Below are 57,671 nucleotides of genomic sequence, written 5' to 3'. Positions count from 1 at the left end.
GGAATCGCCCCCGAAGGACGCCCCTTTCATCACTCCTCTACTGTTCCCCACCCCCAGGGGCTGGGTGGATGTTGTGATGGGAGACTTTGATCAGTTTCTGCTGGATCATGCCGCTGCTGAAAAAAAAGCCTCGGGCATGGCGGTCTCCATGCTCTCCCATTACCCTGACCGCCCCGAACTGGTAGAAGCCATGGCGGATCTGGCCGTTGAAGAACTGTCGCACTATCGCGAAGTCGTCAAGTGGATCCACCAGCGGGGCCAACGCACGGCACCCGATCAAAAAGATCCCTACGTCGGTCGTTTTCGAAAGTCCATTCGCGATGGTAAGGAGGTATATCTATTAGACCGCCTGCTCACCGCAGGCATCATTGAAGCCAGAGGCGCCGAACGCTTTGCCCTTGTTGCGGAGGCTCTGGCGTCCGGACCCCTGCATAAGTTTTATCGGGCGATTGCGCGCTCGGAAGAACGGCACTTCGAACTTTTTTATGGACTTGCGGAGCGATACTTCCCCGAGGACGTCGTTGCAGAACGCTGGCAGGAGTTACTGGAAGACGAGGCGGCGATTGTGCGATCTCTGCCCCTGCGCGCCGCCTTGCATTGAAGGTAGTCCGGCAGTATCTCGAGCGCTATGCCGCTCCTGAAGCGCCGGCGATTTTAGAAGCGCTCACCGGGGCGCAGAACGGACCGACGTCACCTCCCTGGCAACAGGTTCTTGTTATCCCCGCCTACAAAGAAAACGCGGCACTCCTCAACAGTCTCCAGCAGTTTTCACAGCTTTTGTTAATCCTGGTACTGAATCGCCCCGACACGGAAGCTGACCCTCACTGTAACGATGCCCTTCGCAATAGCCTCAGCTGTTTCAAGGCCCTGGGACATTACCCCCAGGCCAACAGCAGGCTCTATGAGTTCGGTGAAAAAAGAGGCGAGGGAAGAAGCGAGGAAAGAGGCGAGGAAAAAAGCGCAGAAAAATACGAGGGAAGCGGCAATCACATCCTCCTCGTGGAGAGAGCCGAGCCCCTGCCTCAGAAAGAAGGTGTGGGTCTGGCCCGGAAAATCGGCTGCGATATCGCCCTGGCTCTGAGCGCAGGCGGATTCGTCACCAGCCCATGGATTCACTGCAGCGATGCCGACGCGATATTGCCAGCGGACTATTTTGCAGCGGCGCGAGCGGTACAAGGGGACAACAAGATGGTGGCGCTCACCTACCCCTTTGAGCACATCCCCCCTGCAGATGCCCGTGAGCGGCGGGCGATAGCTTTATACGAAGCGTATCTTCATCACTACGTAGAGGGGCTCCGGAAGGCTCGCTCACCCTATGCGTTTCACACGATCGGCAGCTGTATCGCCGTTAAAACCGATGCGTACGCATTGGTGCGAGGTTTTCCACGCCGCGCGGCGGGCGAGGATTTTTACCTTCTCAACAAGGTGGCAAAGCATGGCAGCGTGCACACGCCGCATTGCGAGCCCCTGCGATTGTCAGCCCGCCTGTCGAGCCGGGTGCCTTTTGGCACGGGACCCGCGATGGCTCGGCTATTGTCTTCAGATCAGCCGGAGTCCGTCGCGCTCTTTTATGACCCGCGATGTTTTGAGGCCCTGGCTGCGCTTATTCGCTTCGTGGAGGACCATGGTTTCCCCGGCAGCAAGGTCGAGGACCTTGCCGCGCAGCTTAACAATCATCCCGAACTGCTAACTGCGGTAATCCATTTGGGACTGGAAAACTTTTTGGAGCACGCAAAAAAACAATGCGCCGACCAGGGCGCATTTATCGATCAGTATCATCAGTGGCTCGACGGATTTCGCACGCTGAAACTCATCAACGCACTCAGCAGGCGCTGGCCCAAGTTGACCGCGGCGGAGTCCGCCCAAAGGCAGACCCACCGCTGATCGATGCCTGGTGTTTAGGCCTGGGCGTTTAGGCGCGGGGTTTTAGGCATGAGGAGTAACGAGATACTTCTCGCCGGTCTTCATGGTGCGGTAATCAGTAGCTGCCTCTTTGGTCAGCATCTCTTCCAGATTTACCCGGCTCTTGTAAGAACTCGCGAAGGTAGACGTGAGACCCTCCAACACGCGCTTGCGCATACGGCCCATGGTCTCCAGACCGGCATTTGCCAGAAACGGCGTGAGCAGCCAGCCGGATAGCGTCCAACCAAAGCCATAGGCCGGTGTCAGCATCGTGGGGCCAAAGTCCAGGCGGCCGTAGATGTACATCTTCTTCGCCTGATCGGAACCATAGCGGGAGTACTCGGTCATTTTGCTCACGGCGACCTGCTCCATGGCTTTAAAGCAGGTATCGACGGCATTGCCACCGCCGATGGGATCAAAACCGAAATAGGCATCGGTAGTCTCAATCGCGCTTTTTAGCTGCTTGAAGTAATCATCGTCGGATGAGTTGATGACGTGGGTCGCACCCAGGCCCTTGAGCAGCTCTACATGCTCAGCCTTACGGACGATGTTCACCAGGGGAATGTCATCCTCCTGACAGATTTTCACCAGCATCTGGCCGAGATTTGACGCCGCAGCGGTATGAATAATGGCGCCCTGATTTTCCATTTTTGCGGTTTCTACAAAACCGAGTGCCGTCATGGGGTTCACAAAAGCCGATGCACCCTGTTCCGCGGTGAGATCGCCCAAAGGCAGACACATACCGGCGTCGGCGTAGCAGTACTGAGAATAGGCATTGCCTGGTACACAAGCTACGCGTTGGCCCATGAGTGCTTGTGCGGCTTCAGTGTCGCCTGCCGCGATAACGGTACCGGCGCCTTCATTGCCCACGGGCAGACGCTGACCATGGCGGGCTTTTTGCGCGCTGTTAAAAGGCTCCGGCATATCGGCAACAAATTTGCCCGGTGAGTACTCGGCATTGTCAAGGTCAGCCGCGCTCGTAAGGATCGCAAGATCCGAGGGATTAATGGGCGCCGCTTCCATCTGAACCAGCACGGAGTTACCCGTGGGAGCCGCAAATTCTTTTTCTACCACCTCAACGGTGAGTTTGCCGTCGGCGAGGGTGCTGTAGAGCTGTTTACCTGTAGTCATTAATCGATATCCTTTTGCTGAAGAATTGTCGGGGGCGAGAGTATAACGCCAAGCCTTAACCGTGGGCGTTATGACGAGTACAAACGGTGATAAGGCACTACGAGGCTCGGGCACGGCGAATATAAAACTTCGCCTCAAGATCATTGCCGGCTTTGTGAATCCTGCCGTTTTCGTAAAAGGAAAAACCGCATTTTTCCAACACGCGCCGGGAGCCGATGTTTGCTGCCATCACCTTGGCATAGATGTCTGTTTCGGGTGAGATGTGACCGCTCACCAGTAAGAGTCCCAATGCCTTGGAGCCAATACCCTTTCCCCAATACTCCCGGCCCACCCAATAGCCGACTTCAATCCCATCCGGTTCCTCTGGCCAGTGTGCGACGCAGGCGACGAGTTTCCCATCCCACTCCACCGCGTAGGAGCTTCGGGAGCTATCGGTCTTCATGGACTCTATCCACACTTGGGCGTCTTCCAATGAATACGGATAGGGGATGCTTGACGTCCATTTCGACAGCTCTTTATCCCCCACAAGCTGTGCAACGCGAGACGCATCTTCGGCGCGGAATTCGCGCAGCCTTAGTTGAACGTCAGACACCTCAGTCCCCTCTCCTTCCTCCACCAATTGACCCAAAACCTTGCATCCCCGTGGTCAGCAGCTAGCGCAAGCATTTGCCCCTCGTTGCTAACGCAGCTCCTTCCGATACCGCTACACTAACAGCTTGGTCACAGCCCCGGAGCCACCGATTTACCGCATGTCAAAACCTCAAAGTGTCACTGCAGGCCTTGTCGTCATCGGCGACGAAATTCTATCGGGACGCACGCAAGATGCGAACGTTGCCTATCTTGCCAAATGGCTCAACGAAGAGGGCGTCATTCTGAAGGAAGTGCGCATCGTGGCCGATAACCCCGCAGCTATCGGAGAAGCGGTGAATACCCTGCGAGATCGCTGTGACTACTGTTTTACCACAGGTGGTATCGGCCCGACCCACGACGACATTACCGTCGATGCCGTCGCCGCCGCCCTGGGCGTTGCGGTGATGTATCACGACGAAGCCCTGCAAATGCTCAGGAAATACTATGGTGAGGAGGGCCTGACGGAAGCCCGCAAACGCATGGCGCGGGTGCCCGAAGGGGGTGATCTCATTAAAAATCCCATGAGCGGCGCGCCCGGTGTGAGCAAAGGGAATGTCTATATGCTGGCCGGCATTCCCGGGATTATGCGGGGTATGCTTGAAGGACTGCGTGGCGTGCTCGCAGGCGCTGCGCCGATGCAATCGGGAACCGTCACCGTGTTCTCTCCGGAAAGTGAAATGGCGGAGCGCCTGGAGCAAATTCAGAGCGCTCACCCGGAGGTCTCCATCGGGTCTTATCCGTTCTTCCGCCAGGGACGCATCGGCGCCGCTCTGCTGGTGCGATCAATTGACGCCGCAGAGATACCACCCGTACTCGCCGAGATAAAGGAAGCCGCTCAGGCAATTGGTGCAGAGTGCATGGATGGCGAGCCCCAGGAATAGCCTGCAGCGAATCGCGGTAGACCCTATGGAAAAGATCAAGCTATACGGACTGAGAATCTCCTATTACACGGGAAAAATGGAGGCTTACCTTCGCTACAAGGGCATAGAGCATGACTTTGTCACGCTCAACCGTGCCCGATTCCGGCGTATTGAGGAAAAGACCGGTACAGCGCAAATGCCGGCGATCGAGCTTCCCGATGGCCGTTTCATGGCCGATACAACACCCATGATCGCCTGGTTTGAATCCCAGTATCCCGACACCCCCGTCGTGCCGGAGGATCCGGTCCTCGCTTTCCTCGCTCATCTTCTCGAGGACTATTTTGAAGAATGGCTATGGCGACCGGCCATGCACTATCGCTGGAGCTATCAACCCTCGCGCCTGCACCTGTCACGAAAGATAGTCGATGAGTTCATGACGGATATGCCCGTGCCCAAGATGATTATGCGTGCGGTTATCCGTCGGCGTCAGCTGGGCAGGTATGTCAAGAAGGATGGCGTGAGTAGCGACACCTGGGATCACGTTGAATCCATTTACCTTAAAACCTTAGAGCGTCTGGAAAACGTCCTCTCCCAGCGGGAATATCTTTTGGGCGACAAACCATCGCTTGCTGACTTCGGGCTCTTCGCGTCTATGTTCCGCCACTTCAGTCAGGACCCGACGGCGTCGGACATTATGCGACTGCAGGCCCCCGGGGTGTTCGAGTGGCAGGCGCGTTTGTGGAACGCGCGATGGAACAGTACAAGTCGCTGGCTCGACGCTGTTCCCGGAGATTTGATGCCGATTCTGAAAGACGTTGGAGCGGCCTATCTACCCTATCTCAACGATAATGCGCGGGCTTGGCAGCAAAGACAGGAACGGTTTAACCCGACAACTCTGGGCGTGCAGTACCGCGACGTGCCGGTCTCACAGTATCGCGTATGGTGCCTTGAAGAGCTGCAGCGCAAAGCACGGGCAGTTCCCCAAGTGGATCAGGATCGATTACAAACGACCCTGGAGAGCGCAAATTGCTGGGCGCCGCTGTTCGAGCTTAAAGAACCAGCTTCCGGTTACGATGACAGCGATCTACCCTTTCGCGCCGGTAAGGTTCACTACGACAACCGGCGCTAAAGAAGCGTCACCCTGAATGGCCTGGATTCCAAGCCACGATCGCGTCGCACATCAGCCAATGAAAAATGCCGCAAGCTTGTTGCCGTCCAAGTCCCGGAAATAGCTCGCATAAAAGCCATCGTCCCGCGGACCAGGCTCTCCTTCACATTGACCACCGAGTGCCAGAGCCTTGCTGTGCATGGCGTCGACAATCTCTTTAGAGTTGGCGCGGATAGCCGCCATAACGCCGTTTCCGACGGAGGCTGGCTCCTGATTGAAGGGTTTTGTAAGAGCTATGGCACCTGCTTCCATGGACGTGCCCCAGAGGATGAATCCCTCCAGCTCCATCAAGCGCTTGGCGCCACAGACCGCAAAAAGTGCATCGTAAAACGACGCAGCCTGATCAAACTGATTTGATCCCAGTGTTACGTATCCAAGCATCTTTTATCCCTTTTAGTGTGTTCAAGACCGGTATACACATTACACAACAATTTGCTTGCGCATAACTTTCGCACTGTCGGGGCAGAGAGATGAAAACTGGCAACTTGCTCTGATCGCATCAGGAACATCGGACCGAGAGGCCTGTGAATAACCTTTAGATTCAAAGTAGGCCTCTGCGGACTCGGTGAGGAGGTATAGGCTTTCAAGACCCTTTCTCACCGCGAGTTTCTCGAGTTCATGAATAACCTTTCCCGCAATGCCCCGTCCTCTTAAAGCGGGAGACGTTGCAACAGAGCGTAGGAGCGCCGTTTCTCCGCAGCGCTGGAGTCCACCTACAGCGTCTATACCGCGAGGTGTTGCCATAACGCGAAAAAGCGATAGGTCCTGCTCCCTGAGATCATCCGCAGGCAATCCAGAATCGACCAGGAGCTTTTCTATTGCCGGTAACTCGGCTTCTGTGGGTTCCCTCATGACCTGACGCTTCTCCAAGATAGCGAGGCAAAAGCGCCTGTGGTTTACGGAGTAAAAAGAGGAGTAAACGATGTGTTCGGTATAAAAGTGTTACCGATGTGCCAAGAAAGCACCCTTTGTAGTACCTGAGACATCACTTACAGACTATACCGAGTACATGGTTTACACATTTAGGCATTTGAGGGAGGACCTCACATGCCTTGGAAGGAGTGTAAACCGATGGACGAACGTCTTAGATTCGTCGCTCGCTGCCTAGAAGGCGAGACGATGTCAGCCCTATGCCGCGAGTTTGGTATATCACGGCCCACAGGCTACAAAATCCTCAATCGATACAAAGAATGCGGACTAGAAGGCCTCGAAGATCGCAGTCGACGGCCATACAGGCATGGCAATAAGTTGCCCTTTCAAGTTGAGCGGACCATTTTGCAGATCAAGCGCGAGTATCCCTCCTGGGGCGCCCCGAAGATCCGCGAGAAGCTCATACGCGAGTATCCGGTGATTCCACCGCCCGCCAAAAGTACGATTCACGCCGTACTCGACCGCCATGGCCTCGTGAAGCACCGACGGCGACGTCGCCATAAAGCACAGGGGACACCACTATCCCGTGCTACAGCTCCCAATACGCTCTGGTGCGCAGATTACAAAGGGGAGTTTCAGCTGGGTAACCGCCAGTACTGCTATCCATTGACCATCACCGATCAGTTCTCTCGCTATTTGTTGGCTTGTGAAGGCCTGGAATCCACTAAGACTCCCACCGCAATTACCGTGTTTGAACGTGTATTTCGTGAGTTTGGCGTGCCTGAGGCGATTCGCACCGATAACGGCACACCCTTCGCCTCACCCAATGCACTGTTCGGTTTGAGTCGCCTATCTATTTGGTGGTTACGCCTGGGAATTCGTATCGAGCGCATCAAGCCTGGCCATCCCGAGCAGAATGGACGCCATGAACGTATGCACCTCACCCTCAAGAAGGAGGCCACCAAACCCGCCTCTTTCAACTTCCTACAACAGCAGGAGCGCTTTGATAGCTTTATCGATGTTTACAACAACGAGCGGCCTCACCAAGCGTTAGAGGGGCGCTATCCTGGCGATCTCTTTACACCGTCAACGCGGGCTTATCGCTCACCAGAACCACCCGACTATCCCTACCACGACCGCACCATCAAAGTGACTCAGTGTGGACGAATCTGTATCGGCAGGCGCAAGATCAATCTCAGCACGGTGTTCGCGGGACAATCCGTGGGAATACGCGAAATCGCTGACAACATTTGGCTCGTCAGCTTCTTGCATTATGATCTAGGATTCTTCGATGAGGAGGTCGGTCGGGTTGAGCCCGCACCGAATCCTTTTAAACCGGAACTGTAAACCATGTGTCCGGTATGAACTGTAAAGGATGTCTCCGGTACAGACCCTTTGTAGAATGGTCGGTGTGAGAGGATTCGAACCTCCGACCCCTTCCTCCCGAAGGAAGTGCGCTACCAGGCTGCGCCACACACCGACTATGCTCTTTCGAGCGCCGAAATCATAGCAAACTCGTCTTTTCAGTACACGCGAGTCAGCACGCGCTGCTCAGTACACGCCAGCCTGATGTGCCAGCCACTGACTGAAAAGACTCAAACCTCCAACCACCACGATCAGCATGACCAATAGATACAGCGGCTTGAAGGGCTTTCGTTCGACGGAGTTGACGCCGCGTTTCAGGAACGCATCGACCTTGGCCTGATCTTCAGGATACAACTGACGCTCGGGGCCTTCGGTGGCGCCTGCCGCCGGAGCCTCGGGCTTGTCTTGCTCTTGAGACATACTATTGCCTCCTGGAAGCGAAAACGGGCGCGAATTATCGCGCCCGCAGCTGGATATTGCACCCCTGAACCGCCAACACGGGCGACCCGGGGGTCTCGAAGATGATCAAAAAGCGAACATCGCCTCGGGCATAGCCATGAGGTTGTCTGCACCCGACAACAGTGCCTGCTTGTGAGACAGGGTTCGCGGCAGAATACGCTCGAAATAGAACCGCGCGGTCATGAGCTTGGCTTCGTAAACGCCGTATCGCCCTCGCCTGCAGCAATTTTCTTTTGCGCGACAATGGCCATCTGCGCCCAGAAGTACGCCAGCACGACGTAACCTGAGTACATGAGATAGTCCACGGAAGCGGCACCCGCCTCGTCGGGATTCTCCATGGCCTTGCCACCCACCTCGAGAGACATCGTCAGCCACTCGTCCTTGTAGGTGGCGAGGGGACCGGTAAATTCGGCATAGGCCTCGTCACTGTTGGCTTCAACGAACTCACCCATCATTTCGGTAAAGCCCATGAGCAACTTACCGCCGGAGCCCAGTACCTTGCGTCCGATGAGATCCAATGCCTGAATCCCCGTAGTGCCTTCGTACAGCGTTGCAATGCGGGCATCCCGGGCAATTTGCTCCATACCCCACTCGCGAATAAAGCCGTGGCCGCCGTAGATCTGGATGCCGTGGTTCGCCGCCTCAAGTCCCGCTTCCGTCACAAAAGCTTTAGCGATGGGCGTCAGTACTGCCATGAGGTCATCCGCTTTCTTGGCAGCTTCTTCGTCGCCGCGGTCGACAATGTCACCGAGCTGCGCCAGGTAATAAAGCATGGCGCGGCTGCCCTCAGCGATGGCCTTCTGAGTTAACAGCATGCGGCGCACATCGGGGTGCACAATGATCGGATCCGCAGGGCCATCGGGATTTTTAGGGCCCGTAAGACTGCGCATGGCCAGGCGCTCCCGGGCGTATTCCAAAGAACCCTGATACGAGAGCTCAGCGTGAGCGAGGCCTTGGATCGCGGTGCCGATACGCGCCGTGTTCATAAAGGTGAACATCATGTTGAGACCGCGATTGGGCTCACCAATGAGGTAGCCTTTTGCGCCGTCAAAGTTCATCACGCAGGTCGCCGATGCCTTGATACCCATCTTCTTTTCGATGGACGCGCAGTGCACGCCATTGCGCTCGCCAAGGCTACCGTCCTCATTGACGTTGAACTTGGGAACCACAAACAGGGAGATGCCTTTGGTGCCCTCGGGTGCATCGGGCATGCGCGCAATGACGATGTGCACAATATTGTCGGACATGTCGTGCTCACCGGCAGAGATAAAAATCTTGGTGCCGGTGATGGCATAGCTGCCGTCCGCCTGAGGCTCCGCCTTGGTGCGAAGGAGGCCGAGATCCGATCCACAATGGGACTCGGTGAGGCACATGGTGCCGGTCCAGTTACCCGCCACCAGCTTGGGCAGGTACTGCGCCTTTTGCTCGGGAGAACCGTGGGCTTCCAGCGTCTTGATGCAACCGTGGGACAGGCCCGGATACATGAGCCAGGACCAATTGGCGGTTCCCGCCAGCTCGTTGATCACAATACCCAGCATGTTGGGCATGTCCTGACCGCCAAACTCGGGCTCGGCAGACAACGAGGGCCAGCCATTATCAACGTACTGCTTGTACGCTTCGGCAAAACCCTCGGGCGTTTTTACGCCTTCTTCGGACCAGACGCAGCCTTCTTCGTCACCGCTTTGGTTAAGCGGAGAGAGCACGTTCTCGGCGAACTTGGCGCCCTCTTCAATGATGGCATTCATCAGATCCGGCGTGGCTTCTTCGTAGCCTTTTAAGCCGGCGTAAAGATTTTCGGTGTCCAGCACCTCATTGATAACAAACTGGATATCGCGCAGCGGCGCCTTGTAGCTTGGCATGACTCTCTCCCCAGAAGGTCGGCGGTGACGCTCGTCCGTTGCGAGGCCTTGGGCCGATGTGTTCAGTGTTAACTTCGGCGGGTATTATAGTCAAAATATCCAACCTTGCATGAATATTTTTGTGACCACCCCCGCAATAAGCTGGTCACAGAGAGAGGCAAAAGCTGGGCAAGGCTTTGCGGGTATCGGGAGAGGTGCTTGTAAGCTAGCGCTTACTTACCCATAGAGCCCTACATATCAAGGTTTGGTTTAGACAGCGCTATCTAAACTTCCATAGCGTTGTAAAACCGCGGATCGGCGTCTTCGTCTCCAGACATCTCCCGCTCCTCGGGATTAATGCCCAGGCGAGCAAACAGGGCAAGATCAGTATTGGCACCGGGATTGGCCGTGGTGAGCAATTTCTCACCATAGAAAATCGAGTTGGCACCGGCTAAAAACGCCAGGGCCTGTGTCTGATCGTTCATATCCTCGCGGCCCGCAGACAAGCGCACATGAGATGCGGGCATGAGGATTCGAGCAACGGCAATGGTCCGCACAAACTCAAAAGGATCGAGGTCACCCTCCTCAGCCAGGGGCGTACCGGGCACACGGACCAGCATATTGATGGGCACGCTTTCCGGATGCTCGGGCAGGTTCGCCAGCTGCTGCAAAAGACCCACGCGATCGCTTTGCTCCTCACCCATACCCACAATGCCGCCGCTACAAACCTTCATTCCCGCGTCGCGAACGTGCGCCAGGGTTTCGAGGCGGTCGTTATAGGTACGCGTCGTGATGATATCGCCGTAATACTCCGGCGAGGTATCAAGGTTGTGATTGTAGTAATCGAGACCTGCCTCGGCGAGGGTCTTGGCCTGGGTATCACTGAGCATTCCCAGGGTCATGCAGGTTTCCAGACCAAGATCTTTCACCCCCTCAATCATCGCGATCAGGGCAGGGAGATCACGATCCTTGGGGGAACGCCATGCCGCCCCCATGCAGAACCGTGTGGCGCCGGATCGCCGCGCTGCTCGCGCCTGCTCCAGCACCTGATTGACTTCCATGAGCGCCTCCACCGACAGGCCGGTATCGAAACGCGTACTTTGGGGGCAGTAAGCGCAATCCTCGGGACAGGCGCCGGTTTTGATCGAAAGCAAAGTGCTGACCTGCACTTCGTTGGGGTCAAAATACCGGCGATGCACAGACTGCGCCCGAAACAGCAAATCGCTAAACGGCAGTGCAAAGAGCTCGGCCACTTCCTCTCGCTGCCAATCGTGGCGGAGGGACTCAGAGGTGAGGCTTGATGGCAGAGGCTGATTCATAGGAGGGCTCTCGTTGGAATGATCGTCATGGTAAATCATCAACATTCCCGGTCAACTCATTTAGCGGCCTATGGTTAACAGTGTGATCAAAGGCTTTGTGCGCGACCTCCTCGACTACCTGGCGCCCCAGCGCTGTATCTACTGTGATCAGCCAAGCCACCGTCAGGAGAGAATCTGCGAAGTGTGCGAAGACGCACTGATCCTCAACGATAGCGCCTGCCCCCGCTGCGCGCTCCCGGACATGGGTGCCCGACTCTGTCCCGGCTGCCTGGAGCGGGATCCTGCTCTCAAGAGCGTCACCGCAGCTTTTGTTTATGATGCGGCGATCGCCTATTTCATACATCGCTGGAAGTATCTCGGCGAAGCCAACCTGTCGCTAACGGCGGCTAAAATATTCAAAAATACCGGTATCACCTTTAAAAATCCGGATTTGGTGATTGCCACCCCACTCCACTGGCGTCGGCAGTTACGCCGCGGCTTCAATCAAAGCGAGGATTTGCTTCAGGCGCTCTGCGCGCTGTACCCGGAGCTCAACGACAGGACGGCAGCGGATGTGAAGCTCAAGCGCAAAAAGGTCACCAAAGCTCAGGCCCGGGCCTCCCGACGGGAGCGACTGAGCAATCTCCGGGATGCTTTTGCCGTGACAGGCGACGTGCGCGGCTGCAGGGTCGGTATCGTTGACGACGTTTGCACGACCGGTGCGACGGGCAATGCCATGGCGACAGCGCTTTTACAGGCAGGCGCATCAGAGGTTCACCTCATTTGTCTTGCCCGAACGCCGTCGCCTTGACCTACAATGCAGCGATGTTTCTCTCCCTTATTCCCGCCGGATTTTTGCGCTTCTCCCGCGCCTGCGACACGACCGTTTTACGTCCCTCAGGCGGCAACAAAAAACTATGCATGCCCGTGCTCCTCGCGGCGCTGTTATTTTTGGGCTCGATGCAAAGCCGCTCGGACGACAGCCCATCGCTCACCATCGCCGTTGCCGCCAATTTCCGGCCCGCAGCGGAGCAACTGGCCAACAAATTTACCCATGAAACCGGCATACCCGTGCAGATCAGCAGCGCATCAACGGGTGTGCTTGCCGCCCAGATGCGCCGCGGCGCTCCCTTTGACATTCTCCTGGCTGCGGACCGAGCCCGCCCGCAGTCTCTGGTTGACGATGTAAGCAGTCCGGGCCCTGCTGAGTGCTATGCCCTGGGCTCACTGGTGCTCCTGGGCGCAAAGGACCTGGAATCCGCGCTTTCGGATCAGAGCAAAAGCGTCGCCATTGCCAATCCTCGCTCGGCACCCTACGGCATTGCGGCGGAAGCCGTGCTGGCGCGTTACCAGCCCGCAAATGCCGCAAAGCGGCGAATCGTCCGAGGCGGCAACGTGCAACAGGCGCTGCAGTTCTATAGCAGCGGTGGCGCGGACCTCGCTTTGGTCGCCCGCTCCCTCAGCCCGACGGCGGGCATCGCCGTCCCCAACGCCTGGCATCCGCCCATCGAACAGTACGCTGTTTTAAATGGCCGCTCGGAAAATCCCGCGACGGCACGCAGGTTTCTTGAATACCTCCTGGGGCCCGACAGCGAACCCGTACTCGCAGCCTTTGGATACCAGCAATGCTCCTGAGTGAAACCGAGTGGCAGGCCGTTACCCTGACCCTTCGCCTGGCGGGAGTGAGCACCGTAATCTTATTGCTTGTGGGCACACCCCTGGCCTACTGGCTTTCCCGTCAGAGAGGATCTTTCGGCGCATTCGTCGAGGCGCTGGTTGCTCTACCGCTGGTGCTGCCGCCCACAGTCCTTGGCTTTTACCTGCTGCTGACACTGGCGCCGGATGCCCTCCCCGGACAGCTTTGGCAGTCGGTGACGGGCAGGCAACTGGCCTTTAGCTTTTCGGCGTTGGTGGTCGGCTCCGTGATCTACTCCCTGCCTTTTGTGGTGCAGCCCCTGCAGCAGGCGTTTGCCCGGGTCCCCGAAAACCTCCTGAAAGCCGCGGCGACGCTGGGGGCATCTCCCATGTCACAGTTCAGCGCTATCACATTACCCCTGTGTAAACGCAGCTTTGTGATCGCCGGCGCTCTGGGCTTTGCACACACGGTGGGGGAGTTTGGCGTGGTATTGATGATCGGCGGCAATATCCCCGGCGAAACCCAGGTGCTGTCCATCGCTTTATATGATCACGTCGAAGCCATGGACTATGGCAGCGCGCACCAGATCGCTATCGGACTGGTCGCATTCTCGTTGCTCCTGCTGTTCTGGCTGTATCGTGATCGCGGCTGGCGTATCGGCCGATGACACAGCTGTCACTCAACATCGAGCATCGCGACGCCGAGGGCTTTCACCTCAGTATCCACACCGATCTGGCATTGACCGGGGTGACTGCCCTCTTCGGCCCCAGCGGGAGTGGCAAAACCACTATCCTCGATGCCATCGCGGGACTGCGCCCTGACATCAGCGACGCCACCATCGCTTTTAACGGCAAAAACTGGCAAGAAGGCTCGCAACATACGCCCCCCTGGAAGCGATCCCTGAGCTATGTTTTTCAGGATGCGCGGCTGTTCCCCCATATGACCGTCGCGCAAAATCTGGCGTTTGCTGCCAAGCACGCGACCGCTGCTCCCGACGCCGAGCAGATCGCGACGGCCATGGACATCACGGCCTTGATGGAGCGATTCCCCGAAACGCTCTCAGCGGGACAGCAGGCCCGCGTTGCTATCGCCCGCGCCCTCATGCGGGACCCGGATCTGCTCCTCCTCGATGAGCCTCTCGCCAATCTGGATCGAAGCGCTGCTGCGGCGTGCCTCGCCTGCCTCCGGCGTATTCATCGGGAGCGTGAGTTGCCCATGATCTACGTGAGTCACCAGATCGAGGAACTCAGTACCATCGCCGACCAAATCCTGCTCATAGCGAATGGAAAAGTTACGGAGCAGGGTCCGTTGTTGGAGCTCGCCAGCCAGGTAAACACTGCGCTTGCCGAGGATGAATCTGCTGCGAGCTTGCTGGCCGTGGAGGTGTTTGCTCAGGATCCGGAGTTCGGCCTGACGGAACTTCGCGTAGACGGACAGTCTCTTTGGGTGGCGGGATCCGAAGATCGCGGAAACCTCCGCCGCCTGCGGGTCCCCGCGCGGGACGTCAGTGTCTGTCGCGAACGGCCCGTGGATACCAGTATTCAGAATGTGCTGCCCGTGACTTTGCTGGAGATTCGCGAACTCTCGAAGGCGCATTGCCTCCTGCGCCTTCAATTAAAACAACAATGTCTGCTGGCGCGCGTCACGAGACGCTCCAGGGAAGACCTCAAACTAAGACCGGGTGATCAATTGTTTGCACAGATTAAAAGCACCGCCCTTCTGGGCGACGCACGATGAGCAGTCATCCCTTTGATGTGCTTACTCCCGATGCGATCATCGATGCCGTAGAGGCTGCCGGTTTTGTCAGTGATGCGAGACTTCTGGCGCTCAACAGCTACGAAAATCGTGTTTATCAGGTGGGGGTTGAAGACGACACGCCGGTGATCGTGAAGTTCTACCGCCCCGGCCGCTGGACCGAGGAGCAACTTCGCGAGGAGCACAGTTTTAGCGAAGAGCTCGTCGAGGCAGAAATACCCGTGGTCGCCCCCATCAAATCCGAGACGGGAGAGACCGTCCATCGCTGGGGTAATCTGCTGTACACCGTGTTTCCCCGCCGCGGCGGTCATGCACCGGAGTTCGATAATCTCGACAACTTATTAGTGCTCGGCAGGACCCTCGGGCGCATCCATGCCATCGGCGCAACAAAGCCCTTCAGCTTTCGGCCGAGACTTGAGGGCCAGACGATCATTGAAGAAAGCCGCAAGCTCTTGCCGGATAGCTTTATTCCGACGGAACTGAAAACGGCCTACGTCACTCTGCTGAATGATCTGGAAAAGGAGTTGGCGCCAAAGATCCAGCAGATGGAAGCCGCCGGCGGCATTCGTATCCATGGCGATTGCCATGGCGGCAACATCCTCTGGCGGGATGAGACCGCCAACTTTGTAGACCTGGATGACTGCATGACCGCACCGGCAATACAGGATCTGTGGATGTTTTTATCCGGAGAGTCCAACGATCAGGAGATACAGCTGGGCGAAGTCATCGCAGGTTATGAAGAATTTTTTGAATTTGATCCCAGAGAATTGCACTGGATAGAGACGTTGCGCACTCTGCGAATCATCCGTTATGCCGCCTGGCTGGCTCGCCGCTGGGATGATCCGGCCTTTCCCAAGGCATTCCCCTGGTTTAACACCGAGCGCTACTGGTCAGATCATATTCTGGAACTGAGAGAACAGTTCTCCCGGCTGCAGGAGCCGGTGTTGCGGTTGCTATGAGATCCCAGTTTGGTCAGCGCTTTCGTGACCCCGGACATAAAACACTCCAGATCCAGCGCCAAAAACTGTTCTGCCCCAGCACCATCCGATCGACGTCATCAAAAAACCGTAACTGACCCTCGGGGTCGGCAAAGTAGTCAAGGCGAGTAATCATCTCGCGATCCGGGTCCAGCTCTCTCACGACTTTGGCCGGATTACCCGCCACGATCACATTTGCGGGCACGTCTTTGGTGACTACGGACCGCGCCGCCACCACGCTGTTGTCGCCAATCGTGACGCCCTTCAGGACCGTCGCGTGATCCCCAAGCCAGACATTGTTGCCGATGTGCACGGGTGTCACGCGGTCACTGCGCTGGGTGCGATCGTAGACCGTATGCCAATCCGAGTCCGTGATGTAGGTACCGTTGGCCATCATCACGCCATCGCCAATCGTGATCTCGTCCGAAGCGCTGATTCTGGAACCCGGGCTCATAAGCACGCCGCGTCCAATACGGATGGTCCCCGCCCCCGCCTCACGACCCCACACGCCTATCTCCACGCGATGCATGGGCTCGGCAACCGCGGTAAAACAATCGCCGATATGTATGTTGGGACCAGAGATAATCACATAGCGCGGCTTCATGAAGGTCGAGTAGTCACCGAGGCTTGCGCACTCGGGCCGTAAAAAGTAATCCACGTACCAGCGACGGTATCGAAGGTAGGCTTTTTTTACCCAGTAGGGTCTCAGATCGTCACGCATAGAAGATCGATAGGTTTGCGACTGCAAGAGGGCTAACCGTATCATTCGCGGCCAGCTTGCAACCATGCAAATTCTCCTATGCAGTCATCGTCCCGGCAGGTACAGAGCAGTCAGCGCGGCGTTCACCCCGGTCTGCCAGCGCTGCTTCGACGACATCAGCGGCAGCCGTGGCAAAAACCGCCCCAAAGCGTCGATCAGCCGGCCCTGAATACCCTGGATGCGGCCCTGGAGACTCATCGGGGGTCGGTGGTTCTGGACTCTTTTTGTGGCACCGGACACAGCACCGCCATTCTCTGCGGGCGTTATCCGGATGCCCTGGTCATCGGCGTGGACAAATCATCCCACCGACTGGATCGCCATCCCGAGCTGCCGGAGAACGGCTTGCTCCTGCAGGCCCACTGCGAGGCAGTATGGCGACATCTCAGGGAGCGACGGACAAGGCTTTTGGCCCATACAATTCTCTACCCCAATCCCTGGCCCAAGCCAGGCCACCTGGGTCGTCGCATCCACGGACACCCGGCATTTACGGAGCTTTTGGCTCTCGGTGGTCACCTGGAGCTGCGCAGCAACTGGCGGCTGTATGTAGAGGAGTTTGGCGTGGCGCTCACCCTCCTCGGACACCCCTCGCGCGTGGCAATAAGCTCTACCGAAGGCGCCGCGCTCACCCTGTTTGAGGAGAAGTACCGCAAGAGTGGTCACGAACTCTGGTCACTGTCGGCAGATCTTGTGAGCTCTCAGGACGAAGCTGTCGTATAGAGTGGACATGAAGACTACGCGGCAATCCGCTACCCTAGGCACCATGACTAGAGGAACAAAATGATGATGCCCGCAATCGACGACCCGATCTGGCAACGAATACTCGAAGAGACGCGCCAACACTCCCAGGAGGAGCCTATGCTTGCAAGTTACTTGCACGCAACGATCCTCAACCATAAGAAGATCGAGCGCTCTTTAAGCTTTTTGCTTGCCAATCAACTGGACAGCCCCGCCGCGTCCTCCCTGCTCCTGCGAGAGGTCATGCTCGAAGCCTTTGAGGCGGATCCGACCATTCTCGATGCAGTCCGCGCGGATTTGCTGGCGGTACTTGACCGGGATTCCGCGACCCATGAACTCTACATACCCTTTCTGTACTACAAGGGTTTTCATGCACTGCAAGCTCACCGCGTGTCACACTGGCTGTGGACCGAGGGTCGACAGTCCCTGGCGCTGTTTTTTCAAAACCGCGTCAGCACCAAGTTTGCCGTCGATATTCACCCCGCCGCGCGCATCGGCCGGGGCATCATGCTGGATCACGCTACGGGCCTGGTGATTGGAGAAACGGCGCGCGTGGGCAACAACGTGTCCATACTCCAGTCTGTGACCCTGGGCGGTACCGGCAAGGAAGATGGCAATCGCCACCCCAAGATCTGCGACGGCGTGTTGATCAGCGCCGGCGCGAAGATTCTGGGGAATATCTGTGTGGGTGAAGGGGCAAAGGTAGGTGCCGGCAGCGTCGTGCTGGAACCGGTGCCACCGCATACGACCGTCGCCGGCGTACCGGCCAAGGTGGTCGGCAAGCCCAACTCAGATCAACCAGCCCTCGATATGGATCACAGCTGGCCTTGCTGCGACGATTAAGGTGTCGCGAGCACGTTTAGAGCGCGGCCCTTGCCTGGTGGTGATTTAAGCGGACGTCGATTGCCATGGATGGCAATCGCCGAGCCTGTCATGGAGGACGCTTTTTGGCGGTCCGCGTAATCGCTACCAGGCAAGGGCCGCGCGTATAGCGGAGTCCGCACTTAATCCCGATGATACTGGGGTGACAACTCGATCACCGCATCAACAAACGCCGTCACATGGTCCGGGTTCACCCCGGGGGTAATGCCATGGCCCAGGTTGAAGACGTGGCCACTGCCGTGGCCGAAGCCGGCGAGAATGCCTGCCACTTCTTCGCGGATTCGATCGGGGGATGCGAACAGCATCATGGGATCCATATTGCCCTGGATCGCCACTCGATCACCGACGAGTTTCTTGGCGGTGGCAATATCCGTTGTCCAATCGATGCCCACTGCCTGGGCACCGCAGTCGGCAATCGTTGATAGCCACTGACCGCCACCCTTGGTAAAGACGATAACCGGCACGGGCCGGCCGTCGGCCTCCCGGGGTAGACGCGATACGATGCGCTGCATGTACTTGAGAGAGAACTCCTTGTAAGCGCCGGCACTCAGGCTACCGCCCCAGGTATCAAAAATCTGCAAGGCCTGCGCCCCGGCTTCCACCTGCGCTGTCAGATAGTCCGCTACGGCGTCCGCCAGCACCGTCAGCAGCTCGTGCATGAGCTCGGGCTGATCGTAGGCCATGGTTTTGACCCGGGAGAAATCCTTCGAAGAGCCGCCCTCGACCATGTAGGTCGCCAGGGTCCAGGGCGAACCGGAAAAACCAATGAGGGGTACGGAGCCATTGAGCTCCTTGCGAATAGCACTCACCGCATCCATCACGTACCCGAGATCATCACTCGCTTTAAAGGAGTTAAGTCCCGCGAGATCTTCGGCGCTGCGGACGGTCTTGCGAAACCGCGGCCCTTCGCCGGTTTCAAAATACAGGCCCAGACCCAGGGCGTCGGGAATGGTCAGAATGTCCGAAAACAAAATCGCTGCATCCATCGCGTAGCGTCGCAGGGGCTGCATGGTGACTTCGCAGGCAAGCTCGGTGTTTTTACACAGGTCCAGAAACGATCCCGCCTCCTCTCGCGTGGCGCGGTATTCAGGCAGATAACGGCCGGCCTGACGCATCATCCACAGAGGCGTGCGATCCACGGGCTCACGCATCAGGGCACGCAGGAAACGGTCGTTTTTGAGTTCACTCATCGTTATTTTTCCCTCAACCGGCCGTAACAGGCCGATGACTCATTGAATCAGTAATGTGTTGTTGCGCGGAGCCGATACCTCAGACTTCAAGATAATCGAGAATACCCTCGGCCGCCTGACGCCCTTCCCAGATGGCGGTAACCACCAGGTCGGAACCGCGCACCATGTCGCCACCGGCGAAAACCTTGGGGTTACTGGTCTGGAACCCGAACTTTTGATGCTCCGCCGCCTCTACGCCGCCCCAGTCATTAACCCGAACACCCGCATCCTCGAACCACGGCGCGGGGCTTGGCTGAAAACCAAAGGCCATGATGATGGTATCGGCCTCAAGGACCTCTTCGCTGCCGGGAATGGGCTCGGGACGCCGACGCCCATCAGGTCCCGGAGGACCCAGACGGGTTTCGATGGTTTTTACACCGCAGGCATCGCCAAAGTATTCCACCACCTCGACGGGCTGGCGATTGAACAAAAACTCCACGCCCTCTTCCCGGGCGTTGGCAACTTCCTTGCGGGAGCCGGGCATGTTCTCCTCATCGCGACGATAGGCACAGATCACGTGCTCGGCCTGCTGACGAACCGCCGTACGCACACAGTCCATGGCGGTATCACCGCCACCGAGGACCACAACCCGCTTGCCCTTGAGGTTGATATAGGCATCGGGATGCTGCTCAAAACCCAGGTTGTGGTTCACATTGCCAATGAGAAAGTCCAGCGCCTTGTGAACGCCAGGTAGATTCTCGCCGGGGAAATTGCCTTTCATGGGCGTGTAGGTGCCCATGCCCATAAACACCGCGTCATACTCCTCCAGCAGCGTATCCATGCTGATATCGCGGCCGATCTCGGTGTTCAATCGGAATTCCATGCCCATGTCCGTGAAAATCTCGCGGCGACGCATCATGACCTGCTTTTCGAGCTTGAACTCCGGAATGCCGAAGGTCAGGAGGCCGCCGATCTCGGGATAGCGATCAAAAATCACGGGCTTGACGCCGGCACGCACGAGAATATCTGCACAGCCGAGACCCGCAGGGCCCGCACCGATAATGGCAACGCGCTTGTCCGTAGGGACCACGTCGGACAGATCCGGACGCCAACCCATGGCAAGGGCAGTATCCGTAATGTACTTCTCGGCAGAACCGATGGTCACGGCACCAAAGCCGTCGTTGAGGGTACAGGCCCCTTCACACAGGCGATCCTGAGGGCAGACCCGACCACAGACTTCGGGCAGGGTGTTGGTCTGATGACTCAGCTCCGCCGCCTCAAAGAGATTGCCGTCGGTGACCAGCTTCAGCCAGTTGGGGATGAAGTTATGTACCGGACACTTCCACTCGCAGTAAGGATTACCGCATTCGAGGCAGCGATCGCTCTGATCCTCTACCTGTGCCTTGGTAAAAGGATCATAAATCTCGACGTACTCGGTTTTACGAGACGGTAGATTCTTTTTATCGGGGTCGGCACGTCCGACATCAATAAACTGAAAATTGTTAGTTACGCGTCCGCTCATAGAGGTCGCTCCAGCGTGTTACCTAGTCTGTTTCGCGCAGGCGGCTCAGCAATTGCTGAAGATCGGCGGCCTTGGGTTTCACCAGCCAGAACTTGCCTACGTAGTCTTCAAAGTTTTCCTGGATCTCCCGGCCCCAGGCAGAGCCGGTCTCAGCCACATGCTGTCCCAGGATATCCAGCAGGTGGGTTCGATAGGCTTCCATGTACTCGGAGCTGACCCGGTGAATCTCCACCAGTTCGCTGTTGTAACGATCGATAAACTGCCGCTGCTGATCAAGGACGTAGGCAAACCCACCGGTCATGCCCGCACCGAAATTCACACCGGTGTCGCCCAGAACCGTGACGCAACCGCCGGTCATGTATTCACAACAGTGGTCCCCCGCGCCTTCAACCACCGCATGGGCGCCTGAATTACGCACGGCAAAGCGCTCGCCGGCAATACCCGCCGCGTAGAGCGCGCCACCCGTCGCACCGTAGAGACAGGTGTTGCCGATGATGGTGGTTTCCTGGGAGGCATATTTGCTGTTCGCCGGCGGATAAACAACCAGCTTGCCGCCTGCCATACCTTTGCCCACGTAATCGTTGCTGTCCCCTTCAAGGTACATATGCAGGCCACCGGCATTCCACACGCCGAAGCTCTGTCCCGCGGTTCCCGTAAGCCTGAGGGTAATCGGCGCATCTTCCATGCCCATGTTGCCGTGACGGCGGGCGATCTCGCCGGACAGTCGCGCCCCGATGGAACGATCACAGTTGGTGACGGTAAAAGCGAACTCGCCTCCGCTGCCCGCCTCGATGGCAGACAGGGTTGCCTTGAGCATCGCCTCAGCTTTCTCCCCGCGATCAAAGGGGTTGTTGGAGGCGACTATGCAAAACTCCGGCTGCCCTTCGGCGTCTTCGGACTTGTGGAGAATCGGCGCGAGATCCAGGGACCGCTGTCTTGCGGTATCCCCGGGCAGTCTGTGTAAGAGATCCGTGCGGCCGATCAACTCTTCCAGGGATCGCATACCCAGGCTCGCCAACCACTCGCGGGTCTCCTGAGCTACAAAGGTAAAGAAGTGCACCACCATCTCTACGGTGCCGTTGAAATGATCGTCACGAAGATACTCGTTCTGCGTGGCAACGCCTGTAGCGCAGTTGTTGAGATGACAGATACGTAAGTACTTACAACCCAGCGCCACCATGGGCGCCGTACCAAAACCAAAGCTCTCGGCCCCCAGAATGGCCGCTTTCACCACGTCCAGCCCCGTCTTCATACCGCCATCCGCCTGAAGACGCACATTGCCGCGAAGACCGTTACCCCGGAGCGTTTGCTGAACTTCCGCAAGGCCGAGCTCCCAGGGAGAACCCGCATGGCGAATAGAGGTAAGGGGGCTCGCCGCCGTACCACCGTCGTAGCCACTGATCGTGATGAGGTCTGCGTAGGCCTTGGCAACACCCGCCGCGATGGTTCCAACACCGGGCTCCGATACCAGCTTCACCGAAACCAACGCCGAGGGATTCACCTGCTTGAGATCGAAAATCAACTGGGCAAGATCTTCGATGGAATAGATGTCGTGGTGAGGGGGTGGCGAAATCAGCGTTACCCCGGGAACAGAATAGCGCAATCGGGCAATGAGCTCGTTGACCTTACCGCCGGGCAGCTGTCCGCCCTCACCGGGCTTGGCGCCCTGAGCCACCTTGATCTGAAGGACTTCCGCGTTCACCAGATAATGGGGAGTCACACCGAAGCGACCCGAGGCAATCTGCTTGATCTTCGACACGCGATCGGTGCCAAAGCGCGCCGGATCCTCACCGCCCTCACCGGAATTTGAGCGCGCGCCCACACGGTTCATGGCCGCCGCGAGAGCCTCGTGGGCCTCGGGACTCAGGGCACCCAGGGACATACCGGCAGAATCAAAGCGCTGCATGATCGCTTCAACGGGTTCCACCTCATCGATGGGAATGGGCCCAGCACTGGCAACGGGGGTGAACAAATCCCGAAGGGTGGCGACGGGGCGCTCGTTCACGAGTTTGGCATAGCTTTGATAATGACTGTAACTGCCCGTGGACACGGCCTGCTGCAGCGTCATCACTACATCAGGATTGAAGGCGTGGTACTCCTGACCGTGAACATACTTGAGAAGACCGCCCTGGCTGATGCCCTTGCGCTGACTGCAGGCCAGGCGCGCCAGGGCTTCGGAATCTTCCTGAAGATCGACAAAACGCGCACCCTCAATGCGACTGGCTACGCCACAAAAGGCCGTATCGATGACCTCCCGGGATAGACCCACCGCTTCGAACAGCTGGGCACCGCGATAGGAACTCACCGCGGAGATTCCCATCTTGGACATGATCTTCAGGAGGCCCTTGTTCAGGCCGCGTCGGTAGTTCTTGTAGCAGACACCGGGCTCGCCCAGGAGCTCACCGCTGCGCAGGAGTTCTTCCAATACCGAGTAAGCCAGATAGGGGTACACCGCTGTAGCGCCAAAGCCGAGGAGGCAGGCGATCTGGTGCGAGTCCCGGGCGCTGGCGGTCTCTACCACCAGGTTAGCGTTACAGCGCAGGCCTACCTGTATCAGATGGTGATGAACGGCACCGGTGGCGAGGAGGCTGTGCACGGGCAATCGACCGCCTTCGATGCGTCGGTCTGATAGCAGCACGATGGTATTGCCGTCGCGAACCGCCGCCTCGGCTTCCTGCTTCAGGGCCTCAACGGCACTGTGCAGATCGGTTTCCCGGGGATCAAAACTGCAGTCGATATCCGCGACATGAAAGCCCGGTCGATCCAGGTTCATGAGGGTGTTGAATTTACCCTGAGACAGCACCGGCGAGGTGAGAATCACGCGATCCGCGTGCTCCGGCCCCAGGTGAAACAGATTCCGCTCGACACCGATGGCGGTCTCGAGGGACATGACAATGGCTTCGCGCAGGGGATCGATGGGCGGGTTCGTGACCTGGGCGAACTTCTGACGGAAGTAATCGTAGAGCGAGCGCTGCTTGAGAGACAGCACGGCCATAGGCGTGTCGTCTCCCATGGAGCCCACGGCCTCGTTGCCGGACTCAGCGAGGGGACGCAGCACCTGCTCCCGTTCCTCAAAGCTGACCTGGAACATTTTCATGTAGGACTGGAGATCGTCGGGGTCGATGCCCTGGGTGCCCTCGCCGTGGAAGCTCCCCACAATGCGTTGGGAGCTCTCCTTCAGCCAGCGCTTATAGGGGTGCGCGGACTTGAGGCGGTTGTCGATTTCTTCCGTCTGCAAAAATTCGCCGGTGTGCGTATCGATGACCAGCAGCTGCCCCGGGCCCACACGGCCCTTGGCAACCACGTCTTCATTCTTATAACCATGGGTGCCCACTTCCGAGGCGACGGTGATAAATCCATCGGTGGTGCGCACCCAGCGCGCCGGGCGGAGGCCGTTCCGGTCGAGAACACAGACCGCGTAGCGACCATCGGTGAGCACGATGCCGGCCGGTCCGTCCCAGGGCTCCATGTGCATGGAGTGGTATTCGTAAAAAGCCTTGAGATCCGGATCGATGGACTCGATGTTCTGCCAGGCCGGCGGAATCAACATGCGCAGGGCCCGGGGCATATCGATGCCCCCGGTAAGGAGCACATCGAGCATATTGTCCAGACTGGAGGAGTCGGAGCCGCTGCGATTGACCAGGGGCGCTATGTCGGCAATATCCGGCAGACGGTCGTTTTCAAACAAGGCAGCCCGCGCCGTGGCCCAGTTACGGTTGCCTTCAATGGTGTTGATCTCGCCATTGTGAGCCAGGAGCCTGAAGGGCTGCGCCAGAGGCCAGCGGGGCATGGTGTTGGTAGAAAAACGCTGGTGGAACACGCAGATCGCCGTGCACAGACGCTCGTCGGACAGATCGTGGTAAAAGCGCGGCAGGTCCACGGGCATCACAAGGCCCTTGTAGGCAATCACCCGGGAAGACAGGCTGCAGATATAGAATTCCCGATCACCCTCCGTGGCCATTTCGGCCTTACGGCGCACAACAAACAGCGCGGTGGACAGCTGTTCCTGGGTCAGTTCACCCGCATCGATAAAGATCTGTTCAATGCGTGGCAGGCCCGCAAGCGCTATTTCACCACAGACATTGGTGTCGATGGGTACTTCGCGCCACCCCAGTACTGTAAGCCCCCGATCCACCAGGGCTGTCTCCAACGCGTCCCGGCCCGCCTGGGCCAGAGCCTCATCCTGATTAAGGAATATCTGTCCGATGGCGAGGCGTCCGATGGAGTCGACATCAAAATGCTCTTTAGCCAGGGCCCGCATAAAGGCCTCGGGCATTTGCATGAGCAGGCCACAGCCGTCGCCGGTGCGACCGTCGGATGCGATACCGCCACGATGGGTCATGCAGGTCAGGGACTCAATGGCCACCTGCAACAGGCGGTGGCTCGCATCGCCCGACATGTGCGCGATAAGACCAAAACCGCAGTTGTCGCGGACTTCTTCAGGGCTGTACAGACCTGCGCTCATACCTTGATAGTATTCCTTTAAAAACAATTACTTGTGGCCGCCCTCACCCGTAAACCATCCTCATGGTCGCAATATGTTCGCGATAAGTGTTCGCGATATAGGCGCGATATGGGCGCGAAAAAAACCGGCCGGTACCTGCTGCTGCGTGGTTTTTACTGCAGGCGGGGGGGAGCAAGTTTACACAGTTGGGAAAACGGGAACAAACCTGTTTATTCGGGGCAAAAGGTCTCGAGAAAGGCCTCGAGTTCGGCCCTGGGGAGATCATCGACAATAGCCGCGTTCCCCACCGCATCGAGAAGGACGAGGCGCAGCCTGCCATCGACGACCTTTTTGTCACGGAGCATATGCTGGGTCCAGGTAGCGACGGACATATCCTCCGGTGGCGTCGTGGGCAGGTCCATAGCCTCCAGCCAGTCCACGAGTTCGTCGACCTCGCTATCGCTGATACAGCCGCGACGCGCCGAGAGCCGGGCGGCGAGGACCATACCGGCGGCGACCGCCTCACCATGGAGCCAGCGGCCATAGCCCTGAGCCGCCTCGATGGCATGACCAAAGGTGTGTCCCAGATTCAGGATTGCGCGGATGCCGCCCTCGCGCTCGTCCTCGGCAACCACCCGCGCCTTCGCGGCGCAGCTGCGCTCAATGGCCTCTTCAAGCACCACTTTTTTACGGGCGACAAAATCATCGCGATGCTGATGCATCCACTGATAAAACGCGGGATCGCAGATCAGGCCGTACTTGATGACCTCCGCAAGACCCGCGGCATATTCACGGGCCGGGAGACTATCCAGCACATCGGGGTCGATAAACACCGCCTGGGGCTGGTAAAAAGCGCCAATCATGTTTTTGCCCAGGGGATGATTGACGCCCGTTTTACCACCGACGCTGGAGTCCACCTGGGCCAGGAGCGTCGTAGGTATCTGAATAAAGTTCACGCCGCGCTGATAGCTGGCCGCGGCAAAACCGGCCATGTCGCCCACCACGCCACCACCGAGGGCAATAAAGCTGGTGCTGCGGTTGTGATTGTCGCGAAGGGCGGTGTCAAAGATCTGTTCGAGGGTTGCCAGGGTCTTGTGCTCTTCGCCGTCGGGGAGTAAGACCCGGGAAACCTTCAGGGACTCGTCCAGGTGCCCGAGCAGACGTTCCATGTACAGCGGCGCGACGGTGGTATTGCTGATAATCACCACCTGCTTGCCCTTAATGTGGCGGTTCAGGCGCTCAGCGTCATCCAGCACGCCACTTTCTATGTAGATGGGGTAGCTGCGCTCTTCGAGCTGGACGTTGAGTGTTCTCATGGGGCTAAAACTGCGCTGGGACTGGGCGTCTTAAGGTAACTGTGCAAGGAGTCTCTGTGCAATCACCTTGGGGCTGCTGCTGTCCGTATCGATAACGTGATCCGCGATCTCCCGGTACAGGGGATCCCGAAGGGCAAAGAGCTCCCGGAGGGTCGCTTCCGGATCCTTGCCATTGAGCAGCGGCCGGCTGCGGTCTCCGCGGGTTCTGCGGATCTGTTCATCGAGGGTCGCGTGGAGGTAGATAACAAAGCCCCTCGAGGCCAGGACCCGCCGATTGGCATTTCGCATCACTACGCCCCCACCGGTGGCCAGAACGGTGTGATCGAGAAGCGTCATTTCATCGATGACGGATTCTTCCCTATTCCTGAACCCCTCTTCCCCTTCGACATCAAAAATCCAGGCGATGTCGGCACCGGTGCGGGATTCGATCTCGGAGTCACTGTCGGCAAAGCCCAGCTTGAGACCCCGCGCCAGCAACTTACCGATGGTTGTTTTCCCCGCACCCATGGGACCCACAAGAAACACGCGGTTGTAGTTGCTCAAAAGAGGTTACTCAAAAGAGGTTGCTCAAAGGAGACCGCTCACAAGCGCGGTGCCGCCATAGTCTGCCAGCACCGGGCTTGCATTAATCGAGCAATGTGTCAGCGAGGATCCTTGGCGTGATAAAGATCAGCGTTTCGGTCTTCGTGCGCTGGCTGGACTCATTTCGGAACAGCGCGCCTACGTAGGGCAGGTCGCCGAAAAACGGCACCTTGGAGGTGGTTTCCAGGTTCTCCGTGCGGAACACCCCACCGAGGACCACGGTCTCACCGTTGCCAACCAGTACCTGCGTCGTCAGCTGGGTGGTATCGATAGCGGGAATCAGCCCCCCCTGACCGGACGGCACAAGATCACCCACGGAATCCTGATTAATCACCAGATCCAGAAGAATACGGTCATCGGGAGTGATGTTCGGCGTAACGTCCAACTTCAGCACGGCTTCCTTAAACTGCACGGCGGTGGCGCCACTCGCTGCCGCCTGCTGGAAAGGAATCTCCGTACCGGACTTGATCGTCGCCGGCTGCTTGTCACCGGTAATCACCTTCGGCTGGGATACCACTTCACTCTTGCCCGCCGCTTCAAGGGCGGAGAGCTCTGCCGTCAAAAACAGCTCGCTGGAGGTAAAGCCGACGGCAAAACCGCTGGTTGCGGAGCCGGATCCCAGGTCCACCAACAGAGCACCCGGGTAAGAAAGATCCGGCTGCGTACCGTTAATTACCGAGTTGTTCAGGTTCACCGCATTCGTAGCGTCACCCGTAACCGACAGAATATTGCCATTGGCATCGGGCTCGAGGTAACCACCACCCCACTGAATACCCAGTTCTTTCTCGAGATCGGACTGCGCAATCACAATACGCGACTCGATCATGACCTGGCGGATGGGGATATCAACGCGATCGATGAGCTCCCGAATCTCGGCCAGTTTTGCGGAGGTCTCCGTAACGATCAGGGAATTGGTGCGCGCCTCGACAATCACCGAGCCGCGGGATGAGATGAGGCTTCCGCCATCCTCAGACCCTGCCTGGAAGAGGCCCACGATATCTGCGGCGTTGGCATAGCGAATGCGGATGAACTCACTGGAGAGGGGCGCCAGTTCTGCAATCTGCTTGTTGGCTTCAATCTCCTGACGCTCCCGCTCGGCAATCTCTGCCGCGGGCGCCACCATTAACACGTTGCCAATCTGACGCTTATCCAGACCCTTGGTCTTGAGCACCAGCTCGAGGGCCTGATCCCAGGGCACGTTCTTCAACCGCAGGGTGATGCGACCGGATACCGTATCACTGGCCACCAGGTTGAGCTCTGTAAAATCAGCGATCAGTTGAAGTACCGCGCGCACTTCGATGTCCTGGAAGTTCAGGGAGATACGATCACCGACGTAGGCAAACTCGTTGCGTCGTTCCTCCGCCTCTTTCTTGCTCAGGGGCTTGATGCTGACGACATACTCATTGTCTGTCTGATAGGCCAGGTAATCAAAGGGCCCGCTGGTTTTGAGGGTCAGGGCCGTGCCGCGCTCGGAGGTGTTCACATCCACGCTGTTTACGGGCGTGGCAAAGTCCGTGACGTCATAGCGGCGCAGCAGGCGCTCGGGAATATCCGTATCGAGAAACTCGACCTTGATATCGCCGCTCTCGCTGAACACGTTGACGTCAACGGAAGGATCCGTGAGCTGAAGGATCAAGCGACCCTCACCCGCGGGGGAGCGCTGGAACTGCAGATCGGAGATGCTGGAGCGCACGTCGGCAACGGACTCAATTCTGGTTTTGACCGAATTAGCATCGCTTTCCTGTTTGAAGTACTCCGCGTCCGCATCCTGTCCCACGGTCAAAAACAGACTGTTGCCCTCGACACGGGTGTCGTAGGGAACCAGTTTCACCAGATTCAACACCAGGCGCGTGCGGTCACCGGATTCCAGCACCAGAACACCCGTGGCATTACCGTAGGGCAGGCTGTAGCGACGACGCTCGAGCTGAGAAGTTGTGTTGGGGAAATCGATGGAAATACGCGCGGGCTTTTCAATAGTGTAGGACTGCAACTCTGACGGTGGCGCCTCATCAAAATCCAGGCGCACTTCAAATTTGCTGCCGGGGCGCGAGCTGAACTCGATATCCGTAACTGCCGTAGCGAAGGCCTGAGTGCAGCTTAAAAGCGCCAGCATCGTCCCAAGAACGCGCAGAGCGGATCGACTCAGGACCTTGCGCCATGCCATTACGCCAGCGTTCCCGCGCTCAGCGTTCATGGCCATTTCAGCCCTCGCAGATTGATTTCCATTCATGGTCTTCACCCAGGGCGACCTACAAGCCGCTCAGTTCTATGGTGCGCGGTCGCTCTACCCAACCGTCGCTTGTGCCGTCCGTAACGATTTCCACCACGGCCAAATAGGTATCTGTCATCTCAACAATCTTGCCGTGGTTACGGCCCAGGTAGTTACCCACCTGCACGCGATGAATCCCGCCTTCGGGATCCCTCACGAGGCTCCAATTGTTGGCTCCTCTCTCCAGAGACCCCACCATTGCAAGGGAGTCAAAAGTGTATTGCTCAAGAAATTCTTTGGCGCGGTTGTCGTCAGGCTTGATGGCGCTGATGGACTGCAGCTGGGTGATCTCCCGAACCTCGATGGGCCGGTCGAAGGGGCTGCGCAGACGCGTGGCGCTGTAGGCGAAGGCCTCATAGGCCTTAAAAGTCGGTATGGGAGCAATGATGCCGCCGGGGCGGGCACGCTTCTCCGCCATAAAACTGTCAAGATCAGAGAAGTCCCGGGAGGTGCAGCCGGCGACCAGCAGGAAAAGCGGCAGGAGCAGCGCGAGATGCTTCGTCGCTTTCATCATTAGCCCTCCCCGTCCTTGTAACGATAGGTCTTGGCGGTGATGTTCATGCTCAGAGCCGCGGAATTACTGCTACTGGCACTGATGGTGAAGTCGTGAAGGGTGACGATGCGCGGGAGACCGGCCATGCCGCTCACAAAAGCCCCGAGGTCGTGGTAGGAGCCGCTCGCCACAATCGCGATGGGGAGCTCCACATAGAATTCGCGGCTGACCTCAGGTTGCAGATCGATGCTGCTGATCGCCAGGCCGTTGAGCAGGCCCTTGTTAGTAATATCTTCCAGGAGTCCCGGCACTTCCGTGTCCGAGGGCAACTGGCTGATCAGGGCGCCAAAGGACTCTTCCATCTCAGCCATCTGACGCCGGTAGGCATCCAGGTTGGCCACCTGAAAAGCTTTCTTCTCGTAGTCCTGCTTGAGCGTGGACTCGCGGCTCTGCTCGCTGGCCAGCTGCAGCTGCAGATCCTTGATGTGGTAGTAGTAGCCCCCGACAAGCACCAGGGCAAACAACAGAGCACAGAGGATGACCTTGACCACCACGGGCAAAGTGCCGATGTTATCGAGGTTGATGTCATTGACATCAAATTCCCGGAGGGAGCGCAGCGTGTCATCTAACGCCATCGATCAATCCCCCGACTCATTGTCTTTAGCGGGCAAATCCACTTTGACGCTCAGATCAAAAGTGTTGGCCTGATCGCCGTAGGTGGGTGCGGCGCGAACGGCATCAAGATTCGGGTCTTTCAGCCAATCCGATGCATCCAGACGACGCATGAGACTCGACACCCGGTTGTTGGATTCCGCAACACCATTGACTCTCAGGTCAACGCCCCGGGCACTGACATTGGTGTAAAACACCCCGTCGGGCACAGTGCGCACCAACTGATCCAGCACACGCACGATAATCGGACGGTTGCCCTGCAACTCCTGAATCACCCGCATGCGCTCAATCAGCTGGTTGCGCTTGCGCTGCAGGTCCTTGATCTCTTCGACCTGCTTGTCGAGTTCGCTGATATTGGAAGAGATGTAATTGTTGCGGGCTCGCTGGCCATCAATCTGCGAATTCACGAAGCGGTCGCCCAGCATCACCAGAATCACGGCAGCGGCGGCAACCAGACCCAGGATACTCAGAAAAGCGCGCTTCAGTTCCTCGCGCCGGGCCTCTCTCCAGGGGAGTAAATTAATGCGTGCCATTAATCGAAGCTCCGCAGGGCCAGACCACAGGCGATCATCATGGCGGGGGCATCACTACCCAGGGCCACAGCGTTAACACGGGGCGAGATGGTCATTTCGGCGAAGGGATTGGCAACCACCGTGGGGGTTCCCAACTGCTCCTGCACCAGCTCCGACAGGCCATCCATAAAGGACACACCGCCGGCCATAATGATGTAGTCGACGTCGTTGTACTGACTCGATGAGAAAAACAGCTGCAGCGAGCGGGTCACCTGCTGTACCACGGCATCCCGGAAAGGATTCAGCAACTCAGGTTCGTAGTCATCGGGCAGACCGCCCTGCTTTTTCGCAAGACCGGCCTCTTCCAGGGGAAGTCCGTAGCGACGCATGATTTCGTCCGTCAGCTGTTTGCCGCCGAATAATTGCTCACGGGTGTAAATGGTGTTGCCGTCTTTGAGGACACTGAGCGTTGTCATGGTGGCGCCGATGTCGACGATGGCTACAACGCTGTCTTCCTTCAATTCGAGGTGTTCGCGGATGAGCGAGTAGGCGCGCTCCATGGCGTAGGCTTCTACATCGATAACCTTGGCTTCGAGATCGGCGCCTTCGATCGCCTCGACGCGAAGATCAATAGTTTCCCGTCGGCAAGCGGCCAGCAGCACTTCGACCATATTCTCGCGCTCTGCCGAGGGATTCTGCACTTCAAAATCCAGGGCGACTTCTTCGAGGAGATAGGGAATGTACTGGTCGGCCTCGAGGGTGAGCTGCGTCTCCATCTCGTCGTCGGATAGGCCCACAGGCATATCGATCAATTTGGTAATAACGGAGGAGCCGGCGACGGCGGCGGATACTTGCTTTAACTTGGAGCGGGACTGGGCCACGACGCTGCGCACAGCATTTGCCACGCCATCCACATCATTGATGGCTTTTTCAACTACCGCGTCCTGGGGAAGCGAACACACCGCGTAACTCTCTACACGGTATTTATCCCCAGTACGACTGAGCTCCAACAGTTTCACCGTCGTGGAGCTGATATCGATCCCCAACAGCGGCGTCTGCTTACGTTTTCCTAGCAACCCAAGCAAGTCGTTTTCCTATAAGTTTCACGGACTTAGCTTTACTTTGTGTTCTTATACTTGAATATTAAGCGTTAAGATAGCCTACAATGCAATCAAAACACAAAAAAAGCATATAATTACCATCAACAAACATCCACAGTCTCGCGCGAAATACGCTGAATTCACCGCCAATAGCGGTGCTGCGCAGCGAACACGAGCGGGCAACCTTACTCCGGAGACACTGTGAAATTGCTGCGCTGGCCCCTGCGCCTTACGGTGTTGGGCTTTTTTGGTGGTTGCTGGCTATTTGCCGGCATCTATCTGTATCTCAGTCCCAATCTCCCGAATGTCGAAACCCTCCGCGACGTTCGCCTGCAAACACCCATGCGCGTGTATACCCGTGACGGCGATCTCATCGGGCAGTTTGGTGAACAGAAGCGTAACCCCCTGACCTACGATCAGATCCCACAGCAGTTTGTGCTGGCGCTACTGGCGGCGGAAGACGACGGCTTCTTCTCCCATGGCGGCATTGATTTCGGCGGGCTGCTGCGGGCTGTGTCAGAGCTTGTGCTCACGGGCGAAAAAGGCTCCGGGGGCAGTACGCTCACCATGCAGGTGGCGCGGAATTACTTCCTGACTCTCGATCGCACGTTCATGCGGAAATTCAACGAGATACTCCTTGCCATCGAAATCGAGCGGCGCCTCTCCAAGGAAGAAATTTTTGAGCTGTACGTGAACCGTGTGTTCCTTGGTCACCGCTCCTACGGTTTTGAAGCCGCCTCCCAGGTGTATTACGGCAAAGGCATTGGTGAACTGAATCTTGCCCAGCACGCGATGCTGGCGGGCATTCCCAAATCACCGTCCCGGAATAACCCCCTCAGTGGACCCAAGGCCGGCAAAGACCGGCGCAACTGGATTCTCGGAAGAATGCTGTCCCTGGATTACATCGACCAGGCGACCTATGACGCGGCGGTCGCACTGCCTGTGACCGCCACCCAGCATGGCGCGCGCATCTCCCTGGAAGCCCAGTATGCTGCGGAGATGGCCCGGCGTCAGATGGTGCAGCGCTACGGCATGTCCGCTTACAACGAGGGCTATAGCGTCTACACCACCCTGGATAGCAAATTGCAGCAGGTCGCCAGCGCGGCTGTGGTGGACGGCCTCATGACCTATGACTCCCGCCACGGGTATCGCGGCCCCGAGGAGCAATTGCCTGGGGCGGCGCTCGCTCCCGACGCGCCCCTCCCCCTGAAGGAATGGCTCGGGGTTCTTGAGAACACCCCGGTCATCGCTGGCCTGGAGCCCGCGGTGGTCACGGGAGTTGATGACGCGGGTATTACGGTGCTGCTCAGGGACCAACGGCAGGTGCGTGTCGAGTGGGAGGATGGTCTCCGACAGGCGCGGCCTTACCTCAGCGAGAATCGCATGGGCTCATCGCCCGCAACGCCGGCGGACGTCGCTGCCCCGGGTGATCTCGTCCGAGTGAAGCTCAGCGATAATGAGCGCTGGCGCTTTGCGCAGGTGCCCGATGCCCAGGCCGCCCTGGTATCCCTCAACCCCAATAATGGTGCCATCGTCAGCCTCGTCGGCGGCATCGGCTTTGAGAAGAGCAAATTCAACCGCGCCACCCAGGCCCAGCGCCAGCCCGGCTCCAATCTCAAGCCCTTTTTGTACAGCGCGGCGCTGGATGCGGGGTTCACCGCGGCCAGCATCATCAACGACGCGCCGATTGTCATGGAGGACCGTTCTCTCGAAGGCGTGTGGCGTCCGGAAAACGACAGCGGCAAATTCTTTGGCCCCACGCGATTGCGCTGGGCGCTGACCAAGTCCCGCAACCTCGTATCCATTCGCCTCCTGCAGCAGCTCGGAGTACGTCGCTTCATCAACTACGCGGACCAACTGGGCTTTGATACCGAGGACTTTGCTCCGGATCTGTCCCTGGCCCTGGGCACCCACGCCATGAATCCCCTTGAGATCGCCAGCGCCTATGCGATTCTCGCCAACGGTGGTTACCGGGTTGAGCCCTTCCTGATCCAGCGCATCGACAACCTGGCGGGAGAGACAGTTTTTGAGGCCCGCCCTGCCACCGTGTGCAGGGACTGTGGCCAACAGGAAGAAGCGTCGGTCCAAAACGAAGAACTGTCCATGGAGGAAATACTCGCGGCCGAGGAGACCAATGCTCTCCCTGGGCCAGAGCGGGTGATGGACGAACGGGTCAACTTCATCATCGACAGTATTCTTCAGGACGTTATTAAAAAAGGCACGGGCAGACGGGCCCTGGTCTTAAAGCGCGATGACATCGCCGGAAAAACCGGTACAACCAACGGACCCATGGACGCCTGGTTTTCGGGCTACAACCCCGACGTGGTCACCACAACGTGGGTGGGTTTTGATAATTACACGCCCCTGGGTCGTCGCGAGTTTGGTGGCACCGCCGCCCTGCCCATCTGGATCAATTACATGCGCGAGGCGCTGGCAGGTCTGCCCGAAAAGCCCCGCGATCTCCCCCCGGGCGTGATCCACGTGCGCATCGACCCCGCCACGGGGCTCCTCGCGCCCGCTGATCAGCGGGACGCAATTTTTGAATACTTCCGCGCAGAGAATCTCCCGGAGCAGGGAGAGGGAGAAGGTACCGGCCCCACGGGTACCGACGATCTCATTCAGGAAATTTTCTGAGCCTCGGCGGCAGGCGCTGCGCTGCGCCCCGCTTCCAGCTCGCGCATTTCCCGAGCAATGGATTCCGGTGACCCCGTGCCCCGGGCCACAATGCTGTAGATAGCCGGTACCAGATAAAGAGTAAAGAGCGTCGCGACGCTCACGCCAAAGAGCACCACGATACCCAATACATTGCGGCTGGTGGACCCGGGCCCCTCCATGAGTACCAGCGGCAGGGTGCCCACAATCGTGGACACCGCGGTCATTAACACCGGTCGCAGACGTAGCACCGAGGCTTTGACAATCGCCTCGCCAAAGGCCCAGCCCTCATCACGGACCTGGTTGATAAACTCCACGAGAAGAATCCCGTTCTTGGTAGCGATACCAATGAGCATGAGCAGCCCGATCTGGCTGAACAGGTTGAAGCTCTGCCCCGTGACAAACAAGCCCAGTAAGCCGCCACCCAGGGCCAGAGGCACGGTCACCATAATCACCGCCGGATGGATAAAGCTCTCAAACTGTGCGGCCATGACAAGAAACAGCACCAGCAGCGCCAGACCAAAGGCAAAGTAAATATCGCCGGAGGACTCTTTGTAATCGAGGGACTGGCCCTTGTAGTCCACCTTGGCATTGGTAGGAAGATTGTCATCCACGGTCTGTTCCAGAAACGCCAGGGCATCGCCCAGGCTGACGTCCGCAGCCAGGGTGGCATTGATGGTCACCGCGCGGAGCCGGTTGTAGCGCTGAAGCTCGGCGATGCCCGCCACGTTGTCGGCCTCCAGGAGGTTTGACAGGGGAATGAGTTCACCGCTGGCGCTGCGCACCCTCACGTTGCCGATGTCTCCGGGCGTGGCACGCTGGTCATCCTGGAGCTGGACGATGACCGGGTACTCTTCCTGATCCACGGAATAGGTCGTGACCTCCTGCTCCGTCATTAATGCCTGGAGGGTCTCCGCCACATCCCGGGCGCTTACTCCCAGGGAGGCGGCGCGAGCGGTGTCTATGCGCAGGTGCACCTGCTGCTGGGTCTCCTTGAGATCCGAGTTGAGCATGCCGAAGAGTCCGCTGCTCCGCGCTTTGTCCATGACGATATCCCGCCACTCGGCGAGGGTCTGGTAGTCGGGACCCTGAAGCACAAACTGCACCGGCGTATTGGGCCCCCGTTGTCCGAGGCCTGCAGGGACAAAAGTCATGACGCGAATCCCAGGCACATCCCGCCAGGTTGCAGCCATCTGATCCCGAAGCTCAAAGGCGCTGTAGTCCCGCTCATCCCAGGGCACCATGGAAATGCGGGAGAAGGCCGTGGATGTCGATGTAGAGTTGCGAAACGGTGCGACAAACAATACCCGGGTAAGAGACCCGGCTTTTTCCAGCTCCAGAAGCGGTGGCTGCAACTGCTCGATGACGGCGCGCATGGAATCGATATTCGTGCCTTCCTGGGTGTTGATGATGGCCATAACCGAATCCTGATCCTCGACGGGCACATACTCCTGCTTCAACTGCTGAAACAGCAAAGGCAGCATGACCAGGGCCAGCGCCGCGATCACCAGGGACATCCAGGCGTGACTCAATAGATACCGCAGGCTGGCCTCATAAGCTGAGCGCAACCGGGTCATCACCGTCTCCACGGCCCGGTCCAACACGCTGTGGGACTCCTTGCGACGCAGCACCTGGCTGCACAGCATGGGCACAAGCGACAAGGCGAGCACCGAGGAGATACACACCGCTACGGAGATAGTGACCGCCAACTCCACAAACAATCGGGACGAGGCGTCCTGAAGAAAGATCACGGGACTGAACACCGCGAGGAGCACGGCGGTCGTGGCGATCACCGCAAAACCCACCTGCTGGGCGCCGCCCGCCGCTGCCAGGAGGGGCGGCTCACCATCCTCCACGCGACGGTATATGTTCTCGAGAACCACGATGGCATCGTCCACCACCAGCCCCACGGCGAGGACCATGGCGAGCAGAGTAATCAGGTTCAGGGAGTAGTCCATGGCCTGGAGGGCGATAACCGCACCCAGAAGAGAAACGGGAATACAGACCACGGGAATCAGCGTCGCCCGGATCGTTCCCAGAAACAGGAGAATGACGATGGAGACCAGGACAATGGTCAAGGCGATGGTGGTGTAAACACCGTTGATCGCCGCGCGGATAAAGGCCGACGCATCGCCGGAGGAGGCAATGCCCATACCGTCGGGGAGATCCCGTTCCACGGCGAGCATTTCCTTGTGCACCGCATCGAGGACCTCCACGGTATTGGCGTCAGACTGCTTTACCACGCCCACGGAAACGCTGTTTTCGCCGTTGGAAAAGAACAGGCGCCGGCGGGTGGAGGGCCCCTCTTCAACCCGCGCCACCTCTGCGAGACGCACAAGGTGACCATCGTCACCGCGGCGCACCACCAGGCGGCGAAAATCCGTGGCACTGCGATAGCTGCGCTCCACGCGCACGGGCAGTTCCATATACTGGGAATCCAGCCGTCCCGCAGGCAGCTCGACGTTTTCCTGGCGCAGGGCGGCGAGTACATCGCTCACCGCCAGCTCGCGAGCGCTGAGCTTTTGCCGATCCAGCCAGACGCGCATGGAGCGCGGTGCGCCGCCAAACACGCGCACAGACGCCACGCCCGGAAGCACGGCAAAACGATCAACGATGTAGCGCTCGGCGTAGTCGGTGATATCCATGGGCGACATGCCCTCACCACCCACACTCATGTAGACGAGGGGCGTGGTTTCACTATCGGCCTTGGTGACCTGGGGACGCTCTGCCTCTTCGGGCAAACGACGACTGGCGCGGGAGACCCTGTCACGAACGTCATTGGCTGCGGAATCAATGTCGCGACCCAGTTCAAACTCCACGGTGATGGTGGAGCGCCCGTCGCTGCTGCTGCTGCGAATGGTGCGAATGCCTTCGATACCACCGATTTCATCTTCGATGGGCTGGGTGATACGTGTCTCCACGACATCCGAAGCGGCACCCTCGTAGTTGGTCACGATGGATACCTGGGCGGGCGACATATCCGGATACTCCCGCGTCGACAGCTGCAGAAAGGCCATCACGCCAAAGGACACCAGTAGCAGGGCGATAACCGTTGCGAACACCGGCCGCTGAACAGAGATCTCAGGTAAGCGCATGACTAGTCCCCGTTGCCAGCGAGAGAGCCCGCGAGAGAGTCCGCCAAAGAATCCGCCACAGGGTCCGTCGCTGCCTCACGCACCTTGACCCCGGGCCTCAGGGTCATCTGCCCGTTGCGGACCACGCGATCGCCCGGAGAAAGCCCCGAGCGAATTTCGATAAGTCCGGGCATGCGTCGCCCGATCTCGACGGTTACTCGACGGGCGACGGACTCTTCATCGACTACAAACACGGAGCTTTTGGCACCGCTTTGCACCAACGCGGTTTCGGATACGACGATTCCCGGCGCCTCCCCCAGAGACACGTTCACCGCCATGAGCATTCCGGGGCGCAGGCGCGCCTCGGCGTTATCGATAAGCGCCCGAACGGAAAAAGCCCGGGTGGCCGGATCGACCCGGCTGCCAATCTGCGTTACCTGACCGGCAAATACCTCACCATCCCAGGCGGTACTTACGGCGTTCACGGAATCACCGATACTGATCTGCGACAGGTAGTGCTCGGGAAGGGTGAAATCCAGTTTCATGGGATTGATGTCATCGAGCTCCGCGATGACCGTGCCCGGGGTCAGGAGTGCGCCCACGCTGATGCGGCGCAGACCGATCACCCCGTCAAAGGGCGCGCGGATCGTACGATCGTCGATGCGTGAGCGCAGCGCTTCCAGAAGGGCTGCATTGGCATCAACACGGGCTCGGGCCACATCAATTTCCGCCGCGGTGGCAATGTCCTTACCCAGGGTCAGGTAGCGGTCGAGCTGCAGCTGGGTCTCTCTTAATTTAGCTTCTGCCTCGCGCAGGAGCGCCAGCTGCTCTACATCAATAAGCTCTACGAGGACCGCGCCGGCCTTGACCAGCTCGCCCCCCTCAAAGTGCACGGCACTGACCTGCTCCGTAAGCTTTGCCGTAATCGCCACGGACTCATTGCCCACCAGGGTACCCACGGACTCCGCATCCCGGGCGATGGGCGCAAGCTCGGCGATTTCTGTTTCCACCATCACGGCAGAAACGGTGCTGGCGCGCTCCCCGGCAGGGACTCCTGCATCCTCACAGGCGCTAAGCGCCAGTATGGATAAAACACCGAGCAGCCATGGGGTGCTTCGCATTCTGTTCTCCTGACTTGATACGGTTTAGAACGGCCTGACACGCCAGCACGTGGATAGCGCGGCGTATTATAGGTTGTATCATACGTTTGCCGCTGGATTTTCCGGCGCTGCTACAACCCACAGCGACGATATTATTATGTTTCCGACCTCAAAGACCCTCGCCTTTCTCGTTTTCGCACCCCTGGCGATCACCCTTTTTTCACCGCTGACGGGAGGCTGCGCCCCCGCACCCTCGGGCGCCGAGGGCACGAGCAAGCCCATGGCAGGCTCAAACGCCGCGATGGTCGTTACCGCCAACCCCCTCGCCACGAGCGCCGGTGAGGAAATACTCCGCGCCGGTGGTAACGCCGTGGACGCAGCCATCGCCATCGAGTCCGTTCTCAGTCTGGTCGAACCCCAAAGCTCGGGTCTTGGCGGCGGTGGCTTTATGGTCTATTACCATGCCGCCGATAAGCGCATCGAGGTGTACGACGGACGGGAAAAAGCACCGGCGGGCGCCCACAGCGATATGTTCCTGAAGGAGGATGGCAAACGCTACGGTTACCTTGAGGCCAAGAACAGCGGCCTTTCCATTGGCGTCCCGGGCATGGTCTCCCTCCTCTCCCTGGCTCACGATGAGCGGGGACGCCTGCCGTGGAACCGGCTTTTTGAACCGGCGAGAGCACTCGCGCTGGAAGGCTTCACCGTGTCGCCTCGCCTGGCTTCATTCTTTGAGAAGTACGGCATGCGCCTGATCCCCACAACAGAGGATCAGGGACCGCTGGACGCCTATCATTACTTTTTTGACGAGACTGGCGCCCTCCGGAACCGCATCAAAAACCCCGAGTACGCCGACACCCTGGCAATGATTGCCAGGGATCCCGATGACTTTTATCGGGGCCCTCTCGCAGAGGAGATGGTTGCAGCGGCCCATCACGCGCCCCGCGCCGGGACCCTGAGCCTGGACGATCTCGCCGCCTACCGGGCCCGAAAGGTAGAGCCCCTGTGCATGGACTATCGCGGACGTACGCTCTGCGGGCCTCCGCCGCCCTCATCGTGGGTCGCCGTCGCCATGACCCTGGGCATGCTCGAAGCAACGTCCTTCCCAAGCGGGGATGAAATGACCGACTGGAACCTGTTCACCGAGGCCCAGCGCCTGGCTTACGCCGACCGGGACTTTTATGTGGCCGACAATGACTTTGTGCCCGTCCCTCTCGACGGCATGCTCAACCGCGAGTATCTGGCAAAGCGCGCCGCGCTGATCAGCTCCGACGTTGCCATTGAAAAGGCGCTCCACGGCGACCCCTGGGCCTATGAGCCCAAGCGAACAGCAGCGCTTCCCGGAAAGGACACGACGATTGATTACGCCGGTACCACACACTTTGTGGTCGTGGATCAATGGGGTAACGCGGTATCCATGACGGCCACGGTAGAAAGCATCTTTGGGTCTACGCGCATGGCCGGCGGCATGTTTCTCAACAACCAGCTCACAGATTTTGCCAAACAGCCCCGGGACGAAGCGGGTGTGCTGGTGGCCAACCATCCCGCGCCCGGTAAACGACCGCGCTCGTCCATGTCACCTACCATCGTGCTCAATGGTGACGGTGAATTTGAGATGGCAACGGGGTCTCCCGGCGGCAATTCCATCATCGCCTACACGCTGAAAACCCTGGTGGGGGTTATCGACTGGGGACTGACGCCCCAGGAGGCCGTGAACCTGCCCAACGTGGTTGCCCGCGGCGACACCGTGCGCGTGGAGAGTGCCCGAGCATCGCAGGAGATGCTGGCGGCGATGCGAGCCTTTGGGTTTCAGGTCAAGGAATCGGCAGGAGAAAACTCCGGCCTCAGTGTCATTCTCCGTCATGACGACGGCGAGCTTGAGGGGGGTGTCGACCCCCGACGCGAGGGAACGATCTCCCTGATCAATGCCATGCCCTGAGGGGCTCTCCTCTGGAGAGCTCTTTTTTTGAGGGAATCATTAAAGGTACACAAAAAACCGCAGAGTGGTGGCAAAGTCGCTGCCTAGGAGCACTTTGTATAAACCTATAGAAACTGTAAAGTTGTGACAACCAGAGGGCATTAACCTATTGGTTTTGAACAACATATTGTGTATTTCAGATTCCATAATAGATGCTAAGTGTAACTTTGTTGTCAGTGACAACTGTAAACTTGGCTGAATCCATCAAAACGTCAGGGACAATCCGGTTGCCATGCATGAGTAAGCGGTTCTGGCGGCTGGGTCGACTATACGGCGTCATCCAAGATGTACACGGCCAAAGACCGCGAAGGTTCGTATTGTAGGTTTTCAAACTACAAGAAAGTCGCGAAACCTCTAATGCTCTGTTTTTAGTCAGGTTTACTAAGTTACCGCGAGAACCAAACCAGACGCATTTCTCACGTTACTTGCTCAAATCAGTAATCTCATCGCGATGATTCGAAAAACTTCTATTTACTGATTATTGGGGGGGTAATCCCTACACTCTTCTGTTGGGAATAAGCGCACATAGCAAAAAGCGAGAGCTTAACGCTCTGTTGAGATGGACTTTTCCCCTACAGGCTCAGATGCAGTCTAGGCCAATTTCTCACGGTGATTGCGTCAAACCGTAGGTTCTCAGAGCAAGTTGCAGAACATGCTCGATCACGAATCTCGCCGACCGACGATTTCTGCCGATTATTGGATTTGCCTGTGCTTACCCGCTAACCCACAAAGACCGCTTTCGCCTATTTTGAGACATTTGCGAACTCCATCCAATTTCAGGCAATAAAAAGCCCACCGAAGTGGGCCATTCCGTCAGGAGCTATGTTTAAGCTTGCTTACGGCGCTTCCACCCAAGTCCAGCTAAGCCGAGCCCGAGGAGGGCTAGAGTTGTCGGCACAGGCACTTGCGTATCCTCTTGCTCGACGATGTCGCCGAAGAACTGCACTTCACTTACAAAAACCCATGAATTACTTCTGACCAACTCTACGCCAAGGCTGTCACCAGTGAAGTCGAAATCGAAGCTCAAAGCAGCGGTGGTTCCGTTAACTCTGGGTATGTAGTTAGCGAAGCTTAAACCGTCGAAAGCAACTGAGGCAGGGCCACCAACGCCCCCTTGGTTAACTTGATTGTCCACGTAAACTGTAGCGCTTGTGATATTAACCGTCTGCGCAAAGTTAAACGTGATGAACGGATTGTAATTCACCCAGCCGACGTAGGGACCGTTGTCACCCAATTGTGCCCCCGGCAAGCCGGACCCCGGCTCCACTGCATTCCAGGTGCCTGAAGCAATAATTCCATCCGTAAGATCGCCAGTTCCACCAGTCAAAGATGAGCGGCTCACACCAACATCTCCAGAGCCGTCATAGGTTTCATCCCAATAGGAATATGAACCGACGTCTCCATTCAGCATATCGTAGGTATCGACAGTTAGTAAGCCAGCGTTCGCAACCGTTGCAGACGCTACCATCACGATTGCTAAAACAAATTTCTCTAATTTCATTCCACCAGTTCCATCTACAAATACGATAATAATGATGCCTTAGCAAAAAGCAGACCAACATAGGTGGCGCGAGGGCTGCAGCGCATATTGGATAAAACCTGAATGTCAGATGTAAAAAAAATTGACACGCCGAATGACCGTTATGAGGTGAAAACAGTCGTATGGGGATGACCCTTTCGCCTACCTTGAGACATTAGCATTCTCAAATCTCACGCAATAAAAAGCCCACCGGAGTGGGCTAATGCATCGGGTGTTTTGCTTACGCTGTAATGCGCCGCTTCCAGCCAAGACCAGCGAGGCCCAGACCGAATAGTGCGAGTGTCGCGGGGGCTGGCACTGAGGTTCTGTCTCCAAGGCTAGCGAACGCCCACAGGCCCAAATCCTGGGAGCCCGGATCGTTTCCTGCAGCAATAAGATCTACGTTGCCGCTATTTGGAGAGAAAATCCACTCATTATCGAAAGAGTAAGCATATGCCCATCCTAAGTTTGGGTTTTCGTCGCCATCGTCATAGGAACCCCAAATCAAATCTCGCGTGTCACCGAAGCCCATGATACCGGCGTAGGTGGACCATTGACCGCCCGTTAATGGAAGGCTTCCGAGCAGCTCCTCAATCTTTTCGGTTGAGGCTACTGTAAAGCCTTCTTCCTCCGCAGCAGCAATCTGTTCCGCTGGAGTAAACGCGCTTATACCCGTTGCCGAGTCGAAAAAATTATCTAAGTCGAGCCATGTGAGCCCGGTGATTTCATCTAAAAACGTTTCGAAACCATTCACATCATCGGAATCGATAATGCCTGCATTGGCTTGTCCAAACGATAAAGCCACGGCACAGGCTCCGGCAATAAAACACTTCTTTAAATTAGCCATATGAATTCTCTTTCACGGTGTGAGTACTTTGTTTCCAAAGCGAAGCAATAATTATACCAAGCCACGTACCGTAAGGTGTTCAGCCAATACACGACGGCAAATCGCCGGGAAGTGTAAAGAATTCTGACACATCTCCCCGTGCGTAATTGTTACCGATGAGTGTGTTTAAATTACGCCGCATAGCACAAGTCACGCCGCGAGTAAGGTAGCGTCTTGGCGCCGAACTTAGATTTTTTAGGCAAATGACCTCTATCAAATTAGCTCGGCTCGGCCAGCGCAAATTTCGCGCCAAAATGGGAATACTCTTATTCGTAGCAAGGTAAATCTTTCTGACGGCGCTAAAGACCGCCTTGAGGTGTTTTGAGACATCGCCAGAACCCGCTTTCGAAGGTGCGAGTTGTCGTTTCTCGAATTGCAGTGTTTGCAGTCGGAAGCGACCAATCGAATGAAGGCAAGATTTCTTGTGTCAGCGGGAAGGAAACTCCCCCAAACCTGACTAAAAACAGAAGTTAAAAACTTAACCCGTTGATTTATAGGGAATCGGGTTAAGTTTTTGGTTCATTTAAGGTGATAAATTTCCAAAAAGCGTGAAAACCCACACTCTAATGCACAAGCACAAAAAAACCCCTAAGTTTTGGGGCTTAGGGGCTTTTATGGTTCAGTGGATGGCTTTACACAAGTATCCAGTTACTAGGTGTTAACTACACTTACTGTCACCGCAACTCAAACACGTGGCGCAGCCACCGTCGATGATCACTGCTTTTACAGAGCATGCCTTGCATAGGGTGGCGCTTTTTGGGTAGCCGGTGTCCCCCGGATCAGCATCCATTGCCCTGGCTTTCTTCTCTTCCAAATAGGCGAGCTGCCCTTCATCCATGACTTCTTCGGGTATCAGGCCGATAGATCGCATATGACGCTTGATGATGATCCCGATTTCAGCGACGAGTGAAGGGACGAACCGCCCGCCCGTGAAGTAGCCGCCCTTCGGGTCGAACACCTGCTCCAGTTCGTCGATGATAAATGTGACATCACCGCCTTTACGAAAGATGGCACTGAGGACCAGCGTGAGGGCCGTCACCCACTGATAATTATCCATGTCGCGGCAGTTGATGAAGATTTCAAAAGGCGCCCGTTTTTCGTGCTCTGTCCCCTCGTTGAGCACAATGTCATTAATAGACACGTACAGGGCGTGCTTTATATTCGGAGCCTTGAGCTTGTAGGTTGATCCATGGAGATGCTCGGGGCGCTTGATCTTCTCGTGCATCTGAACAACTTGTGCTTCTTCTTTTGGCGCATCAGTCTCGCCAGGCTTCACTACGCTCCAGCCAGTAATCTTCTGGTCGATTTTTACAGTCATGGCTTTTGGCCTCTCATCGATGCGGGCCCGCGGCCCGCAGAGTAAACAATGGGCGAGCGGTTCATCCTAGAACCGCGAATACATACCCTCTTTCAAGGCATCAAAGAGGTTTGAGGCGGAGTGCGTATCGCCGTCGTACTCAACCTGGTCGGTGCCGGCCACCTGAATAGTGGATCCGTCCTCGAGTGTGAACTCGTACTTCGTGTTCTCGAGATCGTCTTTCTTGACCAGGACGCCACTGAATGCCTCGGGGTTGTAGCGGAACGTTGTGCAGCCCTTCAGCCCACGCTCATAGGCGTACATGTATACGTCCTTGAAGGAGTCATAGGGAATTTCCGTGGGGACATTGACCGTCTTGGAGATGCTGGAATCGATCCACTTTTGAGATGCCGCCTGCATATCCACATGCTCTTTTGGCGAAATATCATTGGTGGTAATGAAATAGTCAGGCAGCTTGTTGGGGCCTTCCGTCGCATAGGGGTCCGCTTCCGGATTAATCAGGTGGCGGTAGGCCAGTAGCTCGAATGACTGAACCTCCGTCTGCTGCTTGGTCTTTTTGCCCGCCTTGATGATGTTACGCATGTACGAATGGGCGAAGCTGGGCTCTATACCGTTGCTACTGTTATTGGCAAAGGAAAACGCAATGGTCCCTGTGGGAGCGATGGAGCTGTGGTGCGTGAACCGTGCACCATGCTGCTCTATCTCTGCCACGAGCTGGGGCTCTACCTCGGCGATAGTTTGCATGTAGCGGCTATATCGAGCCATCAATACCCGCCCTGACACCTTGTCACCCAGTTTGAACCCGTCAGCTATCATTTCCGGCCGCGCGTTCAGCATCTCTCCGGTGACATCATAATTCTTGTCCAGAATTGGGGCCGCGCCCTTCTCCTTCGCCAGCTCAAGGCCAACTTTCCAGCCTACTACGGCAAGCTCACGACTAACGCGATCAGTAAAAGCCACAGCCTCTTCAGATCCATAACGCATGCCCATCAGCGTAACTGCTGACCCCAATCCGAGGTAGCCAATGCCATGGCGACGCTTCGTGGTGATCTCCTCAACCTGCTCCGGAAGAGGTAGCCCATTGATCTCAACTACGTTATCCATCATGCGGGTGAAAATCGCTGTAACCTCGCGGAATTTATCCCAGTCAAAGGCTGCCCTGTCTGTAAAAGGCGAGACAATGAAGCGAGTCAGATTGACACTGCCCAGGAGACACGACCCGTAATAGGGCAATCCCTGCTCTCCGCAGGGGTTTGTACTCCGGATGTTTTCGCAGAACCAGTTGTTGTTCATTACATTGTATTTATCGATGAGAATGAACCCGGGCTCGGCGTAATCGTAGGTGAGCGACATCACCTCGTCCCAAAGCTCACGAGCCTTGACGACGTTGTAAATCTTGCAGGCAACTTCTCCCACCTCATTGGACAGATAGCCATCGGTTATCGGGAAGTACTTCCACAGTATTCCGCGACTACCTGCTTTCTTTTCGGCATCTTCAAGATTGTCTGCCTTGATCGGAAACACGAGAGGCCAGTCACCTTCAGCTTTGACGGCCTCCATGAACTCATCCGTGATCAACAGCGAAAGATTGAATTGGCGAAGCATGCCGTCGGTACGTTTAGCACGAATAAACTCAAATACGTCCGGGTGGGACACGTCAAACGTGCCCATCTGTGCGCCTCGTCGCCCCCCCGCACTGGAAACGGTCTTGCAGGTCGCGTCAAAGATTTCCATGAACGACAGAGGACCACTGGTTTCGGCCCCGGCTCCCGCCACGTTGGCACCGCTGGGTCGCAGGGTAGAAAACTCGTACCCAATCCCGCAGCCAGCCTTCAGCGTCAAACCGGCCTCCAGGTTCGCCTGGAGAATGCCTTCCATGGAATCGCTGATGGGTCCCGAAACCGTGCAGTTGATGGTTGACGTGCTGGGCTTGTATTTCTCTGCGCCGGCGTTCGACATGATGCGCCCCGCAGGAGTCGCTCCGTTACGAAGAGCCCACTCAAACTTTTCTTTCCAGTCCTCGTGATCAGATGTCTCAACCTTGGCCAGGGCTGCGGCAACGCGCTTAAAAGACCCGTTCATATCGCCGTCGATTGAATTACCTTCATGGTCACGGAGCCCATACTTCTCAGACCAGATCTCGACCGAAGTCTCCTGCATTGGCACATCAACGACTGCCGGGGCTCCACCGGTAATCAGTTCCATCTTGGTCATAAATCAATCCTCAATAGCTGTGCTCTGGGAGGGCACTCAAGCTGTTTGCGCTGGCAGACGCTGCCTGGTCTCTAGAAAAGCGGGGGTAGTCCGGCATCTCTCATGACGCCAACACTTTACCCAAAACACACAGTTTTTGAGACACCAAAGCGCCTAAAAAGACCAAATCTGGGAACTTTTTCATAAAGAACCACAACATTTAGTATAAGAATAATGTAATCCCCCCATTTATAACCGCAGTTTTCGGTAGAGGATTAAGCCGCTGACCTGCCCATTGTTCGGTGCTTGCGTGACCGGGTCCGGACTCAGCATCCTCCCCAAGGTCGGCTCATAGATCCGCCCGTTCATGTGAATGATGCCAATGTCATCCAAATGCTCATGACCGGTGTAGCCGCGATGATCGGTGGCTGTGACTGATCCAGCCGCCCAGGTCGTTGCAATGCGGCGCAACCCCCAGGCATCGTAGCTTAGGCGGTCCAGCACATTGCCTGTGGACTCATCGGTGATGGCCGTGACACTGCCCAAATGATCCCGATGGAGATAGCGGTGCGTGGTGCCGCCCGCACTGTCTTCTCGCACCATGATCGCTCGACCATTGGCGTAGATTACGGATCTTGAAACCTCGGCACTGCCGCCAAAACGTCGCTCGAATCGTGAGCCTACATAATGGGTAGTTTCAGTGTTGCGCTGCTTCTGGAACCGGCGACGATCAGGGCCGTACAGAAAATCGTACGTGATGCCGCTCTTCGCGAGCTGCGTAGGCTTGTTGTAGCTGGACCAGACCATAGTCGGCTCGTTAGTACCCAAGGCAAAGTTGCCGTTGGCGTCGTACGACAGACTGCGGACGTTAGCGCCCTGAGTGAGGAGCGTCACAGCATGCGCCGGACCTGCGATGTAGTCATAGGTGTCAGCGACATCGGTCTTTTGGGTAATGCTCCCCATGGCATCAAAGGCATAGGACACTGCGGTCTGCCCAACCACTTGTGCGCTGGTGAGTCGATCAAGATCGTCATAGGTGAATGCCTCAGAGAGCGACTGCAAGTTGTCGTCTCGCGTCAGCATGTTGCCTGCGCTATCGTAGCTGTAGCTAAACTGCTGAATGGTTGACGTCGCCTGCGAGAGCTGACTTGTGACGCGTGCCGAGACGCCATCAAACGATTGGGTGACGGTTGAGCCATCTCCCAGCCATTCCTGTGTCACCCGCCCGGCGGCGTTGGTATCCAGGGTTTGATAAAACACCTGTGTACCGCCCAGTGACTGCACCCGTTCAAGGTAGCCCAGCGCATTGTAGGCATATTCAACCGTATAACCCGACGGTGAGGCGAGACTGGCGGGATACTTTTCGCTCGCCAGCATGCCGTTGCCATCGTAGGTCTTGGTCTCGGTGTAAGTAGAGGTGCCAATCGTTGTGCTGATACCTGTCACCCGACCGAAGTGGCCTGCGCCATAGGTGTATTCGCGGCTAAAGCCCGATTGGGATTCGCTATGGACCTTACCGATGCCTAAATCACCGAGCGCCGTGTGATCGTAGGTCCAGACCGCCGTGCCCTCAGGCTCAGTACGGGAGGTCACTCGACTCAAAAGATCGTAGATAAACGTTCGGCTCTGCGCAGCCGCTGCCATTTCCGGCGAGATCTCGGTCAGTTTGTTACCCAGCGCATCGTAGCTATAACTATAAACACCGTGATCGGGATCATCCTGCTGGGTCATGCGCCCATATCGGTCATAGCTGTAGTTCACAACGGACGCGACGGCCGTGCCCGCTGCAGCCGTTACCGATGACCGATTGCCAGCGGCATCATAGGCGATGCCCATCGACGTACCGTCTTTATCGATAACACTGATCACACGACCTGCGGCATCGGTAGATTGTGTTTCGGAGCGACCGGCGGCATCGGTGACAGTCGTCGTCAATCCGTTGTACACCGTAGTCGTCGAGGCGACCGAGTCAGCCGCGATTAACGACGTTACGCGACCAATATCGTCATAGCCAAAGGTATTCCAATCAACCCCGCCACCGTCAAAGTGGGGCTCGGATTGGCGAGAGAGACGGCCCAGCGCGTCGTATTCACTATCGACATTCACGTAGCTGCCATCGAAGCTTTGCGAGCGCTCACGCACCGTACGCCCCAGCAGATCCACAAACGTTCTGCGCGGGGCTTTGCCGCTCTCCAGGGTCTCTTGATAAAACGCCGCGCTTACGCCACTGCCTGTGGGGTCTTTGTAGGTAAGTGTCGATACGCTCGTGCCATCTGGCCGCGTTTCGAGTGTTTGCTGGCCAAAGCTGTCGTAGGACCAGGTGGTCGTCTGACCATTAGCATCGGTCTGCGAGGTCTTCTTGCCAAACTCGGGCAGCCACGACTGAGAAACGACATGGCCCAGTGCATTGGTGAGAGTGGTGGGGAACTGACCGCGGGTGTCGTAGGCAATGCTTGTTGTTCGACTCGCAAAGCCAGGCCCTGCAATGGTCTCAGACAGCACATTACCGAACGCGTCGTGGGTGCGCGTGGTGGTTACCTCTATGCCCGCACCGCCGCCCGGTTCGCGCGTCGTGGTCTTCAGTAATCCGTACGTTGTTCCATAGGAGTATGTCGTGGTGCGAGTGTCGCGGGACGACGAACCGCCATTGAGCCAAAACGTTGTGGAGTTAGAGGCCAACTCACCGACGCGCCACTGCGTGACGTCCACGTTGAACGCATTGGCAACCACTTGCTGTCGGATCTCGGTGTTTTCTGTATCGTCGGTTTCCACTTCCAGCGTTGTTGTGTTGCCATAGGCATCCACCGTTCTGTCGGTAGTCTGCGTGACAAGCAAGCGCCCATCACCCAGCGCATACTTCTTTTCGACCGTCGTTTGTGCGTAGCCAAATACAGGGCCCGCGCCCACGGTGCCATTGATTGCATACGTGGTATCGGTCTCCGCCAGTAATCGACCATCGCTCACGCGGCGCTGCTCAACATGCTTGGGTTGCATGACCAAAGGAAACGATTGCTCGTACTCGGTCGTGGTTTCGATGTTGGTATCCAGGTTCGTAGAGATGATCTTGGCGAAGCCCAAGATTCCCCGACCGTCCAAGCCCCACTTGAGCCCTTCGTATTTATAGGTCGTCTCAAAGTCCCCACCGATACCGTTCGAGATGCGCATGTTCTTAACAACGCGAGTGCTGTCTTGAATATCAAACTCGGGGAGTTCCGCACCTGTGCCTTTGGTGTAGGTGTCCGTGCCTGAGGCTAGCCAATCGTATTCAAACTGGATTTCGCGGCCCGACGACTCGGTGATAGAACTAACAAGGTTGGGACGATCAGCGTCGTTAACGAACACTCGCGAACGCTCTGTCTCGCAGTAATGGTAATACAGATAGTAATTTGTTAACGCGTAGTTTCTCTTGCATACGTAAGTCTCTTTCACGCTAGGATCAAGCAAGCCATCACCGTTGATATCGCCAAACCCGCTATACTTATCAAACCCATAATCCAAAGGCTGCAGTATCGTGGCTGTTTGAGAAGAGCCAACCGTACTGTCGCCGTGAACAACTGATAGCTCGCCCTTGTAGCGCCTCGGGTTTCGGGTAATAACGTGCACCGAATGCGTTAGATTGTCTTTAAATCCATCGCGATTGAGGTCAATTTGGTAGGCCAGTCCGCCAACCCCTACCTCAACAAATGCGTCCCCTGTGTTCAACTGTACAATCCAGGCACCTGTGCTGTTCGTCGTTTTCCGATCCATCAGTCCATCGGCGTTGTAATCGAAGAACTCAACATAATATGACCAGTAGGAACCGGGCTTTATAGTGGCGCTACTTCCCCAGTCTATCTGTGGATCGAGACCAATGCCGTTGTTAAGTCTTACGTATTGCGTTTTCTCAATTACGTCTGGAAGTCCATCGCCGTTAAAATCGCCAATACTTAGGTCGTACCAAACGTCACTCGTCCAAACGACCTCTGCCGCAAACGCTGACCCAATATTCAGTCCCACCCTCAAAGTGTACGTTTTCCGATCGGCTGACGAATTTCAAACTTCAGAAACCGTCACGAGATCCACCTTTGCATCGCCATTCATGTCAGCAAAAAAAACTGAGTTTTTACCAGGATAGCCTCGAGAAGGCACAGTGCTATACAGAGAGCTGCTGAAGCCCGTATCTGTCGCTAGCGAGACATGGAGCTCTAGGGTTCCGGAAGAGGCTCCTCCTACTGGCTTAACGTAGATCATATCTGTGCGCCCGTCGCCATTGACGTCAGCCCAATGCAGTCGGCTTTCTCCTGATACAAGCAAACGGTCCACCGGTTCCGACGCATACCACGTCTCCGTTGTATAGCCGTTGGGACCCGAGAGTCTCAGGTCAAATTCATTCCGGGATTGTGAGTTTGCTCGCGTAGGGTCCCAAATTATGTAGTCGTCTTGACCATCTCCGTTGAAATCATGCCATCGGTTATACACACCGTAGGGCGTTTGCCGGCTTGCTCTCGTGTCCCACTCACCATAGCTTTGACCGCGATACGTCAAAGTCTCCATCCACGTGGGGGTGTAGGTGTCACCGGTTCCCGCATACACCCAATTAATCGTCAGGGGGTCCTGGCAACTTCCCGCATCGTCACACCGTTGCACGGAGTCGAGTCTCGATAAAGACCCCAAGCCATTTTCGGTGTAGCTAAGCTCGTAACGGTATACTACGGTCCCTGCGACTTTAATGCTGATTCCTGTCAGGCGCTTGGGATGTTTGTGAAGGGTCGACCCAGCCTGAAACGAAACAGTGTTGTCAGGCCGTGCTTCGTACTCGAAGTCGATGCTCGCGTTAGGACTGATCCCAGCATCGTCATTGCCGCTATATTCGATCTTTGTTGGGTAGCTTTCGCCCAACACTGTGTCTTCGTGGTAAGCCATAGTGAAGTAGTTGCCCACTCGGTCCTCATCACGATTGAGACGCCACAAGCGAATGTGTGTGCCAGTTTCGTTCTCGACCGCAGAGTCGGTCGTGTTGCCAAATTCCTGCAGATGCCCGCTTTTAGTTTCGATGGTAAAGTGGGACGGACCGTTGCCTGTGGTGCCATGGGCAATCACACGGCTGAACTGATCGGACTCGGTGCGATACTCCGACCCTGCTTGGCCATAAGTACCCGAAGTAACTACGAGCCGATTACCGTTTAAGCAAAACCGGTCTTCATACGTGAAATTGACTGCTCGTCTCGCTCCATCTTGCGCAACTGTCTGCGCACATCGCGTTATCTTCGAGTCTGCGCCCTGCAAGAACCAACCTAAACCGAGCAAGCCATTATCGACATTGCTGTTGTAAACAAGCCGGAGGCTGGGCGTCGACTCGCCAGTACCCGGCGGCAGCTCAATTGGGAGCTGATAAACCGCGTTACCCCCGGCGCTGACCGTCGCCTGTCCCGCTGCACCTCCGAAATACCGATTACCCAGAGGCGCCTCGGGGCTATTACTCACTGTACTGAGCGACGGCGGCGTATTCGCCAGTGCCGATAGGCTAAATACAGCAGTCGTAAAGCAGGATGCTAGGAGCTTCGCCATCAATCTCGCACACATGAAGGTTCCTTAGCCCAGCTGGGGGCTAGTTCTGATAACCACATAAGAGGGTTGATGAGAAGTACCTAGTGGACGCTAGAATCAGCCACCAGGTTCAGGTGTGTTTTGAGGTGTCGAACTATCGACACCATCCTTGTCTTTCTCTTTGTGAGTCTTATCTTTGTCTTTGTACTTCACCATCGATTTGCTTTCGGCGTGGAGAATATATTTCTTGCCGACGCTCTTCGAGTCTTTGTTTCCAAAGGTAATCTCGTCAACCAGCATCTCGCTGTAGGGCTGCTGAATAGGCAGCGCAGGCCAGCCTGACAGAACCGCTGTCACTCCACGCTTAAAATCGTTTTCCTTTAATTTTAGGCGCTTAAACTCTTCGGAAGTCTGTAGGGTTGCTCGGCGGAATGTTGCTATCGGCGTGTCAGGGTCCATACCTTCGGGTAAGCGAAGCTCACTATCACCAGGCAGCGAATAGAACAACTCAACGTATCCATCCTCGTTCAGATAAACCTGATGTATCTCTACTTCGACTTCGATAGGGTTCTCGATGTCAAATCGGTCTGAACTACTAAAGTCGTTGCTAATATGGTTGTGGTAGCGATAGTTCGAATAGTCTTGGGGGCTGATGCTTGGCTTTATTTTTGGGCCCGGTGTCGTGGCGTTTACCGTAAAGCTAAGTAGCACTGCGGAAACGCAGGCGACGAGTGAAGTTGCGGTGACGTTCGGCATTGGGGACCCTTCTTCTAAAACTCGCTTTTGAACCTTCCACAGATGTCGCCATCTAAAACAACACTTTTGTGAATGTTTAAATTTATTGTACACACTGACCCACATCAATAAGGACTTCCACAAAGCGTTGCAAGGTCGATTAAGCAGGATTCACTTCATTGCGCCGCAATGGGAGCTGGCTGAGCGTGGGATTACAGTCAGCTGAGAATCGATTTGGTTGTGGAGCATGAAAATTCGGATCGATCTACACGCGCGGCTTGAAACGAAAGCACCAAGGATACGGTGATACCTTCTACATCGACGAAGTCTTCGTGAAGAAGAATGGCAAGTTACATTATTTCTGGCGTGCCGTGGATCAGGAGAGCCTGCCCCATGAGCGAAGCGAATGCTTTGGGCATGGCGAGGTTGTTAACGTTTTCCTACAGGCTAGGCAAGATGGGGCGGCGGCCAAGCGATTCTTCAAGCGCCTAATGCGCACCAATGGGCAATGGGAGTGAACCCAGTAAGATTGTGACCGATAAATTGCGTAGCTATGGGGTCGCTCATCGTGAGTTGATGCCTGCGATAGCCCACAGTACCAAGCAGTCTGAAAACAATCGGGCGGAGCGAATCAATCTCATGAGGCGACTGGAGTGAGAGAGCGGGAAATGCGGCCGTTCAAGTCGATGAAGCAGGCCCAGAGACTTTTGACTACTCACGCCGCTCTACCCAACTTGTTCAATCTAGGGAGGCACCTGATCAAATCTCAACACTTTCGAGTCTGAGGGTGAGTGCGTTCAATGAATGGACTGGGGCAGTAGCTTGAGGCAGCGAACTGTACTCTATCAACCTGGCGCAGTTGCTTTGTCAGAACCCAGTGAGGATAGGTGTTCTGGAGCTGCTGCTAGCAAGCAATAGTGCTCCTCCACAGGGGAAAATCTTAGTCATCGCAGATTTTTCAACGAGCTTATGCGTACTTGAACCAGCTTTTTGCCTACCTAAACCAAACTTATGCCCCTACCCACAGTTATCGAGCGGAGCCACGAGCGCCAAAGCGCTTCTTGAATCGATCTACACGACCGCCGCTGTCTACGATCTTCTGCTTGCCGGTGAAAAACGGGTGGCAGTTAGAGCAAACGTCGATATTGAAGTCCTGACCCAACGTCGAGCGGGTCTGGATCGTATTGCCACAGCTACAGGTCGCTTTCACGTCCTCGTAACGGGGATGAATTTCAGCTTTCATGATGTATCTCCAGTATGTTGATGCCGCCACCCGAACCCACACAGACTGCTTCGTAAGAGCAGCTCGCGCTATGCCAGGCACCGCATCCGGGAGTCACCTGCTGCCGGGCGCTAAGCACCAGGGGCAGGCAAACGGGGCGCGGAGTTTAGCAGAATCAGCGCTTGGCGCAATACAGTCCGAAGGGCGATAAAAAAGCGGCGCAGATTCCGCCGTGGAGCGGCCGGGCCTTTGCTATGCTCTCGCCCCATCGTGACCCAAAGCAAAAAGCCTGCGGTGCTTCGCGTGGCGGCCCCCGTGCCCCTGCGAAGACCTTTCGATTATCTCGCACCCGAGAGCCAGAACCCGGACCGCCTGAGACCGGGGATTCGCCTGCGCGTACCCTTCGGAAAACGGGAGATCACGGCAATCCTTCTGGAGGTAGCTGCAGAAGCCAGCGTGAATGCGGAGCAGCTTAGACCCGCACTTGATGTGCTGGATGACAAGCCCCTGCTAACCCCCGGCATCATGGCGCTGTGTAAGTGGTCTTCAGACTACTACCAACACCCTGTGGGTGAGGTCTTCAGCGCGGCGATTCCCAAGGCGTTGCGCGAGGGTCGCGGCCTGTCCGAGACCCACTGGCGTCTCACCACCGAGGGTAAAGGCTTACCTGAGGGTGCCCTCAGCCGCGCCAAGTCACAGGCCAAAGCGCTGGCGCTGCTCCAGACCGGCGAGCAATTGCCGGAAGTTCTCAAGAACGCAGGTATTTCTGGCGCAGTGCTCCGGGAGCTCACTGCCAAGGGGCTCGTTGAGCGCTGTCGAATCACCACGAGCCTGCCCAGTGCAGCCCTGAAAGAAAATGGCCCGCCCCTAAGTGAAGAGCAGGGATCGGCCGTGGCGGCGGTGGAATGGGATAGCTTTAGCTGTCACCTCCTCCAGGGCGTTACCGGCAGCGGCAAGACCGAGGTTTATCTGCGGCTGATTGCGGCTTGCCTGGACCGCGGCGAGCAGGCTCTGGTGCTGATTCCCGAGATCGGGCTCACCCCGCAGACGGTCAAACGCTTCGAAGCGCGATTCCAATCCCCCGTGGCAGTACTCCACTCAGGCTTGTCCGATGGTCAACGTTTCGCCGCCTGGCAGGCTGCCCAGTCCGGGACCGCGGGCATTGTCATGGGCACGCGCTCAGCGATATTCACGCCCCTCGCCCGACCGGGCCTCATCATCGTTGATGAGGAGCACGACGGGTCCTACAAGCAGCAGGATGGCTTTCGCTACGCCGCACGGGACGTGGCGGTCAAACGAGCACAGCTCGAAGGCTGCCCGGTGATGCTCGGCAGTGCCACACCTTCGCTGGAGTCCCTGGAGAATGCTCGTAGAGAACGCTATCGGCACCATTTTCTGCGAGGCCGCCAGGGGGGCGGCGAGCTGCCCATGCTCCAGACCGTGGACCTTCGAGGCCTGCAACTTAACGCCGGCATCAGCGATTACCTCATGGCGGCGATCCGCGAGACCGTCGAGGCACAAAAACGTCAGGCGCTGCTCTTTCTCAATCGCAGGGGTTTTGCTCCCACCTTGCAGTGTCACAGCTGTGGCTGGGTCGCCGGCTGCGATCATTGCGACGCGCGACTTACAGTTCACCTGCGCAAACGCTGCCTCCGCTGTCATCACTGCGCAGCGCAGCGGGCCCTGCCAGCGCAATGCCCCGATTGCGGGGGCACCGCACTTCTAACCCATGGCCTGGGCACGGAACAGACCGAGGAATTTCTCCGCAACGTGCTCTCCTGTCCTGTCCATCGGGTAGACAGTGATGCCATGCGCGGCGTGGACGCCATGCAATCGCTCCTTGAGGTGGCTCACAGCGAAGAACCCTGTGTGATCCTGGGAACGCAGATGCTTACCAAGGGACACCACTTTCCCGCGGTCCAGCTCGTCGGTGTGATTGATGCCGATGCCCTGCTCTACAGCGCTGATTTTCGAGGCGAAGAGCGCATGGCCCAGCTAGTGGTCCAGGTGGCGGGACGAGCTGGGCGGGAGTCTGCCGGAGGCAAAGTCCTGATACAGACCCACTATCCCGACGATCCGCTTTTTGAAGCCCTGCGCCACGGCCATTTTGAATCCATTACCCGATCCCTGCTGGATAAGCGCAGGGCCTCAGGACTCCCGCCCTACGGCCAACTGATGCTCTTGCGCAGCGATGCCCGAAATGAGCGCGATGGCGAAGCCTTTCTGCGCGCGGTGCAAAAAGAGGTCACGGGGTTTTTACCCCCGGATTGCCAGCTCATTGGCCCCCTCCCCTCTGCCATGCCGCGCCGGGCGGGGCGTTTTCGCTGGCAGCTTTGGTGCCTGAGCGCTTCGCGGGGAAGCGCCATGGCCGCGGCCAGGCTGCTGGTTGAGCGCGCCGAAGGCCTGAGAAAGTCACGGGAGCTGAGCTGGTTTATTGACGTTGATCCCAGCGATGTTGTGTAGAAACGCCGGCGCTTAGAGAAATAGTCGCCGCGACCGCTGTGATAAATCTCCATCGTGGCCGAGCAAAGACGACGGCAAATCTGGCAAAGGGGGTAACGAAGCGGGATAATGATCCCGCGCGCCAATCACGGCGCATCATTTACGGAACCACAACATGAAAGACACCGTTGCCGCGCTGCTCAGCGAGGCACTGACAACTATTATCACCGCTCGCCAGGCCGACATCACTGCACCCGAGGTTCAGGTGGAGCGGACCCGGGATGCTGCCCACGGCGACCTTGCCAGTAATATTGCGCTGGCTTCGGCCAAGCTTCTGAAAATGCCTCCCCGGGAGCTGGCCCAGACTATCTGCGACGCCCTTCCCGAAAACACCGTTATCGATCGCACGGTCATCGCGGGCCCCGGTTTCATTAACTTTTTTCTGTCCAAAGACAGTCAGGCCGCAGCGCTGTTGCAGGTACTCAGCGAGGGCCCTCGCTATGGACACAATGACTCGGGTGCGGGTCGCAAGGTGCAGGTAGAGTTTGTCTCCGCCAATCCCACCGGTCCCTTACATGTAGGCCATGGTCGGGGCGCCGCGGTGGGCGACAGCCTCGCCCGAATACTCAATGCCTGCGGCTGGGAAGTGGTCCGGGAGTTCTACTACAACGACGCTGGTGC

43 protein-coding genes, 1 tRNA gene and 2 pseudogenes (2 of these 46 cut by a window edge) are annotated in these 57,671 nt (G+C 57.1%); 17 read left to right on the top strand and 29 right to left on the bottom strand.

Annotated features, from left to right (window positions below):
* Both KT71_RS02175 and KT71_RS02170 read left to right on the top strand, forming a co-directional pair.
* On the top strand, nt 1-601 hold the 3' portion of the coding sequence (locus KT71_RS02175) for a tRNA-(ms[2]io[6]A)-hydroxylase (RefSeq protein WP_008293129.1). The gene continues 23 nt to the left of window position 1, outside the view; the window shows 601 of its 624 coding nt (coding positions 24-624); its start codon lies beyond the left edge, outside the window; it ends in the stop codon at nt 599-601.
* Nucleotides 598-1,884: a glycosyltransferase family 2 protein gene (locus KT71_RS02170; protein ID WP_008293130.1), complete on the top strand. Its 1,287-nt coding sequence runs from the start codon at nt 598-600 to the stop codon at nt 1,882-1,884. The genes KT71_RS02175 and KT71_RS02170 overlap by 4 nt, the downstream gene beginning before the upstream one ends.
* A gap of 42 nt (nt 1,885-1,926) precedes the next feature.
* Here the strand turns inward: KT71_RS02170 and KT71_RS02165 are convergent, their stop codons facing one another.
* Together KT71_RS02165 and KT71_RS02160 are read right to left on the bottom strand one after the other, a co-directional pair.
* On the bottom strand, nt 1,927-3,033 hold the full coding sequence (locus KT71_RS02165) for a zinc-binding dehydrogenase (RefSeq protein ID WP_008293131.1): 1,107 nt from the start codon (nt 3,031-3,033) through the stop codon (nt 1,927-1,929).
* Between the two features lie 97 nt (nt 3,034-3,130).
* Entirely contained in the window at nt 3,131-3,625 is a 495-nt protein-coding gene (locus tag KT71_RS02160; protein ID WP_040362119.1) for a GNAT family N-acetyltransferase, read from the bottom strand.
* Between the two features lie 157 nt (nt 3,626-3,782).
* Between KT71_RS02160 and KT71_RS02155 the strand changes: the two genes are divergently transcribed.
* Both KT71_RS02155 and KT71_RS02150 read left to right on the top strand, forming a co-directional pair.
* Complete coding sequence (locus KT71_RS02155) at nt 3,783-4,544, top strand: competence/damage-inducible protein A (RefSeq protein WP_008293133.1); 762 nt, start codon at nt 3,783-3,785, stop codon at nt 4,542-4,544.
* 25 nt (nt 4,545-4,569) lie between these two features.
* Nucleotides 4,570-5,652, top strand: coding sequence for a glutathione S-transferase family protein (locus KT71_RS02150; protein ID WP_008293134.1), 1,083 nt, complete (start codon nt 4,570-4,572; stop codon nt 5,650-5,652).
* Nucleotides 5,653-5,703: 51 nt separating this feature from the next.
* Here the strand turns inward: KT71_RS02150 and KT71_RS02145 are convergent, their stop codons facing one another.
* Both KT71_RS02145 and arsN2 read right to left on the bottom strand, forming a co-directional pair.
* Nucleotides 5,704-6,072, bottom strand: coding sequence for a VOC family protein (locus tag KT71_RS02145; protein WP_008293136.1), 369 nt, complete (start codon nt 6,070-6,072; stop codon nt 5,704-5,706).
* Nucleotides 6,073-6,111: 39 nt separating this feature from the next.
* Nucleotides 6,112-6,543 carry an arsenic resistance N-acetyltransferase ArsN2 gene (gene arsN2 / locus KT71_RS02140; RefSeq protein WP_023659821.1) on the bottom strand — a complete coding sequence of 144 codons (432 nt, stop codon included), beginning with the start codon at nt 6,541-6,543 and terminating at the stop codon, nt 6,112-6,114.
* Nucleotides 6,544-6,762: 219 nt separating this feature from the next.
* Between arsN2 and KT71_RS02135 the strand changes: the two genes are divergently transcribed.
* Nucleotides 6,763-7,908, top strand: a complete 1,146-nt coding sequence (locus tag KT71_RS02135) for an IS481 family transposase (RefSeq protein ID WP_023659820.1) — start codon at nt 6,763-6,765, stop codon at nt 7,906-7,908.
* A gap of 56 nt (nt 7,909-7,964) precedes the next feature.
* Here the strand turns inward: KT71_RS02135 and KT71_RS02130 are convergent.
* The 4 genes and pseudogenes from KT71_RS02130 to bioB all read right to left on the bottom strand — a co-directional run bounded on the left by KT71_RS02130 (nt 7,965) and on the right by bioB (nt 11,542).
* Nucleotides 7,965-8,041: transfer RNA gene (locus KT71_RS02130), tRNA-Pro, on the bottom strand.
* Nucleotides 8,042-8,112: 71 nt separating this feature from the next.
* Nucleotides 8,113-8,346 carry a DUF3094 family protein gene (locus KT71_RS02125; protein WP_008293140.1) on the bottom strand — a complete coding sequence of 78 codons (234 nt, stop codon included), beginning with the start codon at nt 8,344-8,346 and terminating at the stop codon, nt 8,113-8,115.
* Nucleotides 8,347-8,451: 105 nt separating this feature from the next.
* Nucleotides 8,452-10,244, bottom strand: a pseudogene (locus tag KT71_RS02120) (acyl-CoA dehydrogenase C-terminal domain-containing protein).
* Between the two features lie 263 nt (nt 10,245-10,507).
* Nucleotides 10,508-11,542 (bottom strand): biotin synthase BioB, encoded by a 1,035-nt coding sequence (bioB, locus tag KT71_RS02115; protein WP_040362640.1) that lies wholly within the window; start codon nt 11,540-11,542, stop codon nt 10,508-10,510.
* Between the two features lie 70 nt (nt 11,543-11,612).
* On the opposite strand from bioB, the gene KT71_RS02110 reads away from it, so the two are divergent.
* The 5 genes from KT71_RS02110 to KT71_RS02090 are packed head-to-tail and all read left to right on the top strand — an operon-like array spanning nt 11,613 to nt 15,871.
* Nucleotides 11,613-12,332 carry a ComF family protein gene (locus tag KT71_RS02110; RefSeq protein WP_008293145.1) on the top strand — a complete coding sequence of 240 codons (720 nt, stop codon included), beginning with the start codon at nt 11,613-11,615 and terminating at the stop codon, nt 12,330-12,332.
* Nucleotides 12,329-13,156, top strand: a complete 828-nt coding sequence (modA, locus tag KT71_RS02105) for a molybdate ABC transporter substrate-binding protein (RefSeq protein ID WP_008293146.1) — start codon at nt 12,329-12,331, stop codon at nt 13,154-13,156. Before KT71_RS02110 ends, modA begins: the two co-directional genes overlap by 4 nt.
* Complete coding sequence (gene modB / locus KT71_RS02100; RefSeq protein ID WP_008293147.1) at nt 13,147-13,824, top strand: molybdate ABC transporter permease subunit; 678 nt, start codon at nt 13,147-13,149, stop codon at nt 13,822-13,824. The genes modA and modB overlap by 10 nt, the downstream gene beginning before the upstream one ends.
* Entirely contained in the window at nt 13,821-14,894 is a 1,074-nt protein-coding gene (gene modC, locus KT71_RS02095) for a molybdenum ABC transporter ATP-binding protein (protein ID WP_008293148.1), read from the top strand. Before modB ends, modC begins: the two co-directional genes overlap by 4 nt.
* The gene (locus tag KT71_RS02090; RefSeq protein ID WP_008293149.1) at nt 14,891-15,871 is read left to right on the top strand and encodes a serine/threonine protein kinase; all 981 of its coding nucleotides are present in this window, start codon (nt 14,891-14,893) and stop codon (nt 15,869-15,871) included. Before modC ends, KT71_RS02090 begins: the two co-directional genes overlap by 4 nt.
* Nucleotides 15,872-15,884: 13 nt before the next feature.
* Here KT71_RS02090 and KT71_RS02085 read toward each other — a convergent pair whose 3' ends face one another.
* Nucleotides 15,885-16,610 (bottom strand): acyltransferase, encoded by a 726-nt coding sequence (locus KT71_RS02085; protein ID WP_008293150.1) that lies wholly within the window; start codon nt 16,608-16,610, stop codon nt 15,885-15,887.
* A 78-nt stretch (nt 16,611-16,688) separates the two neighbouring features.
* Between KT71_RS02085 and trmB the strand changes: the two genes are divergently transcribed.
* On the top strand, nt 16,689-17,366 hold the full coding sequence (gene trmB, locus KT71_RS02080) for a tRNA (guanine(46)-N(7))-methyltransferase TrmB (RefSeq protein ID WP_008293151.1): 678 nt from the start codon (nt 16,689-16,691) through the stop codon (nt 17,364-17,366).
* Between the two features lie 60 nt (nt 17,367-17,426).
* A complete protein-coding gene (gene cysE, locus KT71_RS02075) occupies nt 17,427-18,227 on the top strand; it encodes a serine O-acetyltransferase (RefSeq protein ID WP_008293152.1) in 801 nt (266 codons plus the stop codon).
* 161 nt (nt 18,228-18,388) lie between these two features.
* On the opposite strand, the gene hemE is transcribed toward cysE, so the two are convergent.
* From hemE to KT71_RS02025, 10 genes are all read right to left on the bottom strand, one after another.
* The gene (gene hemE / locus KT71_RS02070) at nt 18,389-19,456 is read right to left on the bottom strand and encodes a uroporphyrinogen decarboxylase (RefSeq protein WP_008293153.1); all 1,068 of its coding nucleotides are present in this window, start codon (nt 19,454-19,456) and stop codon (nt 18,389-18,391) included.
* 79 nt (nt 19,457-19,535) lie between these two features.
* Nucleotides 19,536-20,957, bottom strand: coding sequence for an FAD-dependent oxidoreductase (locus tag KT71_RS02065; protein ID WP_008293154.1), 1,422 nt, complete (start codon nt 20,955-20,957; stop codon nt 19,536-19,538).
* Between the two features lie 22 nt (nt 20,958-20,979).
* The gene (gene gltB, locus KT71_RS02060; protein WP_008293155.1) at nt 20,980-25,422 is read right to left on the bottom strand and encodes a glutamate synthase large subunit; all 4,443 of its coding nucleotides are present in this window, start codon (nt 25,420-25,422) and stop codon (nt 20,980-20,982) included.
* 209 nt (nt 25,423-25,631) lie between these two features.
* Entirely contained in the window at nt 25,632-26,717 is a 1,086-nt protein-coding gene (gene aroB / locus KT71_RS02055; RefSeq protein WP_008293156.1) for a 3-dehydroquinate synthase, read from the bottom strand.
* Between the two features lie 30 nt (nt 26,718-26,747).
* On the bottom strand, nt 26,748-27,260 hold the full coding sequence (gene aroK, locus KT71_RS02050) for a shikimate kinase AroK (RefSeq protein ID WP_008293157.1): 513 nt from the start codon (nt 27,258-27,260) through the stop codon (nt 26,748-26,750).
* Nucleotides 27,261-27,342: 82 nt separating this feature from the next.
* Entirely contained in the window at nt 27,343-29,529 is a 2,187-nt protein-coding gene (locus KT71_RS02045; RefSeq protein ID WP_008293158.1) for a type IV pilus secretin PilQ, read from the bottom strand.
* Between the two features lie 19 nt (nt 29,530-29,548).
* Entirely contained in the window at nt 29,549-30,082 is a 534-nt protein-coding gene (locus tag KT71_RS02040) for a pilus assembly protein PilP (RefSeq protein ID WP_008293159.1), read from the bottom strand.
* The gene (locus KT71_RS02035) at nt 30,082-30,696 is read right to left on the bottom strand and encodes a type IV pilus inner membrane component PilO (RefSeq protein WP_008293160.1); all 615 of its coding nucleotides are present in this window, start codon (nt 30,694-30,696) and stop codon (nt 30,082-30,084) included. The genes KT71_RS02040 and KT71_RS02035 overlap by 1 nt, the downstream gene beginning before the upstream one ends.
* A gap of 3 nt (nt 30,697-30,699) precedes the next feature.
* Nucleotides 30,700-31,266: a PilN domain-containing protein gene (locus KT71_RS02030; protein ID WP_008293162.1), complete on the bottom strand. Its 567-nt coding sequence runs from the start codon at nt 31,264-31,266 to the stop codon at nt 30,700-30,702.
* On the bottom strand, nt 31,266-32,330 hold the full coding sequence (locus KT71_RS02025) for a pilus assembly protein PilM (protein ID WP_023659814.1): 1,065 nt from the start codon (nt 32,328-32,330) through the stop codon (nt 31,266-31,268). Before KT71_RS02025 ends, KT71_RS02030 begins: the two co-directional genes overlap by 1 nt.
* A 216-nt stretch (nt 32,331-32,546) precedes the next feature.
* Here KT71_RS02025 and KT71_RS02020 point away from each other — a divergent pair, with 216 nt between their 5' ends.
* Nucleotides 32,547-34,979 (top strand): penicillin-binding protein 1A, encoded by a 2,433-nt coding sequence (locus KT71_RS02020; RefSeq protein WP_008293165.1) that lies wholly within the window; start codon nt 32,547-32,549, stop codon nt 34,977-34,979.
* On the opposite strand, the gene KT71_RS02015 is transcribed toward KT71_RS02020, so the two are convergent.
* Nucleotides 34,964-38,092 (bottom strand): efflux RND transporter permease subunit, encoded by a 3,129-nt coding sequence (locus KT71_RS02015; RefSeq protein ID WP_008293166.1) that lies wholly within the window; start codon nt 38,090-38,092, stop codon nt 34,964-34,966. The two genes, KT71_RS02020 and KT71_RS02015, sit on opposite strands and share 16 nt — an antisense overlap.
* A gap of 2 nt (nt 38,093-38,094) precedes the next feature.
* Complete coding sequence (locus KT71_RS02010; protein WP_008293168.1) at nt 38,095-39,192, bottom strand: efflux RND transporter periplasmic adaptor subunit; 1,098 nt, start codon at nt 39,190-39,192, stop codon at nt 38,095-38,097.
* A 136-nt stretch (nt 39,193-39,328) separates the two neighbouring features.
* Between KT71_RS02010 and ggt the strand changes: the two genes are divergently transcribed.
* Nucleotides 39,329-41,110, top strand: coding sequence for a gamma-glutamyltransferase (ggt, locus tag KT71_RS02005; protein WP_202962379.1), 1,782 nt, complete (start codon nt 39,329-39,331; stop codon nt 41,108-41,110).
* Nucleotides 41,111-41,975: 865 nt separating this feature from the next.
* Here ggt and KT71_RS19585 read toward each other — a convergent pair.
* The 7 genes from KT71_RS19585 to KT71_RS01970 form a co-directional block, all read right to left on the bottom strand.
* On the bottom strand, nt 41,976-42,650 hold the full coding sequence (locus KT71_RS19585; protein WP_008293170.1) for a PEP-CTERM sorting domain-containing protein: 675 nt from the start codon (nt 42,648-42,650) through the stop codon (nt 41,976-41,978).
* Nucleotides 42,651-42,909: 259 nt separating this feature from the next.
* Entirely contained in the window at nt 42,910-43,515 is a 606-nt protein-coding gene (locus KT71_RS21005; RefSeq protein WP_008293171.1) for a PEP-CTERM sorting domain-containing protein, read from the bottom strand.
* A gap of 697 nt (nt 43,516-44,212) precedes the next feature.
* On the bottom strand, nt 44,213-44,872 hold the full coding sequence (locus KT71_RS01990) for a TSCPD domain-containing protein (RefSeq protein WP_008293172.1): 660 nt from the start codon (nt 44,870-44,872) through the stop codon (nt 44,213-44,215).
* Nucleotides 44,873-44,938: 66 nt separating this feature from the next.
* Complete coding sequence (locus KT71_RS01985) at nt 44,939-47,086, bottom strand: adenosylcobalamin-dependent ribonucleoside-diphosphate reductase (protein ID WP_008293173.1); 2,148 nt, start codon at nt 47,084-47,086, stop codon at nt 44,939-44,941.
* A gap of 228 nt (nt 47,087-47,314) precedes the next feature.
* A complete protein-coding gene (locus KT71_RS01980) occupies nt 47,315-51,067 on the bottom strand; it encodes a Rhs family protein (RefSeq protein ID WP_023659812.1) in 3,753 nt (1,250 codons plus the stop codon).
* A 30-nt stretch (nt 51,068-51,097) separates the two neighbouring features.
* Nucleotides 51,098-52,612, bottom strand: coding sequence for an FG-GAP-like repeat-containing protein (locus KT71_RS01975; RefSeq protein ID WP_169729135.1), 1,515 nt, complete (start codon nt 52,610-52,612; stop codon nt 51,098-51,100).
* A gap of 96 nt (nt 52,613-52,708) precedes the next feature.
* Nucleotides 52,709-53,347, bottom strand: coding sequence for a hypothetical protein (locus KT71_RS01970; RefSeq protein WP_008293176.1), 639 nt, complete (start codon nt 53,345-53,347; stop codon nt 52,709-52,711).
* Nucleotides 53,348-53,522: 175 nt separating this feature from the next.
* Between KT71_RS01970 and KT71_RS21470 the strand changes: the two are divergent.
* A pseudogene (locus KT71_RS21470) lies at nt 53,523-54,152 on the top strand (IS6 family transposase); the annotation flags it as partial.
* A gap of 201 nt (nt 54,153-54,353) precedes the next feature.
* Here KT71_RS21470 and rpmE read toward each other — a convergent pair.
* On the bottom strand, nt 54,354-54,569 hold the full coding sequence (gene rpmE / locus KT71_RS01960) for a 50S ribosomal protein L31 (RefSeq protein ID WP_008293178.1): 216 nt from the start codon (nt 54,567-54,569) through the stop codon (nt 54,354-54,356).
* Between the two features lie 249 nt (nt 54,570-54,818).
* Between rpmE and KT71_RS01955 the strand changes: the two genes are divergently transcribed.
* Both KT71_RS01955 and argS read left to right on the top strand, forming a co-directional pair.
* The gene (locus tag KT71_RS01955; protein WP_008293179.1) at nt 54,819-57,011 is read left to right on the top strand and encodes a primosomal protein N'; all 2,193 of its coding nucleotides are present in this window, start codon (nt 54,819-54,821) and stop codon (nt 57,009-57,011) included.
* Nucleotides 57,012-57,165: 154 nt separating this feature from the next.
* Nucleotides 57,166-57,671: the 5' portion of an arginine--tRNA ligase gene (argS, locus tag KT71_RS01950; RefSeq protein ID WP_008293180.1), read on the top strand. The gene runs 1,177 nt beyond the window's last position; only the first 506 of its 1,683 coding nucleotides appear in the window; the start codon lies at nt 57,166-57,168; its stop codon lies beyond the right edge, outside the window.

Source organism: Congregibacter litoralis KT71 (assembly GCF_000153125.2).
Lineage (GTDB): Bacteria > Pseudomonadota > Gammaproteobacteria > Pseudomonadales > Halieaceae > Congregibacter > Congregibacter litoralis.
The sequence above is the reverse complement of the archived record's forward strand: the minus strand, read 5'-3'. Positions and strand labels throughout refer to the sequence as shown.

What these genes read in the sequence shown, in the direction of transcription:
- KT71_RS02090 (WP_008293149.1), top strand. Translation starts at nt 14,891, where the DNA reads ATGAGCAGTCATCCCTTTGATGTGCTTACTCCCGATGCGATCATCGAT.
- KT71_RS02030 (WP_008293162.1), bottom strand. Translation starts at nt 31,266, where the DNA reads ATGGCACGCATTAATTTACTCCCCTGGAGAGAGGCCCGGCGCGAGGAA.
- modC (WP_008293148.1), top strand. Translation starts at nt 13,821, where the DNA reads ATGACACAGCTGTCACTCAACATCGAGCATCGCGACGCCGAGGGCTTT.
- gltB (WP_008293155.1), bottom strand. Translation starts at nt 25,422, where the DNA reads ATGAGCGCAGGTCTGTACAGCCCTGAAGAAGTCCGCGACAACTGCGGT.
- arsN2 (WP_023659821.1), bottom strand. Translation starts at nt 6,543, where the DNA reads ATGAGGGAACCCACAGAAGCCGAGTTACCGGCAATAGAAAAGCTCCTG.
- KT71_RS21005 (WP_008293171.1), bottom strand. Translation starts at nt 43,515, where the DNA reads ATGGCTAATTTAAAGAAGTGTTTTATTGCCGGAGCCTGTGCCGTGGCT.
- KT71_RS02125 (WP_008293140.1), bottom strand. Translation starts at nt 8,346, where the DNA reads ATGTCTCAAGAGCAAGACAAGCCCGAGGCTCCGGCGGCAGGCGCCACC.
- trmB (WP_008293151.1), top strand. Translation starts at nt 16,689, where the DNA reads ATGCAGTCATCGTCCCGGCAGGTACAGAGCAGTCAGCGCGGCGTTCAC.
- KT71_RS19585 (WP_008293170.1), bottom strand. Translation starts at nt 42,650, where the DNA reads ATGAAATTAGAGAAATTTGTTTTAGCAATCGTGATGGTAGCGTCTGCA.
- KT71_RS02045 (WP_008293158.1), bottom strand. Translation starts at nt 29,529, where the DNA reads ATGAATGGAAATCAATCTGCGAGGGCTGAAATGGCCATGAACGCTGAG.
- KT71_RS02135 (WP_023659820.1), top strand. Translation starts at nt 6,763, where the DNA reads ATGGACGAACGTCTTAGATTCGTCGCTCGCTGCCTAGAAGGCGAGACG.
- KT71_RS02015 (WP_008293166.1), bottom strand. Translation starts at nt 38,092, where the DNA reads ATGCGCTTACCTGAGATCTCTGTTCAGCGGCCGGTGTTCGCAACGGTT.
- KT71_RS02110 (WP_008293145.1), top strand. Translation starts at nt 11,613, where the DNA reads ATGGTTAACAGTGTGATCAAAGGCTTTGTGCGCGACCTCCTCGACTAC.
- KT71_RS02150 (WP_008293134.1), top strand. Translation starts at nt 4,570, where the DNA reads ATGGAAAAGATCAAGCTATACGGACTGAGAATCTCCTATTACACGGGA.
- cysE (WP_008293152.1), top strand. Translation starts at nt 17,427, where the DNA reads ATGATGATGCCCGCAATCGACGACCCGATCTGGCAACGAATACTCGAA.
- KT71_RS02040 (WP_008293159.1), bottom strand. Translation starts at nt 30,082, where the DNA reads ATGATGAAAGCGACGAAGCATCTCGCGCTGCTCCTGCCGCTTTTCCTG.
- KT71_RS02010 (WP_008293168.1), bottom strand. Translation starts at nt 39,192, where the DNA reads ATGCGAAGCACCCCATGGCTGCTCGGTGTTTTATCCATACTGGCGCTT.
- KT71_RS02155 (WP_008293133.1), top strand. Translation starts at nt 3,783, where the DNA reads ATGTCAAAACCTCAAAGTGTCACTGCAGGCCTTGTCGTCATCGGCGAC.
- rpmE (WP_008293178.1), bottom strand. Translation starts at nt 54,569, where the DNA reads ATGAAAGCTGAAATTCATCCCCGTTACGAGGACGTGAAAGCGACCTGT.
- KT71_RS01985 (WP_008293173.1), bottom strand. Translation starts at nt 47,086, where the DNA reads ATGACCAAGATGGAACTGATTACCGGTGGAGCCCCGGCAGTCGTTGAT.
- KT71_RS01975 (WP_169729135.1), bottom strand. Translation starts at nt 52,612, where the DNA reads ATGGCGAAGCTCCTAGCATCCTGCTTTACGACTGCTGTATTTAGCCTA.
- KT71_RS01990 (WP_008293172.1), bottom strand. Translation starts at nt 44,872, where the DNA reads ATGACTGTAAAAATCGACCAGAAGATTACTGGCTGGAGCGTAGTGAAG.
- hemE (WP_008293153.1), bottom strand. Translation starts at nt 19,456, where the DNA reads ATGAGTGAACTCAAAAACGACCGTTTCCTGCGTGCCCTGATGCGTGAG.
- bioB (WP_040362640.1), bottom strand. Translation starts at nt 11,542, where the DNA reads ATGAATCAGCCTCTGCCATCAAGCCTCACCTCTGAGTCCCTCCGCCAC.
- ggt (WP_202962379.1), top strand. Translation starts at nt 39,329, where the DNA reads ATGTTTCCGACCTCAAAGACCCTCGCCTTTCTCGTTTTCGCACCCCTG.
- KT71_RS01970 (WP_008293176.1), bottom strand. Translation starts at nt 53,347, where the DNA reads ATGCCGAACGTCACCGCAACTTCACTCGTCGCCTGCGTTTCCGCAGTG.
- KT71_RS02085 (WP_008293150.1), bottom strand. Translation starts at nt 16,610, where the DNA reads ATGCGTGACGATCTGAGACCCTACTGGGTAAAAAAAGCCTACCTTCGA.
- KT71_RS02065 (WP_008293154.1), bottom strand. Translation starts at nt 20,957, where the DNA reads ATGAGCGGACGCGTAACTAACAATTTTCAGTTTATTGATGTCGGACGT.
- KT71_RS02145 (WP_008293136.1), bottom strand. Translation starts at nt 6,072, where the DNA reads ATGCTTGGATACGTAACACTGGGATCAAATCAGTTTGATCAGGCTGCG.
- KT71_RS02035 (WP_008293160.1), bottom strand. Translation starts at nt 30,696, where the DNA reads ATGGCGTTAGATGACACGCTGCGCTCCCTCCGGGAATTTGATGTCAAT.
- KT71_RS02165 (WP_008293131.1), bottom strand. Translation starts at nt 3,033, where the DNA reads ATGACTACAGGTAAACAGCTCTACAGCACCCTCGCCGACGGCAAACTC.
- modB (WP_008293147.1), top strand. Translation starts at nt 13,147, where the DNA reads ATGCTCCTGAGTGAAACCGAGTGGCAGGCCGTTACCCTGACCCTTCGC.
- aroB (WP_008293156.1), bottom strand. Translation starts at nt 26,717, where the DNA reads ATGAGAACACTCAACGTCCAGCTCGAAGAGCGCAGCTACCCCATCTAC.